The organism is Porphyromonas sp. HMSC065F10 (assembly GCF_001808555.1).
Lineage (GTDB): Bacteria > Bacteroidota > Bacteroidia > Bacteroidales > Porphyromonadaceae > Porphyromonas_A.
In genome coordinates this window covers 1-57671 of the sequence record NZ_KV793774.1, presented here as the reverse complement: position 1 = coordinate 57671, position 57671 = coordinate 1, and the positions used below count along the sequence as shown (strand labels likewise).

At 59.5% G+C, this 57671-nt stretch carries 41 protein-coding genes, 1 tRNA gene and 1 riboswitch (1 of these 43 running past the window's edge); of the genes, 18 read left to right on the top strand and 24 right to left on the bottom strand.

The genetic code is table 11. From position 1 onward, the window contains the following. Window positions 1–668, top strand: the 3' portion of a protein-coding gene (msrB, locus tag HMPREF2890_RS03380) for a peptide-methionine (R)-S-oxide reductase MsrB (RefSeq protein WP_083289772.1). The gene continues 445 nt to the left of window position 1, outside the view; only the last 668 of its 1113 coding nucleotides appear in the window; its start codon lies beyond the left edge, outside the window; the stop codon is at window positions 666–668. Window positions 669–773: 105 nt separating this feature from the next. Here the strand turns inward: msrB and HMPREF2890_RS03375 are convergent, their stop codons facing one another. After that, on the bottom strand, window positions 774–1025 hold the full coding sequence (locus HMPREF2890_RS03375) for a hypothetical protein (protein WP_070465357.1): 252 nt from the start codon (window positions 1023–1025) through the stop codon (window positions 774–776). Window positions 1026–1307: 282 nt separating this feature from the next. Here HMPREF2890_RS03375 and HMPREF2890_RS03370 point away from each other — a divergent pair, with 282 nt between their 5' ends. Both HMPREF2890_RS03370 and HMPREF2890_RS03365 read left to right on the top strand, forming a co-directional pair. Beyond that, a complete protein-coding gene (locus HMPREF2890_RS03370; protein ID WP_070465354.1) occupies window positions 1308–1763 on the top strand; it encodes a hypothetical protein in 456 nt (151 codons plus the stop codon). A gap of 52 nt (window positions 1764–1815) precedes the next feature. Continuing rightward, entirely contained in the window at window positions 1816–2517 is a 702-nt protein-coding gene (locus HMPREF2890_RS03365; RefSeq protein ID WP_246825283.1) for a murein L,D-transpeptidase catalytic domain family protein, read from the top strand. A 189-nt stretch (window positions 2518–2706) separates the two neighbouring features. Here HMPREF2890_RS03365 and HMPREF2890_RS03360 read toward each other — a convergent pair whose 3' ends face one another. Next, window positions 2707–3738, bottom strand: coding sequence for a L,D-transpeptidase (locus tag HMPREF2890_RS03360; RefSeq protein ID WP_070465351.1), 1032 nt, complete (start codon window positions 3736–3738; stop codon window positions 2707–2709). A gap of 78 nt (window positions 3739–3816) precedes the next feature. On the opposite strand from HMPREF2890_RS03360, the gene HMPREF2890_RS03355 reads away from it, so the two are divergent. The 7 genes from HMPREF2890_RS03355 (at window position 3817) to HMPREF2890_RS03325 (ending at window position 16002) form a co-directional block, all read left to right on the top strand. After that, window positions 3817–4353 (top strand): RNA methyltransferase, encoded by a 537-nt coding sequence (locus tag HMPREF2890_RS03355; RefSeq protein WP_070465379.1) that lies wholly within the window; start codon window positions 3817–3819, stop codon window positions 4351–4353. Further along, entirely contained in the window at window positions 4350–5039 is a 690-nt protein-coding gene (gene ispD / locus HMPREF2890_RS03350) for a 2-C-methyl-D-erythritol 4-phosphate cytidylyltransferase (protein ID WP_070465348.1), read from the top strand. Before HMPREF2890_RS03355 ends, ispD begins: the two co-directional genes overlap by 4 nt. A gap of 4 nt (window positions 5040–5043) precedes the next feature. After that, entirely contained in the window at window positions 5044–7158 is a 2115-nt protein-coding gene (gene recG / locus HMPREF2890_RS03345; RefSeq protein WP_070465344.1) for an ATP-dependent DNA helicase RecG, read from the top strand. A 254-nt stretch (window positions 7159–7412) separates the two neighbouring features. Further along, window positions 7413–10967 (top strand): SusC/RagA family TonB-linked outer membrane protein, encoded by a 3555-nt coding sequence (locus HMPREF2890_RS03340; protein WP_070465341.1) that lies wholly within the window; start codon window positions 7413–7415, stop codon window positions 10965–10967. A gap of 30 nt (window positions 10968–10997) precedes the next feature. Then, a complete protein-coding gene (locus HMPREF2890_RS03335; protein ID WP_070465338.1) occupies window positions 10998–12485 on the top strand; it encodes a RagB/SusD family nutrient uptake outer membrane protein in 1488 nt (495 codons plus the stop codon). Window positions 12486–12512: 27 nt separating this feature from the next. Continuing rightward, window positions 12513–13490, top strand: coding sequence for a hypothetical protein (locus tag HMPREF2890_RS03330; protein ID WP_070465335.1), 978 nt, complete (start codon window positions 12513–12515; stop codon window positions 13488–13490). A gap of 25 nt (window positions 13491–13515) precedes the next feature. Beyond that, complete coding sequence (locus tag HMPREF2890_RS03325) at window positions 13516–16002, top strand: zinc-dependent metalloprotease (RefSeq protein ID WP_070465332.1); 2487 nt, start codon at window positions 13516–13518, stop codon at window positions 16000–16002. Between the two features lie 592 nt (window positions 16003–16594). On the opposite strand, the gene HMPREF2890_RS03315 is transcribed toward HMPREF2890_RS03325, so the two are convergent. From HMPREF2890_RS03315 to HMPREF2890_RS03225, 19 genes are all read right to left on the bottom strand, one after another. Beyond that, window positions 16595–16783, bottom strand: coding sequence for a hypothetical protein (locus HMPREF2890_RS03315; RefSeq protein ID WP_070465324.1), 189 nt, complete (start codon window positions 16781–16783; stop codon window positions 16595–16597). A gap of 28 nt (window positions 16784–16811) precedes the next feature. Next, a complete protein-coding gene (yidC, locus tag HMPREF2890_RS03310; protein WP_070465321.1) occupies window positions 16812–18719 on the bottom strand; it encodes a membrane protein insertase YidC in 1908 nt (635 codons plus the stop codon). Window positions 18720–18794: 75 nt separating this feature from the next. Beyond that, entirely contained in the window at window positions 18795–20438 is a 1644-nt protein-coding gene (locus HMPREF2890_RS03305) for a CTP synthase (RefSeq protein ID WP_070465318.1), read from the bottom strand. 145 nt (window positions 20439–20583) lie between these two features. Further along, window positions 20584–21615, bottom strand: a complete 1032-nt coding sequence (locus tag HMPREF2890_RS03300) for a sirohydrochlorin cobaltochelatase (protein WP_070465315.1) — start codon at window positions 21613–21615, stop codon at window positions 20584–20586. Between the two features lie 44 nt (window positions 21616–21659). Then, window positions 21660–23792, bottom strand: coding sequence for a TonB-dependent receptor plug domain-containing protein (locus tag HMPREF2890_RS03295; protein WP_070465312.1), 2133 nt, complete (start codon window positions 23790–23792; stop codon window positions 21660–21662). A 13-nt stretch (window positions 23793–23805) separates the two neighbouring features. Beyond that, a complete protein-coding gene (locus HMPREF2890_RS03290; RefSeq protein ID WP_070465309.1) occupies window positions 23806–25101 on the bottom strand; it encodes a cobyrinic acid a,c-diamide synthase CobB in 1296 nt (431 codons plus the stop codon). Further along, the gene (cbiD, locus tag HMPREF2890_RS03285) at window positions 25098–26942 is read right to left on the bottom strand and encodes a cobalt-precorrin-5B (C(1))-methyltransferase CbiD (protein WP_070465306.1); all 1845 of its coding nucleotides are present in this window, start codon (window positions 26940–26942) and stop codon (window positions 25098–25100) included. The genes HMPREF2890_RS03290 and cbiD overlap by 4 nt, the downstream gene beginning before the upstream one ends. Beyond that, window positions 26935–27948 (bottom strand): ABC transporter ATP-binding protein, encoded by a 1014-nt coding sequence (locus HMPREF2890_RS03280; RefSeq protein ID WP_070465303.1) that lies wholly within the window; start codon window positions 27946–27948, stop codon window positions 26935–26937. The genes cbiD and HMPREF2890_RS03280 overlap by 8 nt, the downstream gene beginning before the upstream one ends. Further along, entirely contained in the window at window positions 27945–28985 is a 1041-nt protein-coding gene (locus tag HMPREF2890_RS03275; RefSeq protein ID WP_070465299.1) for an iron ABC transporter permease, read from the bottom strand. Before HMPREF2890_RS03275 ends, HMPREF2890_RS03280 begins: the two co-directional genes overlap by 4 nt. Before the next feature lie 6 nt (window positions 28986–28991). Beyond that, the gene (locus HMPREF2890_RS03270; protein ID WP_246825276.1) at window positions 28992–30044 is read right to left on the bottom strand and encodes an ABC transporter substrate-binding protein; all 1053 of its coding nucleotides are present in this window, start codon (window positions 30042–30044) and stop codon (window positions 28992–28994) included. Window positions 30045–30316: 272 nt separating this feature from the next. Next, window positions 30317–31009 (bottom strand): precorrin-2 C(20)-methyltransferase, encoded by a 693-nt coding sequence (locus HMPREF2890_RS03265; protein WP_070465295.1) that lies wholly within the window; start codon window positions 31007–31009, stop codon window positions 30317–30319. Beyond that, complete coding sequence (cobM, locus tag HMPREF2890_RS03260; RefSeq protein WP_070465292.1) at window positions 31006–32829, bottom strand: precorrin-4 C(11)-methyltransferase; 1824 nt, start codon at window positions 32827–32829, stop codon at window positions 31006–31008. The genes HMPREF2890_RS03265 and cobM overlap by 4 nt, the downstream gene beginning before the upstream one ends. After that, the gene (gene cbiE / locus HMPREF2890_RS03255; protein ID WP_070465288.1) at window positions 32826–34010 is read right to left on the bottom strand and encodes a precorrin-6y C5,15-methyltransferase (decarboxylating) subunit CbiE; all 1185 of its coding nucleotides are present in this window, start codon (window positions 34008–34010) and stop codon (window positions 32826–32828) included. Before cbiE ends, cobM begins: the two co-directional genes overlap by 4 nt. Then, on the bottom strand, window positions 34007–35413 hold the full coding sequence (gene cobJ / locus HMPREF2890_RS03250) for a precorrin-3B C(17)-methyltransferase (protein WP_070465374.1): 1407 nt from the start codon (window positions 35411–35413) through the stop codon (window positions 34007–34009). The genes cbiE and cobJ overlap by 4 nt, the downstream gene beginning before the upstream one ends. A 283-nt stretch (window positions 35414–35696) precedes the next feature. Continuing rightward, window positions 35697–37139 carry a PepSY domain-containing protein gene (locus tag HMPREF2890_RS03245; RefSeq protein WP_070465283.1) on the bottom strand — a complete coding sequence of 481 codons (1443 nt, stop codon included), beginning with the start codon at window positions 37137–37139 and terminating at the stop codon, window positions 35697–35699. Between the two features lie 9 nt (window positions 37140–37148). After that, window positions 37149–38450, bottom strand: a complete 1302-nt coding sequence (locus HMPREF2890_RS03240; protein ID WP_070465280.1) for a hypothetical protein — start codon at window positions 38448–38450, stop codon at window positions 37149–37151. A gap of 14 nt (window positions 38451–38464) precedes the next feature. Then, a complete protein-coding gene (locus HMPREF2890_RS03235; RefSeq protein WP_070465276.1) occupies window positions 38465–39760 on the bottom strand; it encodes a hypothetical protein in 1296 nt (431 codons plus the stop codon). 10 nt (window positions 39761–39770) lie between these two features. Beyond that, a complete protein-coding gene (locus HMPREF2890_RS03230) occupies window positions 39771–42143 on the bottom strand; it encodes a carboxypeptidase regulatory-like domain-containing protein (RefSeq protein ID WP_070465273.1) in 2373 nt (790 codons plus the stop codon). Continuing rightward, a complete protein-coding gene (locus tag HMPREF2890_RS03225; protein ID WP_070465270.1) occupies window positions 42136–43092 on the bottom strand; it encodes a sirohydrochlorin cobaltochelatase in 957 nt (318 codons plus the stop codon). The genes HMPREF2890_RS03230 and HMPREF2890_RS03225 overlap by 8 nt, the downstream gene beginning before the upstream one ends. A 49-nt stretch (window positions 43093–43141) precedes the next feature. After that, a riboswitch (cobalamin riboswitch) is annotated at window positions 43142–43360 on the bottom strand. Between the two features lie 180 nt (window positions 43361–43540). Here HMPREF2890_RS03225 and HMPREF2890_RS03220 point away from each other — a divergent pair. The 8 genes from HMPREF2890_RS03220 (at window position 43541) to dprA (ending at window position 51993) form a co-directional block, all read left to right on the top strand. Further along, window positions 43541–43613: transfer RNA gene (locus tag HMPREF2890_RS03220), tRNA-Thr, on the top strand. A gap of 143 nt (window positions 43614–43756) precedes the next feature. After that, window positions 43757–44812 (top strand): hypothetical protein, encoded by a 1056-nt coding sequence (locus HMPREF2890_RS03215; RefSeq protein WP_070465267.1) that lies wholly within the window; start codon window positions 43757–43759, stop codon window positions 44810–44812. Continuing rightward, window positions 44809–47040, top strand: coding sequence for a GH92 family glycosyl hydrolase (locus HMPREF2890_RS03210; RefSeq protein ID WP_070465264.1), 2232 nt, complete (start codon window positions 44809–44811; stop codon window positions 47038–47040). The genes HMPREF2890_RS03215 and HMPREF2890_RS03210 overlap by 4 nt, the downstream gene beginning before the upstream one ends. Window positions 47041–47052: 12 nt before the next feature. Continuing rightward, a complete protein-coding gene (locus HMPREF2890_RS03205; protein ID WP_070465261.1) occupies window positions 47053–47760 on the top strand; it encodes an SIR2 family NAD-dependent protein deacylase in 708 nt (235 codons plus the stop codon). A gap of 29 nt (window positions 47761–47789) precedes the next feature. Continuing rightward, window positions 47790–49130 (top strand): dGTP triphosphohydrolase, encoded by a 1341-nt coding sequence (gene dgt, locus HMPREF2890_RS03200; RefSeq protein WP_070465258.1) that lies wholly within the window; start codon window positions 47790–47792, stop codon window positions 49128–49130. Between the two features lie 14 nt (window positions 49131–49144). Next, a complete protein-coding gene (locus HMPREF2890_RS03195; protein ID WP_246825271.1) occupies window positions 49145–50419 on the top strand; it encodes a peptidase U32 family protein in 1275 nt (424 codons plus the stop codon). 3 nt (window positions 50420–50422) lie between these two features. Beyond that, window positions 50423–50872, top strand: a complete 450-nt coding sequence (locus HMPREF2890_RS03190) for an acyl-CoA thioesterase (protein ID WP_070465255.1) — start codon at window positions 50423–50425, stop codon at window positions 50870–50872. Beyond that, window positions 50857–51993, top strand: a complete 1137-nt coding sequence (gene dprA / locus HMPREF2890_RS03185; protein ID WP_083289770.1) for a DNA-processing protein DprA — start codon at window positions 50857–50859, stop codon at window positions 51991–51993. Before HMPREF2890_RS03190 ends, dprA begins: the two co-directional genes overlap by 16 nt. A 308-nt stretch (window positions 51994–52301) precedes the next feature. Here dprA and HMPREF2890_RS03180 read toward each other — a convergent pair whose 3' ends face one another. The 3 genes from HMPREF2890_RS03180 to HMPREF2890_RS03170 all read right to left on the bottom strand — a co-directional run bounded on the left by HMPREF2890_RS03180 (window position 52302) and on the right by HMPREF2890_RS03170 (window position 57566). Then, window positions 52302–53231 (bottom strand): DUF5106 domain-containing protein, encoded by a 930-nt coding sequence (locus HMPREF2890_RS03180; protein ID WP_083289769.1) that lies wholly within the window; start codon window positions 53229–53231, stop codon window positions 52302–52304. Window positions 53232–53353: 122 nt separating this feature from the next. Beyond that, window positions 53354–56263, bottom strand: a complete 2910-nt coding sequence (locus HMPREF2890_RS03175; protein WP_070465250.1) for a collagen-like triple helix repeat-containing protein — start codon at window positions 56261–56263, stop codon at window positions 53354–53356. Between the two features lie 223 nt (window positions 56264–56486). Next, the gene (locus tag HMPREF2890_RS03170) at window positions 56487–57566 is read right to left on the bottom strand and encodes an OmpA family protein (RefSeq protein ID WP_070465248.1); all 1080 of its coding nucleotides are present in this window, start codon (window positions 57564–57566) and stop codon (window positions 56487–56489) included. Window positions 57567–57671 lie beyond the last annotated feature (105 nt).

The following is a 57671-nucleotide window of genomic DNA, read 5'->3' as shown; positions in this document are numbered from 1 at the left end:
GCACCGGCATCTACTACAGCGACCCCGCCGATGAGCCGGTGGTGGCCGCTGCACTGGACCAGCTCCGCACGCAGTACAGCAAGCCGATAGCGGTGGAGGGGATGCCACTCCGGAATTTCTATCGTGCGGAGGAGTATCACCAAGATTACTTGGAGAAAAACCCCTCCGGCTACTGCCACATCTCCCCTGCGCTCTTCCGGAAGGCGCGCGAGGCGAATCAGCCCCGCTTTAGCCGTAAGAGCAAGGAGGAGCTGCGTCAGAGTCTCACCGACCTGCAGTACGAGGTAACTCAGGAGGGCGGCACGGAGCGAGCCTTCAGCCACCCATACGACCGAGAGTTTAGGGAGGGGATCTACGTCGATGTCACTACGGGGGAGCCGCTATTCCTCTCCTCAGACAAGTACGACAGCGGCTGCGGATGGCCCGCCTTCAGCCGACCGATCAGCGACAGCCTCCTCGTGGAACGGACCGACCGCCGCTTCGGTATGCTCCGGACTGAGGTGAGGAGCAAGCTGGGCGAGGCACACCTGGGACACGTCTTTGACGACGGTCCTCGCGAGCGTGGCGGTCTCCGCTACTGCATCAATGGCGCTGCCCTCCGCTTTGTCCCCAAGGAGGAGATGGAGCGCGAGGGCTACGGCGACTACCTGCACCTGCTCAAGAGATAGCCCCCACGCATATACCGATAGAGAGAGCCCCGCACTGACACTCGGTCCGTGCGGGGCTCTCCTTGTATTATGGTCGGCTATCTACCGACAACAGGGGGGTGTTAATTACTTAACAGCCTGCTCTGCCTGCTCAGCGGTCTTAGCTGCAGCGAGGCTGTCAGCCTTGTCAGCTGCCTCATCGACAACCTCCTTAGCCTGGTCAGCCTTCTCGTCGATCTGCTCCTTGAGGGCGTCAGCCTTCTGGTCGATCTGCTCCTTAGCCTGGTCAGCGTTCTGCTGGTTCTCAGTCTTGTTGCAAGAAGCAAGACCCATCATCATACATACAGCAGCAGCGCTGATAGCGATAATCTTCTTCATAACTCTAAATCTATCTTTTAAGTGTGTAAAATATTGCCTATACTCGGGGGCAAAGTTACATCTTATTTTTAATTGAGCAAACTCTCCTCCGAGAAAACCTCGCAATCTCTGTCTGGATCAGCCTTTTGAGCATCGCACGAAAGGGTCCTAAAGGGGGCTAAAGGGTCCCAACCCCCTCCGAGAAGGCATAGCAACCGGCAACAAATGATAACACTTCACCGGGGAGACCGATCAAACCTATGTCCTTACATCCCATCATAGTAGTATAAGAGAATCAGCATTATGAAACAGATTATCACCTACCTCAGAGTCCATATCCTACTTCTGCTCCTTATTATAGGGGCTGCACCGGTCGTCCTGCAGGCGCAGGATCTGAGCGGATCCACGTGGAGGTCCACCTTTGACCACACCGGGGCCAAGGGGTACATCTCCTACCACTTCACCTCGGCACAGGCCGGATACTACGAGTACAGCGTGAAGTCGATCTTTAAGGACTACAAGGGTCGGGGAGACTTCACCTACAGCACCGATGATGGGCGACGTTACATCATCTCCGACGTCGACCACCCCGATGACCCCGACTACAAGACTCAGGTGCAGATCAGCGGACAGCTGCTCACCCTCTCGATGCCCCCACGGGTGGAGCAGATGGTGGAGGGCTCCCCCGGCTTTGTCCGTAAGATCCTGGACGAGTACCTCAGCGATATGCTGTCGCTGCAGCGTCAGGTGATGCCATAAGCGGGAGTTAAGATAGATCCCGAGAGAAGATTGTGGTACCTTTGTCCCCGTGATGAAGAAGGGAGAGAAAACTATATCGGTACTGACTATGACCCTGCTATGCGGAGCGCTGTTGCTCCTCATGGCAGGTTCGCCTCACGATAGCGAGGAGGCTCAGACCTCGGCAGCCGATACCATACTTGTAGCGCACACAGACAGCTGTCGGGTGATCTATGACCGGCTGGGGCTGAGTGCCTGGGTGGAGGAGGAGGCATTTCGCAAGGCCTACGACGGCTACTTCAGGATCAAGAATCGGAAGAAAGAGGTGCTCACGCTGATCGACTTCACGAAGCCGTCCAATGAGGAGCGTCTCCTTGTGCTGGACATGGCGGAGGGGAAGCTCCTCTTCCACTCCCTCGTCGCCCATGGGCGCAATAGCGGCGACCTCTATGCCACCCGATTTTCCAATCGCCCCGAGAGCCATCAGAGCTCGCTGGGGCTCTACCTCACCGAGGGGACCTACACCGGCAAGAATGGCTACTCACTTCGGCTCAATGGTCTGGAGAAGGGGGTCAATGACAACGCCCTCGCCCGTGCGATCGTGATCCACGGCGCCGCCTATGCCGACCCGTCCGTCTGCCGTGGTGGTCGGCGACTGGGGCGCAGCTGGGGTTGTCCTGCCCTACCACCGGCTCTCAACCGCCCGATCATCGACACCATCAAGGGCGGCAGCGTGCTCTACATCTACGGCGAGAGTCGCAATCAGCGCTCCTGACCGCCCTCCTGCTCGCCATAGGGAGCTACCTTCCTCAGTCTCCCCACCATACAATCGTCCTCGACCCTCCCTGGGACTACTATCGGTATTAGCGAATACTAATACCGGTAAAAGAAAACACTAATACCGATATTAGTCGCGCCTAATATCGGTATTAGTGTTTTCGCTCTGGCGGGAGCTTTTTTTATGTCACTCGATCACCACGATGAGCGAATTGCGGAGAGGCGCCCAGTCGTAGACAAACTTGGCGTGGCTGGAGGCATTGCGGACACACATATGGGAGCGGGGCGTGGTGCCAAGGCTGGGGCTCCACTCGCGGATCTTGCCGTGAGGGTCATTGACCGGCACCCCGTGGATATAGGCCCCGCAGCAGAAGCGGCTGGCATAGGGGGCAAAGCCGGCAATCGTCGAGCTGCCGTCGCCGGTGTAGTACATCTTGGGTTTCTTCTCCTGCAGGAGGTAGATCCCGAGCGGCGTAGCGCGTGCATAGGGCGGTCGCTTACGGCCGGTGGTGGCGGGGTTGACACTCCTGACGAGCCACTGCCCACGAGACTCGCGCTCCACGGTGAGGATGTTTTGATTATTTCGGTCGACGAAGATGACGTGGTCAAAGAAGACACTGTCCGGCAGCAGCTCGAGGTACTTCCGCTTCACCATATACTCCCCCTCGTCGTGTCGGGCAAGGAAGATGTGGTAGAAGGAGCCAACGGAGTCAATGACGTGGACGAGTGAGCCGTCCTGAGTATAGCGGACCGGCTGGAGCGTGTCGCTTAGCTCGTAGAGTGCCGCCGACTGATAGCGCTCGACCCCATACTTGTCGGTCACGTGCTTGTACTCGTTGCGGTGGAAGTCCTTGATCGTCGGTGACTCACCATTCTTATTCTGCCGATTGGCGACCACCGCCCAGCGGTTCGCCTCCTCGTAGAGACTCTCGATGTAGGCAAGTCGCTCGCGCACCTGGTCATACTGCACCACACGGAAGGTATCTCGGTAGTCGTAGACGGAGTCGAGGTGGTACTCCTCATAGAGCAGCTCCTCCCGCAGGCTTATGTCTGCCGCCGTGAGGGGCTGCTGCTCCTCCGGCTCCGGAGCAGCGATAGTACTATCTGTAGCCGGCACGCTATCGGCCACCGTCTCAGCACTCACCCCACCCCTCCCGCAGGAGAGGAGAAGTAGCAGGAGGAGCGACAGGGATGGCAGGGTCAGGGATCGTCTATTCATTATGTATGGATGATACGATTGGGAATGGTGAGACAAGATAATCAAAATCCATCGTCTATGGGTACCTTTGTCCTGACTATGGGACAGAAACTAACTATGGAGGAGATGGGAAGGCTCTCGCCGGAGGAGTACTCCGCAGCGCCTAAGTGCCCCATCCTTGTGATACTGGACAACGTGCGGAGTCTGCTCAATGTGGGAGCGGTCTTCCGGACCGCCGATGCGCTGAGACTGCGGGGGATCGTCCTCTGCGGCATCACCGGTAAGCCGGGCCACGCCGACCTGCACAAGAGCGCCCTCGGTGCAGAGGAGACGGTCGACTGGAGCTACTGCTCCGATACCCTTGATGCGGTGCGGCAGGCACGCGAGGAGGGCTACCTGATCCTCTCCGTGGAGCAGGCGCACGACAGCATCCTGCTCCCTGACGTGGCTCAAGTGATCGACACCGAGCGCCCCACCGCCCTCATCCTCGGGCATGAGGTCCACGGCGTGCAGCAGGCGGTAGTCGATGCCTCTGACCACTGCATCGAGATCCCGCAGTACGGCACCAAGCACTCGCTCAATGTCTCCGTCGCGGCCGGCATCGTCCTCTACACCATATCACAGCTCTACCGATGAGACGCACAGCCCTTATCATCGTCGCCGCCGGTCGGGGGGTCCGTATGGGTGCTCCGCTGCCCAAGCAGTACCTCCCTCTGGAGGGGCGACCGATCCTCGCCCATACGGTGCTTGCGGCATCCTCCCTCCTCACTCCGGGCGATCAACTGATCCTCGTAATCCCTCCCGATGACAACGAGAGGGTCCGCGCCTTGCTGGAGGAGTACTGCCCGGGCGTCTCCCTGACGCTGGTGCATGGAGGTGCGACACGTGGGGAGAGCGTGCTCCACGGATTGAGAGAGGTGTCGGAGGAGATCAAGCTGGTGGCGATCCACGACGGGGTACGCCCGATCCTCAGGCGGGAGATGTGGGACCGGCTGCTCGCTGCGATGGAGGGCAGCGAGGCGGTCGTCCCGGTGACTCGCCCCACGGACAGCCTCCGGATGATCACCCCGGACGGGGCTAGCACTGTCCTCGACCGAAGCCTCGTCCGCTGCGTGCAGACACCGCAGCTCTTTACCCGCGAGGCGGTCCTCGCCGCCTACGAGGCGGAGGGCGACACGGCCCAGACGGATGACGCCGGGCTCTACAGCCTCCACACCGGACGCAGTCCGCTCCTCGTCGAGGGCGACCCGGACAATCTCAAGATCACCACCCCCCGCGACCTCGCCCTCGCCTCCCTGATCCTTTCCGCTGACAAAGAATAACCCCATGGCACGACCCGGAGACGGCACCTTGCTCGGCAGCGATCTCACCTACCTGAGTGGGATCGGGGAGCGACGCGCCCACCTGCTGGCAAGCGAGCTGTCCCTTCGGACGCTGGAGGACCTGATCCTCTACTTCCCCTACAAGTACCTCGACAGGACGCAGATTTACCCCATCAGCCAGCTCTCCACCGGACTGGCATACGTCCAGCTGAGAGGGCGCATCGTCAGTCTCGAGCAGGAGGGACAGGGACACCGCAAGCGGCTGAGGGGCTACTTCAGTGATGGCACCGGGATGGTGGAGCTGGTATGGTTTAATAGCATCTCCTACTGGACCCGCACCCTTCGTCAGGACACGGACTACATCCTCTTCGGTCAGCCCAAGGCCTTCAAGGGCGTGATCAGCATCACCCACCCCGACATCGAGGTGGCGAGCAAGGCGGGGGAGAGCGTCGGGAGCTTTTTCCCCCTCTACCACACGTCAGAGCGGATGAAGCGCTCGGGGATGGATAGCAAGGCACTCTCGGGTGCCGTCCGTAGGGCATTTGACCGGGTGCAGGGGCAGATCCCCGAGACCCTCCCCGGCTACTTCCTGAGTCAATATGGGCTGATGCCGAGGGCTCAGGCGCTCTACGCCATGCACTTCCCCACTGACTCGGCACAGCTGGAGGCGGCACAGCGGCGGCTCAAGCTGGAGGAGCTCTTCTACCTCCGCCTCCGGATGCGTCTGATCCACGCCGAGCGGCAGGCAGAGAGTGGCGGCTTCGTCCTCGGACCGCTGGGGGACCACTTCATGACCTTTTATGAGCAGGGGCTCACCTTTGAGCTCACCGGGGCGCAGAAGCGCGTCCTCAGGGAGATCCGCGAGGACGTCACCTCGGGACATCAGATGAACCGCCTCCTACAGGGCGATGTGGGCTCGGGGAAGACGGTCGTGGCGCTCCTCGCGATGCTCCAGGCGGTGGACAGCGGCATGCAGGCCTGTATGATGGCACCGACGGAGATCCTCGCGCAGCAGCACTACAATACCCTCACGAGGATGCTCCGAGGACAGAAAACATCCGTCGCCCTCCTCACCGGATCGATGCGGAAGCGGGAGAAGGAGCAGATCACCGCCCGCGTGGAGGCGGGCGAGGTGGACATCCTCGTCGGCACCCACATCTTGATCGAGGACTACGTCCGCTTCCACGCCCTCGGTATGGCGGTGATCGATGAGCAGCACCGCTTCGGCGTCTACCAGCGGAGCCGGCTCTGGGAGAAAAACCCCGCCCTCCACCCCCACATCCTCATCATGAGCGCCACCCCGATCCCCCGCACGCTCGCCATGACAATGTACGGCGACCTTGACGTCTCGGTCCTCGATGAGCTCCCACCGGGGCGCACGCCCATCAAGACTAGCTTTGCCCTCGAGAAGGACGTGGTGGAGGTGCGGAAGTTCCTCCATATGCAACTCCGAGAGGGACGGCAGGTCTACATCGTCTATCCGCTCATCGAGGAGAGCGAGAAGAGCGACCTGAAGTCGCTTGAGGAGGGGTACGACGAGACAAGGAGTATCTTCCCCTCCTATCAAGTGGGGATGGTGCACGGGAAGATGAAGGCGGCGGACAAGGAGGAGGAGATGCGGAAGTTTGCCGCCGGCGAGACGCAGATCCTCGTAGCTACCACGGTGATCGAGGTGGGGGTGGATGTGCCCAATGCCACAGTGATGGTGATCACAGCGGCGGAGCGCTTCGGTCTCTCGCAGCTGCACCAGCTCCGCGGGCGTGTCGGGCGAGGCGATAAGCAGAGCTACTGCATCCTCCGTGTGGGACCCAAGGCGGGCGCCACCTCGATGAAGCGGATCCAGGTGATGTGCGACAGCACGGACGGCTTCTACATTGCCGAGCAGGATATGGCGCTGCGGGGCTATGGCGAGCTGGAGGGGACGCAGCAGAGCGGCACGGCGATGAACCTCCGTGTGGCGGATCTCAGCCGAGATGTGACCGCCGTCACCTTTGCCGCCCGGCTGGTCGACTGGCTCCTCAAGGACGACCCCACGCTCTCCAAGGAGATCAACACGCCCATCCGCACCACCCTCGCCGAGCTGATGACCGACGCCCCCGACTGGGGCCAGATCAGCTGACCCTCCATGCACCACCGGCAGACTACGACCGCCCTCTTCTCCCATCTCTATCACTTCATATTACGTCGGTGAGGGATGAGCCTTGAATAAAATTTACCAAAACCACCGGAAAGTGTAAAATAAATTAATACCTTTGTCGCATACCAAGCTGGCACCCGGCTTCAACTCCTTTAGCAATCACGGCAACCCCACTCCCGGAGTGGAAGGACTTCATACGAATACAATTTACAAACACTATCGGTAGCATTAGCATTATGGACACAACTATCCGACGCTTTACCGCCATAGTCGCCCTATTCATCGGCTTATGCCTGCAGGTCTATGCCCAGTCTCAGGAGACTGTGACACTCGTTCTGAGTCAGACGACTCTGCAGGAAGCTCTGAATCGGGTGCAAAAGCAGACAGGCGTGACTATTACCTTCTCTCCGCAGAGCCTCTCCAAGGAAGCGAGCCGGAAGGTCTCACTCAAGGTGAGTAACGTATCTCTCAAGGCAGCCATGGATCGCCTCCTTGAGGGGTCCGGGATGACCTACACCATCAGCGGCAAGCAGGTGGTGATCACGAAGTCCGGACCGGTCAAGAGTGGTCCGACCACCATCCACGGTACCGTGGTTGATGAGGCAGGGGAGCCCCTCCCCGGTGTCACGATCCGGCTGAAGGGGAGCAACAGAGGCACGACCGCCAATGTCGATGGCTCCTACAAGCTCGATGTGCCCAATATCAAGACCGCCGTCCTCGTCTTCTCCCTCATCGGCATGAAGACGGAGGAGGTAAAGCCCAAGAGTGCTACCGTCAACATGACCCTCCGCGAGGCAGCCGAGCTGCTGGGTGAGGTGCTGGTGGAGAGTACAGGATACCAGGATACGGAGAAGCGGCTCTCCACCTCCTCCGTTGTCACCATCGACGCCTCTGACGTGCTGACGGCTGATGCCGGCTCCGTCGATCAGATGCTCTCCGGTAAGATCCCGGGACTGACCGTCCTCGGTGATGTCTCCACGCCGGGTGCCGCGGCCAAGATCCGCGTGCGCGGCGTCTCCACACTCTCCGGCAGTCGCGACCCGCTCTGGGTGGTCGATGGTATCATCCTCGACGACCCGGTACCGCTATCGGCTGAGGAGATCAACTCGCTAGATAATGTCAATCTCATCGGTAACGCCATCTCGGGACTTAACCCAATGGACATCGAGAAGATCGATGTGCTGAAGGACGCCGCCGCCACCGCGATCTATGGTGTGCGCGCCGCCAATGGCGTCATCGTTGTCACGACGAAGAAAGGCTCCGGTGGGCGCTTTGCTGTCAATTACAGCGGCTCCGTCACCTACAACCAGCGACCCAACTACGGACAGATGGCGCTGATGAACTCCAAGGAGCGCATCGAGGTCTCCAAGGAGATCGAGGAGCGTGGTCTTCCCTTCCTCTTCCGCGTCTCCCGCGTAGGGTACGAGGGACTGCTGATGGACCTCTACGACAGGAAGCTGACGGAGGACCAGTTCCTCCAAGGTGTGAAGACGCTGGAGGAGAATAACACTGACTGGTTTGACCTCCTCTTCCGCGACACCGCCTCTCAGCGGCACAACCTCAGTCTCAGCGGTGGCAACGACAAGGCGACCTACTACGCCTCCGGAAGCGTTGCCCTCCAGCCCGACCTCGTGAAGGGGAAAGGGGTGAATAACTACAATGGGATGCTGAAGATCAACTTCCGTCCCTCGAAGCAGGTGACCGCTCAGGTGCAATTCCGCGTCAATGGCAGTGATAAGAACTACACCTACATGAGCGTCTCTCCCTACGCCTATGCCCTCCGCACCTCCCGAGCCATCGCCGCCTATGACGACGCCGGGGAGCGACTCTTCTACAACAACTCTATGGGCTACATGGAGGAGCTTCGCTTCAACATGATGCACGAGATGGAGCATACCGGCAATACGGTGAAGGGGAATGGCTACAATGCCATCGCCTTCCTCGAGTACCGCCCCATCCTCGACCTGAAGCTCAATACTACCTTCGGTCTCAATATGAGCAATACGCAGAGTGAGTCGTGGTTTGACGAGCAGTCCTACGAGGCGGCAAAGATGCGCCGGCTCAATTACGGCAGCCCCCTACCGGACACCGAGAAGTTCCGCAAGGAGATGTGCACACTGCCCTATGGCGGTATGATGAGCACCAATAACATGCGCAACCTCAGCTGGCAGTGGCGTGCGCAGCTGATCTACAACCTCCGCCGCGGACCGCACGTCCTTTCAATCAATACCGGTCCCGAGCTCCGCTCCGTACACTACACCGGTATCTCCTCCAAGGAGTACGGCTACCTGCCGGAGCGCGGTCAGACCTTTATGTACATCGACCCGACAGTCTGGCTCGCCTACAAGAATATGGCAGAGTACTCGAGAGACCGGATAACGAATAGTCTCTCCAACTTCGTCTCCCTCTTTGCCAACCTCACCTACACCTACGACCGGCGCTACATCGCCACCTTCAACGTCCGCGCTGAGGGGTCCAATAAGTTTGGTCAAGATCCCAAGGCTCGCTTCCTCCCGATCTGGTCGCTCTCCGCACGCTGGAACGCCCACGAGGAGGACTTCCTGAAGGACGTCAGCTGGCTCAATCTCCTTAGCTTCAAGGGCTCCTACGGTATCCAGGGTAATGTCTCCGACGACCAGACACCGAGCCTGATCATGCGCTTCGGAGAGTACGAGAGCCTGAGCGAGCAATTCCAGAGCCACATCTCCAAGCTCCCCAATCCCAACCTCCGCTGGGAGAAGAATACGTCGTGGAATGCCGGCTTCGAGACCGCCCTCTTCGACAACCGTCTGACCTTCTCCGTCGACTACTACCAGCGTATCGGTACCGACCAGCTGATCAATAAGGTGGTCTCTCACACCCTCGGACGTACCAATATCCAGATCAATGCCGGTACGCTCGTCAATAAGGGACTTGACTTCATGGCCACGGTGACCCCGATCCGCACGAAGGACTGGACCTGGACCCTCAATGTCAATGGCTCCCATAACGAAAACATCGTCACCGACGGCGGTATCAATACCGACTACACCTATCTCCAGCTCCTCAATGGTAGCGTGATCCGGAATGGCGAGTCAGTCAATACCTTCTACTCCTACCGCTTCAAGGGTCTGACAGAGAAGGGTCTGCCTGACTTTTACGGCATCGAGCCGTCCAAGGAGGGTGAGACGAGGGAGGACTTCTATGCCCGCGCCTTTGTCAACTCCGGCTCCCGCATCCCGATCGCACAGGGAGGTATGGGCACCTCACTGAGGTGGAGGGACCTGACGCTTAACCTCTTCTTCAGCTACAGCGTTGGCAATAAGGTCCGCCTCAATGACCTCTACAACGACGGCGGTCAGACCACACCGAAGCCTCAGGAGAACCTCTCCTCCGAGCTGGTGGATCGCTGGCGTCAGCCGGGCGATGAGACGAAGACGAATATCCCCGCCATCTCGTCAAATTCATTGGATGATGTAGCGATCAAGCCAGGCACCCTGTTAAGCGAGGGGAGCCGCTATAAGTACGAGTTTGCCCGCAATCGCTGGCAGATGTACAATAAGAGCGACCTCCGTGTCGTCAGTGGATCCCACGTCCGTCTCCGCTCCGCATCGCTCGTCTACCGCTTCCGCCCGGAGCTGCTGGAGAAGACCGGTTTCCTCCGCTCTGCCAATGTGAGACTGGAGGGCTACAACCTCCTCCTCTTCGCCTCCAAGGACCTCCACGGACAGGATCCGTCTCAGGTCACCCTTGGATCTCGTACGACCCCTCCGTTGCCCTCCTTCGCCGTGACGGTCAACCTGGGATTCTAATCGCTCACTACAGAACGGACACTTCATATTATGAAACGATATACTTCACTCGTAGCGACCACAGCTCTGCTGGCGACCCTCATCCTCTCGGGATGCAAAGGGTTCCTGGACGAGTACTCGCAGGACACCATTGTCCCGACGACCACCAAGGACTACTCCGAGATCCTCTACGGAGATGCGTACTTCAAGGAGGTTGCCCTCCCCTACAGGTACCTTGACCTCCTCACAGACGATGTCACTTGTAAAATCAATGCGGAAGCCTCACAAAGTGAGGATAAGCGAAAGACAGGATACGGATACTACACCTGGCAGGACAATCCTGAGCTCTCGCCCACAAAGGTGCTTAATACTGACCTCACTTGGCTGACGCTCTATGAGCATATCCTCACAGCCAATATCATCCTCGATGCCCTCGATGACATGAAGGGGACTGTGGAGGAGAAAGCACAGCTCGAGGGTGAGGCTCATGCGATACGCCTCTTTGCCTACTTCATGCTGACCAATATCTATGGCGAGCCGTACGACCCTGCCACCGCCTCCACGGCTATGGGTGTCCCGCTCAACTACCACCACTTTGCCGAGGACGTAAGCTTCCCCCGCGCCACCGTAGCGGAGGACTATGCTGAGATGGAGAAGGACATACAGGGTGCTCATGAGGCTTTTGCCAAGGCGAGTGGCGAGCGAAATATATTCCGCTGGAACCACGCTGCCACCGCCGTACTCGCCTCTCGCGTCTACCTCCACATGCAGCAGTGGGACAAGGTGATAGAGTATGCCGACCTAGCCCTCTCACTCAATGGCGCACTCAGGGATCTCAATACGCTCCCTGCGCCGGGCAGTGACGAGGCGAAAAAATTCATCTGCAAGGAAAATAAGGAGATCAATTACTCCTATGGCTTCGGCAACATCGAGGAATTGATTAACAACTACGCCTACTACTTTGGTCCCTCGGACGACCTTATGTCTTCCTTTGGCAAGGGAGACCTAAGATACAATGGCGAAAAAGGGTACTTCATCAATACCACTAAGAAGAACGTGGCTGGATGGTTTGCTCCTCCAAAATGGGTAATCACAACCGACATCGTCAAGACCGATATGAGCGAGGTTACCGGCACCTATGGCTTTGCCATCCGCTCCGCCGAGGCGTACCTCAATCGCGCTGAGGCCTACGCTATGAAGGGCGACCTCTCCCGTGCGATGAAGGATCTGAACGCCCTCCGCCGTGCCCGCATCACACCCGAGCACGCCACGCTGGCAACTCCAGCCACGCAGGACGAGGTGATTCGTCTCATCCGCGAGGAGCGCCGTAGGGAGTTCTGCTTCGAGCAGCTCCGCTGGTTTGACCTCCGTCGTCAGGGGATGCCGGAGCTGCACCACACCTACATCACCGGTACAGATAAGGAGACAGGGACCGAGGAGTACACCCTCCCCGCCAAGTCCCCCAAGTACGTCCTCCCTGTGCCACACACCGTCCGTATCTCCGACGCTGTACTCGGCGGAGGGAAAGCGACGAAGTAATCCTCACTATAGAGACCAATATAGGATATGAAACGCCATACGACATCGACACTCGCCACTCTCGCGGGACTGATACTGCTTACTACCGTCGCCTGCCATCGGGAGGCTCCCGTAGTCTCGGAGTTGGGCAAGCCACAGTACGAGATCAAGGACGGCTCCGACTACGTATCTCACACCATCTACGACATCTACAAGCGGACCGGTCTTGAGATCGTCTACAACTTTGACCCCAAGCATGCCAGGTGGAACCTCGGCAGCACCCAGATTCGCGGTCCGCGGTACACCGCCATTGATCCGGCCAGCACGGAGGCTATGAAGATGGTGGAGGATAACCTTCGCTTCTTCACTGAGGAATTCCTCCCCGGATACTCTGATGACTTCATCAAGCAGTACTTCCCTCTGCGCTGCTTCATGGCAGACACGCTCAATGTGTACAAGGGAAAAAATGATGTTTTTGCCACCTCACTCCGTGACCACATAGCCTTCAATATGTACCGCGAGGGGGAGGTCATCATTATCAAGAAAGGGTCGCAAGTGCTGAAGTACAAGACGCGTGAGGAGATACGCACAGAGATGATCCCCCGACTGCACTCTACGCTCTGGACCTTCATCTTTGCTCACCGCATCAGCGCCCCCACAGCATTCAAGGCACTCTCTCAGGACTACTACGGCCAAGTCATTGGCAAGAGACAGAAGGTTGGTAAGAAGGAAGACCTTGATCATCGTAGGGATGTCCTGATGAGTCACGGCTTCTGGGACTACGATGAGTTTAATAGTGGTTGGGCCACCTACAAGGCCCACAAGGACCCCTCACTCGACATTGCCGACTATATCTACCGCATGACGACAATGTCGGAGGCGGAGATCCAGGAGGCTATGGGCGACTACACGATCATGCACGAGAAGTACGACGCCCTCCGCTCCTTCATCAAGGAAAAGACCGGCATGGACCTCCAGACCATCGGCAACGCTGCCGCCAAGAAGCGCCAGACCCCGAGCAATTAATCACTCAGACATCACCACATAACACATGAGACACTGCTACAGACTCCTCCTCACCCTGCTGCTGCTGCTACCGACCGGCGCCACCCGCCTACAGGCCCAAGACTTCGGCGACCTGATCGGGGCAGTCATGGACAAAGAGGACGAGCCGAAAGACGACAAGGGGAAGGAGGATAAGGACGACAAGGGGAAGAAGTACTCCGACGTCATCAAGAATCCCTCCAAGACCGTGCGAGGATTTATCGACCTGCACCTCCAGAAGGGGAAGGTCTACATGGAGATCCCGGTCGCCCTCCTCGATCGACCGATGCTCTTCACCGGTCGTGTTGATGCCATCAGCGACAATACCGACGTCATCGCCGGTGAGATGCCGGCGGAGCCACTCATGGTCTCTTGGTCAAAGGACGATGAGCGCCTCTACCTCCACCAGCTCAATACCGCCATCACCGCAGACCCCGAGTCCTCAATCTACAAGAGGGTGCAGGACAATCACCTGATGCCGGTGCTGAGTGCCTTCAAGATCGCCACCTGGCGCCCCGACTCCACCGCTGTGGTCATCGACGCCACGTCGCTCTTCCTCACCGACAAGGCCCCGATCACACCCTTCCTCCCCAAGTCCCCCTTTGACTCCTTCTTCGGAGCCAATAAGCTGAGCGGGAGCTTCAAGAAGGACCTCTCCTCCATCACCGACATCAGCGCCTTCCCGCGTAATCTCAACGTGACCGTCCGCGCTGTCTACACCGTGGATAAGGAGCCCTTCACAGCTGTGATCAACGCCTCCCTTGGTCTGCTGCCGGACTACAAGGATATGATGCGTCCCCGCCTGCACGACTACCGCATAGGCTACTTCACCAATGGGACCACCAAGATCACCACCGACGCCCTGTCGATGGAGAAGGTGAAGTACATCAATCGCTGGCGCCTCGAGCCAAAGCCCGAGGATATCGAGCGACACAAGCGAGGCGAACTCGTCGTCCCCGCCAAGCCGATCGTCTACTACATCGATGATGCATTCCCCGAAGAGTGGTACCCCTACCTCAAGCAAGGCATCGAGGACTGGCAGAAGGCATTTGAGGCGATAGGCTTCAAGGACGCCATCGTCGCGAAGCGCTATCCAAAGGATGACCCGAGCTTTAACCCCAACGACATCCGCTACACCTGCCTCATCTACTCCTCCTCTCAGCAGGCCAATGCGATGGGTCCCTCCTGGACCGACCCCCGCACAGGTGAGATCCTCCAGGCCTCGGTATACTTCTACCACAACGTGCTCGAGCTGGTGCACGACTGGCGATTCTGCCAGACAGCGGCTGCCGACCCCTCCGCCCGCGGGCTCCACTACGAGATCTCCGTCCTCGGTCCGATGCTGCGCTACATCGTGGCACACGAGGTGGGGCACACCCTCGGTCTGAGGCACAATATGGGCGCCTCCTCTTCCTACAAGGTGGAGGACCTCCGCTCACCCGACTTCACTACCAAGTACGGCACCACCCCGTCCATCATGGACTACGCACGCTACAATTACGTCGCACAGCCCGGTGATGGCGTGACCAACTTCCTCCCCCCGCTCATCGGCATGTACGATATGTACGCCATCTCCTGGGGCTACAAGCCGATCTACGAGGCTGCCACCCCGGAGGAGGAGCGTCCGATCCTCAATCGCTGGATCACCGATAAGCAGGGTGACCGTCGCTTCGCCTACGGACCGCAGCAGATCCTCTCCAATGCCGACTACACCGCTCAGACCGAGGACCTCGGTGATGATCCGGTGCTGGCAAGCTACTATGGCATCGAGAATCTAAAGCGCACCGTGGATCATCTCTTTGACTGGACTCCTCAGGAGGACGGCAAGACCTACAAGGCTCAGGAGCGCCTGCTCAGCTCGCTGGCAGGGCAATTCCGCCTCTACATCGGCCACGCCACCTCCGTCATCGGAGGCTTTAGGAGAAATCTCCCCGTGCACGGTGACGGGCAGACCAAGTACTCCGTGCCCTCCCGGAAGGAGCAGCAGCGCGCACTTCGCTTTGTCCTCGACCAGTCAATTGACTTCCCCCGCTGGATGTCCACGAAGGAGGTGACGGCGAAGCTGGGCAAGCAGCCCAATAACTTCTCCGACCAGATCTTCTCCACCATGAGCATGCTGACCGGCACCTCCGTCCTGAGCCGTCTCTCCAATACGGCTCTCTACTCCGAGGAGCGAAACCCCTACACCCCCGAGGCCTACCTCGCCGACCTGCACGACTATGTGTGGCAAAACGGCGGAGCACTCACCCCTGTGGAGCGCAATATGCAGTATGCCTACGTCTCTCAGCTGCTCAGCGGGCTCGGGCTCGACGGGAAGAAGAGCAACGACAAGCAGAAGCTCAAGACTCAGGCGATCAACGTCCGTGGACCTCTCTACAAGAGCCTCCTCGGTGCCCGCTCAGTCATCTCATCGCGGATGGGCAACCACCCCGAGGCGGGACACTACGCCGATCTCTACTACATGATCGATCGCGCCCTCAGCGGTAAGAACTGATCCCTTACACCCACCCATCAAGCGGGGCATGTTGACCACCCGGTCGGCATGCCCCGCTTCTTTTTATGTATAAAGGTCATCTACACACCACCTCTCGGGAAGCGAGAGACGCTACTCAGCCACTCAGGGGACTTCTTTGTGCCTTCTATTTGTCGGTTCATACTTACGCTCCAGTGGGATCGAGAGGGACAGCACCCTCTGTTGGGTGCACGCTACATCACCGAGGCATTGAGGGGCGTGGCCCCGAAAGCCTTGGGAAGCGAGGACAACAGGTATCTCGGATTCTCGGTAGGCTGTGTCTCCCTACCCCTCCTCCCTGTCCTTTCAATCGACCTTAGGATCACCCCTAAATCTAATACCGATATTAGTGATCACTAATACCGATATTAGCGATCACTAATATCGGTATTAGAGTTTCGCCAGAGGGATAGGAGGTAGACGGGCTATAGACCGAGGGAGTAGAGAGGGCGCGGAAGTGGGGTAAAAAAAGCCCCCTCTCTCTGCCGAGGTCTCGGCAGAGAGAGAGGGGGGTATGTGGGTAGGGGGACGACGGATCAAGGAGGGTCCTCGGTGCCGCCAGCATAGAGAGACCTTAGCTCTGCGGGTCGTCCGTGGCGTTTCTCTTGACGAGGAGCCAGATCACCAGAGCGATGATCACCAGCACGAGGAGGGAGATCCCGGCGAAGGCGAGGAGGTGGACGGCACCCTTGACGGCGTAGTAGATCCCTACGCAGAGGAGGAAGATGATCGCAAGGGTGATAAGGATTTTCTTGAAGTTCATATACTTAACTCTTATATGGGTTGGCGTGTTAGCGTCCGTTTTTCTGCTGCTGCTCGCGGAGCTTCTTCATCTGCTCCTTCTGAGCTCTCTCAAGCCGCTCCATGAAGCCTGACTGCTTTTTTTTCTTGGGCTTCCTGGCATTCTCCTGCAGCTGGGCGAAGAGCTTTTTCTCATCGATGGCCCACTGGAAAGCCTTGGTCTGCAGGATACTGATGAGGAGGGAGGCGAAGTAGTAGAGCGAGAGTCCGGAGGCGTTGTTATTGAGGAAGAAGAAGAGGAAGACCGACATGAAGATCGGCATCGCCTTCATCATACAGGCAGACTGCTGATCACCGCCTGCCGTACCGGACTGCGTGAGCCGCATGTAGATGATCTGCGTCACGGTCATCAGGAGGCAGAAGAGCGAGATGTGGTCCCCGATCATCGGGATGTCGGCACCCCAGCGGATCACGTCGTCGTAGGTACTGAGGTCCTGCGCCCAGAGGAAGCTCTCACCGCGGAGGTTGAGGCTGGTGGGGAAGTACTGGTACATGGCGATGAGGATCGGCATCTGGAGGAGCATCGGCAGGCAGCCACCCATGACGTTGACACCGGCATTCTGGTAGAGCTGCATCGTCGCCTTATTGCGCTCCATCATCTTGTCCTCGCCGGGATACTTCGCATTGATCTCATCGACGAGCGGCTTGATGACCCGCATCTTGGCCTGACTCTTGAAGGACTTGTAGGTAAATGGGGCGAGTATCAGCTTGATGATCAGCGTCAGGAGGATGATGATGAGCCCGTAATTGGAGATGTACTTCTCAAGGAAGTTGAAGACCGGCAGGACGACCCAGACGGTGATGAAGCGGAACCACTTCCCCATATCGATCACCTCGGTCAGGTGAGTCTTGTCGCCAAGGTCCTTGTCGAGGCTCTTCAGGAGGGTGTGGTCGTTGGGGCCACTGTAGATCTGGAGCGAGATGGGCTGTGTGCCATCGAAGGGGAGGACAAACTTTGCCTCCATCTCCTTGAGTTTCTCAGGATCTCCCTTGATCACCTCCTGGCTTGCCGCCAGCGTGCCGAGGCGATTGCGGGAGTAGACGATCGTGGAGAAGAACATGTCTCGGAAGGCGACCCACTTCACCTCGTTCGTCAGCTCTTTATCCACCGACTTGCCGGTATCGAACTTGTCAACGTCACCATCGGTGAATTCGTACGCCATGCCGGAGTAGCGCTGCTCGGCCTGCTCGCTCTTCTCATTCTTATAGATAGAGAGAGACATCTCCGCATCGAGGAAGGGGGAGTTGGGTGCCATCACGCTCTTGAAGTCTCCCGTGCCGACTATCGTGACATCGATGAGGTACTTGGGGAGAAGGGTGTAGACGAGCGTGAGGCTGGAGCCATTGGTCGCCATGGCAGACATCTTGACCTGCGTGGGGCTCACCTGCTCACCGACGAAGTAGAGGTCCTCGGTGCGGACGACGCGGTTTCCACTCGTGAAGAGGGTGAGATTGAAGTGGCTGTCGTCCGGTCGGATGAGCCGGACCGGAGCTCCCTGGTAGTCCTTATACCCCAATATCTCCGAGGAGATCGGCTTACCGCCCTTCGTGGAGAGGGTGACAGAGAGGGAGTCATTGGCGATCGTGAAGGTCTGCTCCCTGCCGTGTGCAGCTGTGGCGAAGGGACCAAATGCCTCCGCTGCCTGAGCCGTCAGGATGGAGTCGCGCTCGGCGGGGGTGTACTGTGCGAGGGTGGCACTCCTGCGGAGGGAGTCCTCTGTCGCGATCCGGTCTATGGAGTCGGCCATGGCGCGCTCCTCGGTCTGAGCGGCGAGCGCCACGGAGTCAGCGTAGCGCTGCCGGAGCTCCAGCTCCTCCTTGGAGGGGCGACCGAGCAGGGAGAATACCACGAGGACTACGCCCATGAGGACGAGACCGATGATCGTATTTTTATCCATTACTTATCTGTCTGAGGACAGCTCGGCAGAGCGAGCCATCGAGATGATCGTCTGTACTTAGTGTGTAGAGCTGCTTTACTTGGTCTCTCCCTCACGGGCAGCCTTGTGACTAAGGGCCGCCTCAACGAGAGACATGAAGAGCGGGTGGGTGTGCTGGAGGGTGCTGGAGTACTCGGGGTGATACTGCACACCGATGAACCACTGCTTGTCGGGCAGCTCCACCACCTCCACGAGACCGGTCTCGGGGTTGCGACCTGCGATCAGCACGCCCGCCTCCTCAAAGGCCTGGTCGTACTTGCTATTAAACTCATACCGATGGCGGTGACGCTCACGGATGGTCTCTGCGCCGTAGATCTGTGCCACCTTGCTGCCCTTAGTCAGCTCGCAATCGTAGCCACCGAGGCGCATGGTGCCTCCCAGCATGGTCACCTCCTTCTGCTCCTCCATCAGGTCGATGACGGGATCGGGGGTCTGGGTGTCAAATTCGGTACTATTTGCCTGCTCCAGCCCGAGCATATCGCGGGCTATCTCGATGCAGATGCACTGCATGCCGAGGCAGATGCCGAGGGTCGGCAGGTCGTGCTCACGGCAGTAGCGGATCGCGGTCAGCTTGCCGGGGATGCCGCGCGAGCCAAAGCCCGGAGCGATCACCACTGCATCGCAGGGCGCAAGCAGCTCAGCGACATTCTCATCCGTGATCTTCTCGCTCGAGATGCGGACGAGATCGACTAAGCGGCCATTGTAGACACCGCTCTGCTGGATCGCCTCATCGATCGACTTGTAGGCATCCTGGAGAGAGACGTACTTGCCGACAAGACCGATCTTGACCGGCTCTTTCTTCTCCGCCTCCTCAGCCAGCTCAAGGTAGTGGCGCCACTCTTTCAGCTCCGGAGCGGGGCCGACGGGGAGCTTGAGCTGCCGCAGCACCGCCTCATCCATTTTCTGCTCCTCGAGGAGTAGCGGCACACGGTAGATGGAGGGGCAGTCGTAAGACTGGATCACCGCCTCCTTGGGGACGTTGCAGAAGAGTGCCACCTTGCGCAGCAGGTCCTCCTCGAGCTTCATCTCGCTCCTCAGCACCAGCATATCCGGCTGGATGCCCTCCTCCTGGAGCGACTTGACGGAGTGCTGGGTGGGCTTCGTCTTCAGCTCCTTAGCCGCATGGAGATAGGGGACGTAGGTGAGGTGGATCACCATGCAATTGTCATCGCCCAGCTCCCACTTGAGCTGGCGCACCGCCTCGAGGAAGGGGAGCGACTCGATGTCGCCCACCGTGCCGCCGATCTCGGTGATGATGATGTCGTAGTCGTCGTCCTTGGAGAGACGCTTGACACAGCGCTTGATCTCGTCCGTGATGTGGGGAACCACCTGTACCGTCTTGCCGAGGAAGTCTCCCCGGCGCTCCCGCTGGATCACGTTTTGATAGACGCGCCCCGTGGTGACGTTGCTATTGCGGGAGGTCTTGATGTCGAGGAAGCGCTCATAGTGCCCCAGGTCGAGGTCAGCCTCGTAGCCGTCATCGGTAACGAAGCACTCGCCATGCTCGTAGGGATTGAGCGTCCCGGGGTCGATATTGATGTAGGGATCAAACTTCTGGATCGTGCACTTCAGCCCGCGGCTGATCAGCAGTCGACCGAGAGAGGAGGCGATGATGCCCTTACCGAGGGAGGAGACCACCCCGCCGGTGACGAATATATACTTGGTGTCCTTTGTTTTCATGGCGCTACAATGACTGGATGATGGCAGCATAGACCCATCTACACTGTGTCGCAAAGATACCATTTTTACCCCGAAAGGCTTACAAGGAGCGTCCCCTGCCGTGGGATACACGACAGGGGACGCTGAGAGAGTGAGAGGGGGGAGATTAATCCTCCTTCTCAGGATACATAGGTGCCTCCTTCAGGGCCTGCTCCATGTGGCTGATCCAGACGTTGGCAATGGCGGGATAGTCGGCAAGTCCCTTCATGATGCAATTCTCGAGCGGGCAGGTGTAGCCGGCCTTGACCATCTCAGCACGCCAGCTGCCCTCCTCGGCCGGGGTATTGATCCCGCCCTTGAGGTCGTTATTGGCGTGGTCACCGGCGATGGACATCAGCGGGTGGAGGATCACCTCGCCGGAGTTAAAGCCGGCTTTCTTCATCCGTCCGATCATCTCGCCGATGTAGTTGCCCTCCATGTCGACCGTGGCAACGAAGTAGTGCTTGTCGAGCTTCTGGAGCGCCTCCTCGATCATGATGTAACGGCTGTTACCATTGCCGTAGTTCATGTTGGCAGGGTTACCATGACCCATGAAGCATACGAGCTTACCGGCCTTGACCTCCTTACCGAAATTCTTGTGCAGCTCAGCGGCCACCTTGTCACAGTCGACCCCCTCGTAGAGGAGCGGTCCGGCGAGGTAGACAGTCACATCGGCAAAGGGGGTCTTGCCGCCCTCAACGCTGTGGTTGTGGAAGTCCTTGAGGCAATTCTGCACCCGGAGATACTCCTCACCGGGGATGACGTGGAGGGACTGCACGGCGATGTCCTTGTAGCCGGCATTGCCGAGCGCCTCCATGTAGAATTGCGGGGCATAGTAGTTCCACCCCTTCTGGGCGCAGCGGGTCATGCAGATCTCGGAGGTGAAGGAGAAGTAGACGTCCCGATCGGGGAACTTTGCCTTGAAGCTCTTGACCAGCTCCTTGAAGGACTGCTGTGGAGCATCCCAGGTGCTACCGAAGGAGACGAGGAGGAGTGCCTTGTCGGTGCTCTTCGTCGTCTTGACCTCCTGAGTCACGGCGGTCATCTTGCGGTCAAAATTGGACTTTAGGTCCGGCTTGTTGCTCTCCTCGCAGCCGCTGAGGGCTGTAGCGAGCATGCCCATCAGTAGGAGGGGCATCAGTTTCATTAGCTTACGCATAGTAAAGTGATAATTAAAAAGTGAGTAAAAAACTATAGTTGCGATCACTCCTCAGAGTCATCGTCTGTAGACTGTCGGTGAGACCTGCCGGAGGCAGACCTCAGCTCCTTGCCGAAGTTGATCGTGCAAGAGAGGTAGAAGGTGCGCCCCGGAGTGTAGGTCCCATAGTGGAGCCCATGGTAGGTGGTCTCGTAGTAATCGAAGATATTGTCGACCCCGGCATCGATGGCGAGTCGCCAGGAGTTGCTGAGGGTAAGGTCGTGGCGGGTATTGATCCGCCAGAGGGTGTAGGGCTTGCCATTGCCATCGTCCTGGTAGTAGCGCGTGCTCTGCATCCTGCCGTAGAGCCCCACGCCGAGGTGGTAGCGGTCGGGGAGCAGCTCGCGCGACCAGTCGAGGCCGATGGTACCGCGGTGGTGTGCCATCCCGTCGATGATCACCCGCTTCATCGTCTCCTCCTCGAGGTCGTAGAGCAGGGCATCGGTGTCGAGGTAGCTGTAGCCCGCTGAGAGGGCAAGCGAGGGCAGCACCTGCCACTTCCCCTGGAAGTCCACCCCGAGGGTGCGGGCGCTGTCCATATTCTTATACATCCGCACGCGCGCCGGGTCGTAGGTGAGGAGGAGCTCCGACGGAGCCTCAGAGCGCGGCACGGTGACGAGGGTGATCATATTGCGGAGCCAATTGGCATACCCCGTGACGTGGAGCGAGAGGGGTCCCTCCCGATATTCGACGTCTCCCGACAGGTAGCGGCTCGACTGGGCATCCAGCCCCTCGTTGCCGAGGTAGAGTGCCAGCATCCCCATCTGGCGGACGTAGCGGTAGTGGAGCTGCTTATTGGAGGGTGTCTTGAAGCCCTCCGAGTAAGTCCCGCGGAGATTAACCGGCCCCACCTTATACCTGAGGGAGAGCTTTGGCGAGAGTTTTAGCCCAAAGGCAGGATGATAGGTAAGTCGTGCACCTGCGGTGACGTTGAGCCGGTCAATGGGGTCCCACTCGTCCTGCAGATAGAGCCCGAGGAGATAGTCCTGCACCCGCTCGCGGTCAAGCCGGTAAGGGGCGATGAGCCAATTGTACTGCAGGTCCAGTCCGGTGCTGAGGCGATGGTGTACCGGCAGCTCGAGGACTCCCTTCAGGTGACCGATCAGTCTCTGCTGATCGCTCTGCAGAGCGACGTCATCGGGGTAGTAGGGGTAGCTATTCTCTTTCCCCGTATCATCCCACTCCTTGATCCAGGTAAGCCCGGTGTAGACGTAGTAGTAGGCGTGCCGGTCGTAGAGGAGGTCCGCCGTGAGCAGGTGTCCCTCGGGGAGCTGCCAGCGGATGCCGGTGGCAGCGGAGGCGTTGCGGTAGCGGAAGTCGTAGGTCTTGTAGTCCGGGATGCCGGTGGGTCGGTGGATGTCCTTGCGGTAGACGCTTCCCTCGAGGTAGGCGGAGAGGAGCTTGGAGGGGCGCCAGTCGAGCCGCTCACCGAGGGTATAGTCAAGGTAAGGGTTGCTGGTGTTATTGACGGAGTTGGTCACCGGGTGCTCGTACCTATTGGGGTCCTCGTAGGTGGTGTTTTGCCAGCCGGCGGAGTGCTTGAGGTGGAAGTCCGTCCGCGAGGTGACCCTGCCGATCGTCGCCTGTGCGGAGGTCGACTGGATCACCGAGCCGTAGGAGCCGATGCGGGTGGTATTGACGAGCGAGAGGTCGCGCGTGCTCTTGCGGGTGATGATATTGATCACGCCGGCTATGGCATCACTGCCGTAGAGGGCGGACGAGGCACCGCGGATCACCTCGATGCGCTCTATACGCGTCGGGTCGATGACATCGAGATTGACCTGCCCGCCGAGGTCGCCCATCAGCCGCTTGCCGTCTACGAGGATCAGAACGTACCCACCCGAGAGGCCACCCATCTGCATCGAGGTGCCCATATCGCTCCGGCTGAAGTCTATTGATGGGATCAGCCCGGAGAGGATCTGCGAGAGCGGAGCGTGGCCAAAGCTCCGGAGCGCCTTCCGGTCGATCACCTCGGTCTGTACCGGGGCATCCTTGATCAGCCGGAGTGTCCCGGTGCCGGTGACGACAAATTCGTCGAGGCTGTAGTCCCGCACCGAGTCGCCCGGCAGCGTCTGCGCCATGGCGACGGTGCCGAGGAGTAGCCCCGCAGCGAGGAGAGGAAGAAAGTGATGTGACATATAGACTAAGGTGTTACTTGATTTCCATTCCGATCAGGCGAGCCACCAGCTCGTCCGTGAGTGCAAGGTGGGTGTAGCTCGCCAGTAGCCGCCCCCGCCGCCAGAGAGCCGCAGGCACCGCCTCCCCACGAGCATCGTACTGCTGCAGGGAGGAGGGAAGGGGATCGATGATATGGGAGTAGTGAAACTCGTGACCCCTCACCGCCACGCCATCGAGCGTGAAGCTCCGGTAGCCGAGCGTCAGCCGCTTCCCCTCCATCGTTGCCACCTGGTCAAGCACCCCGGCGAGATCGTACGCCCGACCGCTCTCGTCGATGATCTGCCGACAGAGGAGCATCATCCCGCCACACTCGGCGAGGAGCGGGCGGCCGCTGTCAGCGTACTCCCGGAGACTGCGGAGCATCGACCGATTGTGCGCCAGTTGCTCCAAGTATAGCTCCGGGTACCCACCCGGAAGGTAGAGGAAGTCGCACTCCGGCAGACGATCATCCCGCAGCGGACTAAAGAATGTGACCTCGCCAAAGCGGGCGAGCACCCTCAGGCTCTCCTCGTAGACGAAGCTGCACGCCTCGTCCAGGGCGACAGCGATACGGAGGTCAGCCCTCCGCTCCGCCGACTCCCGTGGAGCGGTGATCCCCTCGCACGCCGTCCGCTCCAGCAGGCAGTCGAGGTCAATGCTCGCCTCAACCAGATCCGCTGCCGCCTCGGCATACTGCTCAGCGACATCCCGCTCCTCAGTCTGCAGGCCGAGGTAGCGCTCGGGGATCACAAGGGCGTCGCACTTGGGAAGTACTCCGAGGACCGGCAGCCCCGCCGCCTCCACCGCCTCGGTGAGGAAGTGTCGGTGCCGGGGGGAGCTCACCTTATTGAGGATCACACCGGCTATCGACACCCGTGGATCGAAGTGGCGGTAGCCGTAGAGCAGGGGTGCCAGACTGTATGCCATCGCCCCCGGCGTCACCACCAGAACCACCGGCAGGCGAAGCAGGCGCGCCACCTCGGCGGACGAACCGCGATCCCTGTCATAGCCGTCGAAGAGTCCCATCACGCCCTCTGCCACCGTCACCTCAGCCCCGGCGGCATATCGGCGGTAGATCTCCTCCACACCATCCTCGCCATAGAGGAAGGTGTCGAGATTGATCGACGGGCGACCGGTCGCTGTGGCGTGGAGCTTCGGGTCGAGGTAGTCCGGACCGCACTTGAAGGACTGCACCCGCAGCCCCCGCCGAACGAGCGCCCGCAGGAGTCCCATGGTGACGATGCTCTTTCCGCTGCCTGAGCGGGGTGCGCCGATGAGGAAGCTATTCATACGTGGTTTCTCTTATTCTTATCCTCTGCATTTCGCTCTATCAGTCCGCCCTCCTTGTCGATCAGGATCAGGTCGAGCCGGATCCCCGGGACGAGAGGCTTGCAGACGGCGTAGCAGCGGTCGAGGAGGATGTGGTAGAAGGGGTGCGCGTGGTCGGGGAGGATCTCCCAGATCTCGCCCGCCATGGTGATGCCGTCGATGCGGTCGAGCGTTGCCTCGTCGAGACCGCTCTCCCGACCGAGGCTGCGGATGAAGGGCTTGCTCATCACCGACTTCTTGCTGTGGGTGTCGAGCTGCCCCTCCGCCAGCTTGACCGCCTTACCTATCATGATGCCGAGGGTGATGTGGGCAAAGTCCATCGATCGCGCCATCTCGAGACAGCGACCGATGAAGTTGCCGTACTGGACGAAGGCATTGGGCGGGAGGTCGGGGAAGTGCGCTCGGAGCCACCTCTCGCTCTTGCCACCGGAGTTGATCACCAGGTGCTCCCCGAAGACCGACCGCGAGACACCCATCTCTCGGCGGATTGAGTCGACCCACGCCTCGGTGGAGAAGGGGCGAAGCACTCCGGTGGTGCCGAGGATCGAGATGCCATCGACGACGCCGAGGCGGGGGTTGAAGGTGTGCGGTGCCAGCGTCTCACCCTCCGGGACGGTGATGGTGATGTCGATGCCGACCCGACTGAGGTCGACAAGTCGTCCCACAGCTTCGGTCATCATCTGCCGAGGACCGGGGTTGATGGCCGGGTCGCCGATCGGCAGTCCGATGCCGGGGAGGGTGATCCGCCCCACCCCTTTGCCCCCATAGAAGGTGACGCCGGTGTGGCTGTCAGTAAGGCGGACAGTGGAGAGGATGGTGGTGCCGCTCGTCACGTCGGGATCGTCCCCTGAGTACTTGATCGCCGTGGCGGTGGCGCACTCCTCGCTCTCTATGCAGGTCTCGCTGATCGGGAAGCGGATCTCCTCACCGGTGAGGAGCCGTACCGGCACCTCGGCGTAGGTCTCATCATTGAGGAGCGCCAGCAGAGCCGCCGTAGTAGCAGCGGTGGCGGTGGTGCCGGTGGTGAAGCCGATGCGGAGGGGGAAGAAGTCCGGATCCAGCCGCTCGAGCGCCCTGCGGAGTCCCACGGGACCAAGGACGGTCTCCGTTGGTCGGTAGCCGAGGGTCGGTCGGCGGATGACGAGTATCGGGATGCCGAGGGCTGTGGCGGCTTTCACTTTTTCCTCAAAGCCACTGCTCTCGCCACTCTCCTTGAGGAGCAGCAGGTCGGGTCGCAGTCGCTCCATAAGCGCCCGGTCGTCCTGCTCCCGGTCGTAGTAGATGAGGCGGTTGCGGGGGAAGTCGCTCTCGCTGATGATCCGCTCCGTCTCGGGTATCGGCATCACCCTCAGCCAGACCTCGTGCCTCAGCGGGTAGTCTCCCATGGCAGCGATGCTCTTGACCCCGGTGAGGGCAAGGAGTCTGCGGGGAGCGAGCCGCTCCAGCTCCTTCATCGCCTCGGGGAAGGAGCTGACGGAGAGCGCCCCCTCGGGGAGTGGAGGGAAGGCTCGCTCATACCGAACCGTCGGCAGGGCGACTTCGCTTGCCGCCTTGGCGACATTCCGGTGGACGATGGTGGCAAAGGGGTGAGCCGCATCGACGAGGACACTCACCTCCTCCCGCCGGCAGAGTGACGTCATCGCATCGGCATCCAAGGGTCCCTCCAGCCGGGTGCCATGATGTAGGGCGATCTCCTGAGAGGTGCCAAGCGTGGAGTAGAGGAAGGGCTTGCCCGCCTCCTCGCACACCTCCACCGCAGCCCTGCCTTCGGTAGTACCGCCGATGATAAGGATCTTACCCATGGTGCTCGTCGTTAGTTAGTAGGTCGAGGAGTTCCTCGATCGTGGTGGGGTGATGGCTCCTTCCGTCAGCGGTCCTGAGGAGCAACCCCTCATCGGAGAGCTCGATCGCATCGGCACTCTCCGCCTCAGGGGTAGCGAGGATGGCATTGCGCCTCAGCGCCTTCACGACCATATGGTAGAGCGGGAGGAGCCGGTGTGTGGGAGCGCTGATACGGATGGTGCGGGTGTGGGGGTTCTCTATGCGGAAAAGCCCTCTGAGTCGGTCAAAGACGATATCTCGCCGCTCAAAGAAGTCACTCAGTGTCCCATCAAGGGAGAGGTCCTCCGGGGTGCCGATGTGTAGTCGTTTCTCATCATCGAGGAGCCAGATCTTGTCGGCGATCTGGAGCGCCATCTCGAGGTCGTGGATGGAGAGGAAGATGGTCTTGTGCGTCTCTCGGGAGAGCCGGTGGAGGAGCTGCATCATGTCCACCTTGGAGGGGAAGTCAAGGAAGGAGGTGGGCTCATCGAGGAGGATGATCGGGGTCTCCTGGGCGAGCGCCTTGGCGATCATCACCTTCTGTCGCTCTCCGTCGCTGAGCGTCCCGACGTCGCGGGGAGCGAAGCGCTCCATACCCACGAGACGGAGGGCGTCGAGGGCTTTCCGCTCATTGGCGGCATCCACCTTTCCCCAAAAGCCGGTGTATAGGCTGCGCCCGAGGGAGACAAGGTCGAGCACGGTCATGTGTCCCACCTCTATCCGCTCCGTCAGCACGACGCTGATGAGTCGCGCCAGCTCTCGGCTCTTGTAGCTGTCTATCTCGCCCCCGCGGACAAGGATGGAGCCGCCGAGCTTGGGTTGGAAGGCGGCAATCGTGCGGAGGAGGGTCGACTTGCCCACGCCATTGGATCCGATGAGGCAGGTGAGCTCACCGGAGTAGACGGTGGCGGAGAGCCCCTCGGCGACCACCCTGTGCGGGTAGCCGATGGCGAGGTCGCGCAGCTCTATGGTGATCTCCTTACTCATAGTCTCTCGCCCCGACGGCGACTGAAGAGGACCCAGATGACGATCGGGGCACCGATGAGGGCGGTGACCGAATTGATCGGCAGCGCCCCCTCGAAGCCCGGCATCCGCGCGATGACGCTGCAGATCAGGGCGAGCAACGCTCCGACGAGCGTCACCGCCGGCATCAGGATCCGATGGTTGGAGGTGGCGAAAATGGTGCGGCAGAGGTGCGGCACCGCCAGACCGATGAAGACGATCGGGCCGCAGTAGGCGGTGACGATGGCGGTGAGGAGACAGGAGCAGAAGATCACCCGGTGGCGGGCGCGCTTGTAATTGAGCCCAAGGCTGCGGGCATAGTTCTCTCCGAGGAGCAGGAGGTTAAGCGTCTTGATGAGGGGAAAGGAGAGGGGGATCAGCACCAGCATCAGGAGGACGAAGGTGGTGACGCGGTCGCCGCTCACCTTGGAGAAGCTTCCCAGTCCCCAGACGACATAGCTGCGGACATCCTCATCGTTGCTAAAGAACTTCAGCACACCGATGATCGCATTGGCAATGTAGCCGATCATCACACCCATGATGAGGAGGACGACATTCCCCTTCACCTTCTCCGACATGATCATGATGATCCCCATCACCGCCAGTGCCCCGAGGAGTGCCGCCACGGAGACCGCCATCTCCCCGACGAAGCCCATGCGGATCAGCGCCCTCTGGCTGATGCTCCCCGAGAGGAGCACGAGGGTCGCCACGCCGAGGCTGGCACCGGAGCTGATGCCGAGCTCCGAGGGGCCGGCGAGGGGATTTCGGAAGACCGTCTGCATGAGCAGTCCGCTGATGGAGAGCCCCGCGCCGGCGACGAGGGCGGTGATGGTCTGCGGGTAGCGGCTCTTCCAGACGATGTTACGCCAGATCTCACTCCCTCCGGTGTCGCGCCCGAGGAGGATATCCACCACGTCGCGGAAGGGTATCGCAATCGTCCCGAGAGAGAGATTGAGGACGAAGGCGACGACGATCAGGATCGCAATGATGCCGAAGGCTATGGCGTTACGGGAGCGGGACATGGTATATCACTTCTCCCTCGTCAGGAGGTCGTAGTAGACGGGCGTATGGTCGGGGAGCAGCTCGGGGTGGAAGGCGTGGATCAGGTCGGCAAGGACCACCTCCGGCTCCACCGGTGAACCCTCGTAGAAGGGGCGCTCCGAGAGATTGCAGTAGAGCACTTTCCGCTCCTTGTACGCCCGGAAGTCTCTGTACCGAGCGTCTGTGCGCGCGAGCACATCGTAGGAGTAGTCGCCCTTGTAGTTATTGGTGATCCGCCAGAAGTCCGCATCCGCCGCCTGGCTGTAGACGGTCTCAAAGTCGAGGTAAAAACCCCCGGACTCCTTATTGTCCCTCAGGAAATAGTCCCCACCGGCATCGCGGAAGAGGTGCGCGAGGTAGCTCTCCCCGCCAACGACATACCAGTTGCCCCCGTGCAGCTCACCGCTGAGGATCTTCGGACGGGGCAGGTCGGGCGTGATGAGACTCTGGAGCTGGTGATAGCGCTGCTCTATCTGGTCAAAGGTCTGCTCCGCCTGATCCTCCTTCCCGAGGAGGAGGGCGGTGAGCTTGATCCACTCCGCCTGACCGAGCGGGGAGGTCTCCTTGTACCCGAGGAAGGTGAGGAGCGGGATGTCGAGCTCCTTGAGGGCATCATACCCTCCGCGCTTGAAGGGGGAGACGAGGATCAGGTCCGGCTCCAGTGCCATGATCAGCTCGGAGTCAAAGTTTCCCTCTATCCCGATCCGCCGCGCCTTGCCCTCCGCCAGGCGGTCGAGCATCTTCTGATTGAAGAGGAAGTGGGTACTCGGCATACCGACGACCCGGTCGACGGCATCGAGCTTGATGAAATTGGAGAGCTGCAGCGTCGTCATCACGATCACCCGGCTCACCGGCACCTCTATCGGCGTGTAGCCCTCGGGGATCTCCCCACCGGCATCGGTCCCTCGGGGGACTAAGGCGTAGCGATAGACTTCGCTCTCCGGCTTCGTCGGGTCGGAGATGTCGACCAGTGTCACGCCCTCACTGCGGGTGATCCTCAGCCCCTCGGCATAGCGGATGAGCGAGTCGCCGGCGATCATCGTCTCCTCCCTGCCCTGCGTCTCCTTTCCCCCACAGGAGGAGAGGAGAAGGAGGAGAAGGGCGAGAGCACCATATAGATAAAGACCTTTGCAAAATGGTCTTTCGCCGAAAAAGCACCGCTTTTTCGGCAGGGACTTTGCAGAATACTCCAGATGCAAGGGACTGAGAGTGAGGGCGAAGGGAGTGTGCTTACGCACATGACCAAGCCCGAATCTCGAATGTGACGCCGCAGATGGGGTATTATGCAAAGGTCTCAGATAGGTCTGCATTTTCATCTCGTGCTTGGCTTTATGATAAGGAGGGAGAAGTAGGGGAAAGGGGTCTCGGGGAGGGATCTCAGGCTGTCGGTGACCAGCTCCCGCTCCTCGTCGCCGATGTACTCACCATAGAGGATAGAGACCGGAGGATCGGTCCGGAGGAAGTCCCGCACCGCCTCCTCCGAGCGGGAAAGCTTCATCACGACCACCACCCGGTCCCTGTCGATCGCCTCCCGGAGCTGCTCCGCACTCTCAACCCGACTGAGCACGAGGAGCGACTGTTCCCCCAGGACCAGCGGTCTGCTGAGGCACGCCGGCAGCGTCATATAGTAGGGGATGCCGGGGAGGATGAAGTGGGGCATATCCCTCTCCCTGAGGAGCCGGCAGACATAGCCCGCACTGGAGTAGGTCCCCGCGTCGCCGATGGTGACGAGAGCGGTGGAGATGTCGGCGAGACAGTCCGCCTCGAGCTGACCGGCGAGTGCCTCGTAGGCTGAGGCGGCTGCTCTCCGGTCACTCTGCATAGGGACGGAGAGTATGGTCACCTTCTTCTCCAGCACCGCTCCTGAGGGAAGCGCCCGGATGATCTCTACTGCCGCCTCACCTATGGCGTAGATGCGCTCCACATCCTGCAGAGCCCGGTATGCACGGAGGGTGATATCCTCCGGCTCCCCGCTGCCGAGGGAGACGATCGTGATCGGTGTCATGGGCGAAAGAGATGCTTGAAGTCCTTGTGGTACAGGCGAGACAGCCCCTCGCGATTGCCTATCGCCTCACCGACGACGATCATGGTGGTGAGCTTGAGTCCCTGCTCGCGGACGATCCGTGCGAGATCCCTGAGCTCCCCGCGGTAGATCCGCTGCTCGGGGTGGGTCAGCTTATAGCAGACCGCCACAGGGGTGGTCGGTGGGTAGTGGGTGAGCAGCTCCCGCTCCACCTCCTCAGCGATCGAGGCACTGAGGTAGATGCACATCGTGCTCTGCGAGGCGGCGAGCCGGGAGAGCTGCTCCCGCTCCGGCACCGGTGTGCGTCCGCTGCCTCGGGTCAGGATAATGGTCTGCACCCGCTCCGGGATGGTGAATTCGCTCTGCAGCTCTGCCGCAGCCGCCTGGAAGGAGGAGATCCCCGGTGTGATGTGGTACTCCATGCCCTCCTCGTCGAGGATTGCCATCTGCTCCTCGATGGCGCCATAGATGCAGGGGTCACCGGTGTGGAGTCGCACGACGAGCGCCCCCCGGTCGTAGAAGCTCTTCATCAGGGCTATCTGCTCCCCGAGTGCCATCCCTGCGGAGCTGCGGACGACCGCTCCCTCCTTGGCGCACTCCGTCAGAGCCACCGGGACGAGGCTCCCAGCGTAGAGGATCAGGTCTGCCGTCTCAAGGAAGTGCCTCCCCCGCACAGAGATCAAGTCCGGGTCCCCCGGTCCTGCGCCAACAAATTCGATGTGCCCTCTCATCACTCCCTTGCGCTCTATGGCGAGGGCAAAGGTAAAGTCACTCCCCTCTCTGAGCTTCCCCTTCTGCTTCTCGATCACCAGCTCACCCCCTCCCGAGGAGGTGAGGGCAGCCGCCTCGGAGACGCTGGCAGAGCCGGTCGCCTCATCGACCCGCTCCGAGGGATGCGGCACGCTCACCCCATCGAGCGTCTCGCTGTCGTAGTAGCGGACCGGCACCCCCAGTCGCTCTGCCAGCGCCTCGAGGATCGGTTCGCCACGCTTCAGCTCTATGCTGGAGAGGTCCGCTATGGAGAGAGGGGAGAAGCCCCCTACCCTCACCTCCGAGAGAATGTGGTCGGTCACCCCGGTCGGGTCGGCCATGCGCCGGCACCCGACACCGAGATGAAGGAGGGGCGGGCGGTAGCAGAGCTGCGGCAGATCTATCTCTGCGTGGTACCGGCACCCCACGTTGATCAGGAGGTCAAAGTCCCGGGGTCGGATCTCCTCTGCCTTATGGAAAAGAGTGACCCACTCCGGCCTCGTCCGCTCAAGGAGCGCTGTCCCCGCCGAGCGTGTCTCTATGAGAAGTGCCACCCGGTGACGCTCCACGAAGAGGGCGATGGCATGATTCATCGTTGTGCCGAGCAGCTCTGTCCGCCAGCCCTGCTCCTCGCCCAGCGTATCAAGAGCCCACAGTCCCCGCCGGTCGCTCTGCGTCGTGACGACAGCCTCACCACCGAGGATATGGGCGATGCGACGGGCGAGATCGTTGGCTCCGCCGACATGCCCCGAGGCGACGGGGATCACGTAGTGACCCGTCGTGTCGATGCAGAGGATGGCGGGATCGATGTGCTTATCCTGCAGGAGATCGCCCACGGTCCGGACACAGATCCCGAGGGCGGAGCAGAAAATCAGCGCAGAGTACTCTCCGATCAGCTCCCGGCACCCCTCCCGCAGGGACGCCATAGTGTGGAAACCCTCCGCCTCCACCGTGCTGTAGAGAGTGACACCCGGGAGCTCGTCCCTGAGCAGCAGGGCAATCTCTCTCCCCTCGCGGGAGATGGTGAGTATGGCTACATTCTTCTCTTTCATTTCGTTGCTTGCATCACATGGATGGGATTGAAGTGGTCGACCGCCATTAGCGTCTCCTCCGACAGCCCGGTGCCGACATCGGCAAGGCTGCTGAGGAAGAGCTGTCGGCTCTCGTCACTGACAGAATTGAAGACGATCCGCCCGCCCGCAGACAGCAGCGGATAGATCCGCCGGATCATCTCCGGGAGTCGTCCGCCGTGACCTCCGATAAAGACCGCATCCGGGGTCGGGAGGGCCGAGAGGTCAGCCTCCAGGAAGTCTCCCGGGACGAAGTCGATCCCTGGGGCATGGAGCCTCCGGGCATTGGTCTCCAGGAGCGCCCCGCCCTCCGGGCGAATCTCAAAGGCGACCACAGAGAGGTGGGGAAACTGCAGCTTAGCCTCTATCGAGACAGAGCCGGTGCAGGAGCCCACATCCCAAAGCGTCTGCGCCTGATGCAGCCCGAGGAGCGACAGGCTCTGCAGCCGTATCGGTGACTTGGTGATCATCCGGGGGCGTCCCTCCAGCGGGACAAAGGCCTCGTCTGGGATCCCAAAGGGACGCTCCGGAGTCCTCGTGCGGAGGAGGATCAGGTTATTGGGGTAGCCGAAGTCCCTCTCCATCATCTCCTCTATCGACAGCCGCGTCACCCTCTGCTCCGCCCGATTGCCGAGATGCTCGCCGACGTATGCGACGTAATTGTCATAGCCATAGGCGATCATCCGCTCCGCTATCGTGCGAGGCGTGTGGTGCCTCAGGTCGGTCAGGATGCCGATCATCCGCTCCCCGCAGATCAGAGCCTCGTCAAGCGCCCTCCAGGGGCGACCGGTCAGCGAGACCACATGCATATCCTGATAGGGAAGCAGCGCTGCATGAGCCAGCATCTGGAGGGAGTGGAAGTGGGGGAAGAGAGTGATCTCCGCCTCGGGGTGCAACTCCATGATCCGCTGACCGATGCCATTGAATATCGGGTCACAGGAGGCCACCACCACCATATCCTCATACCTGCCATAGCTGCGGATCTGATCATCTATCGGAGGGATGATGTCGATCCAGTCGTGCTCCGCCGGGAGGAAGGGGCGCATAATCTCATGGTGGCGTCGCCCGCCGGAGAAGTGCCGGTGCGAGCGGATCACCTCCCGCACCTCCTCCGAGAGCGTCTGCTCCCGACTGTCGCTGATACCGATGAGGAAGATCTTCATACGTCTCTGCCGGGGCGTATCGCCGCCGCATCGTCATAGCTCAGGATCGCATTGCAGAGCGTGGCAGCGAGGTTGCTCCCGCCCTTGCGCCCCTCGATGATCAGCTTGGGGATCTCCCGGAAGGGCTTGATCATATGCTTAGACTCACAGACGTGGACAAAGCCCACCGGTGCGGCGATGATGCCTGCCGGCTCAGCCTTCCCCTGATGGATCAGGTCGGCGAGCTCCATCAGCGCCGTGGGGGCGTTGCCAAAGGCGAAGAGCGCCCGGGGATGATCCTTCACCGCCAGACGGATCCCCGCCTGCGTGCGGGTGAGCTTACCGCCCGCCGTCATCTCCGCGATGCGAGGGTCGTGGAGGTAGCACTTGGCCTCCAGCCCATACCGCTCAAGGGCCTTTTTCCTTATCCCGGAGACCACCATCGTAACATCGGTCACGATGGTGTCGACTGCGCCGGAGCTTATCCGCTCATAGATCCGCCGCACAGCCTCAGGATCGGTGTGGAGCAGCTCCTCCATCTCAAAGTCTGCCGTCGTGTGGACGGCATGGAGTAGCGCCCAGAGGTGTCCGGTATCGTATCGGTCGGCATGCTTGAGGAGCGGGAGGATGGTGTGGAAGCTCTCGCTCATGATCTTGGCACCGACAGAGCCCTCCTGCTCCTCCTCGCGGTAGTACCCTCTCGGCGTGACGATATGGTCACCGGAGATGTAGCTCTGACTATTGCCGATCAGGATCATCGTCAGCATATCCACCTCCGCCTCGTCCAGGTGATCCAGTGTCGTGACCTGCACCCTCTGCTCCGGTCGGCCGGCCTGATAGACGATGCCGACAGGGGTGTCCCCCTTGCGGTGTAGGAGAAAGAGCTCCACGAGGCGAGTCAGTTGCCAGTACCTCTGCCGGCTGCGGGGATTGAAGACGGCGGTGACGAAGTCGCCCTCCGCTGCCGCCACGATCCTCCGCTCGATCACCGCCCAGGGGGTCATCAGGTCAGAGAGGGAGACGGAGCAGAAGTCGTGACCGATCGGGGCACCGAGGAGTGCCGCTGCCATCTGGAAGGAGGAGATCCCCGGGAGGGTCTCCAGCTCCACCTCACTCCCCCGCTCATCCCGCATCTCATAGAGCAGCGGGGCCATCCCGTAGATGCCTGCGTCACCGGAGCTGATCATGCAGACGGTGGCACCCGCCTCCGCCCGCTCAAAGGCGAGCTCTCCCCGCTCACGCTCCTGACGCATGCCGGTATCGATGCACTCCGCCCCCTCGTGGAGCAGCGGCTCAACGAAGCGGAAGTAGTACTTGTACCCCACCACTACATCGGCCTGACGAAGCACCTGCTCCACGGCAGGTGTCACCTGCTCCGGACTGCCGGGACCGATCCCGACGACATATATCTTTCCTCTCTTCATACGATCTTCTATCTCATTCATTCAGGTATCTACTGCGATCGGCAGACCTCGTGATCCGGGTCTATCTGTCACCCGCCCCGGGAGGGCCGGCTCTCAGCAGGGTGTGGACCCCTAATTCTTTTACCGATATTAGATTTGTCTAATACCGATATTAGGTTTCTCTAATACCGGTATTAGACAAATCTAATATCGGTATTAGTCTGAGGGCGTCTCCACCTGCTCTCCGTGCAGCAGTTCCGGTATCGGTAGCATAACTAAGCATAGGTCACAGATTACGAGGACCTTACTTTCGTCGAGTCAGCCGCCTCAGGTAGCGCCACCCCATCACCACTCCGGTCACGGAGACCACCAGTCCGCCCAGCACGAGCGTCAGCATCGCCACAAGGCGGATCGTCCCATGCTCGGAGAAGAACTTTGACCTCAGGTTGTGGCAGAAGGGGTAGAGCCACTTCTGCAGCCGATCGTTGCGACTGAAGTAGCGCGAGTAGCCACCGGTGGGGCTGACATAGAGCCGGCTCCCATCTGCGTCCTCGACACTCACCCGATAGATCGGCAGCTCGTAGTCTCCCCGATTGTAGGCGTAGTAATTGTCATACTCATCGATCAGCTCGATCCTCATCGGACTGCCAAAGACCGGCTCCAGCTTGCTCCGCAGATCACTCTCCGTGAGCCACAGCGGTGCCAGGCTCGGGTCACTCCCGTCGAGGGTCTCACTCCTCTCTCCGTAGGTCACCTCATAGTAGGGCTTGGTGCCGTACTGACGCCAGGCAATCCCCGTGACCCCGGTCCGTGCAGCGAGCTTACGATAGTCGGTGGCGAAGAGGGAGAGGTCAACCGGATCCTCCGCCCGCGACCGCTTGGCGAGACTCTTGTCGTGCCTCGGTGTCGGGAAGTCCGAGAGGTCAATGAGCGAAGAGGCTCCACTGAGGGCGAAGAGCATCAGGGAGAGACCGAAGAGGCAACCGGCGATGTGGTGCCAGCGGAAGGTCCCACGGTATGGACTGCCGAGACGGTGCCGGCGCCTGTAGTGGCGGATCAGCATATGGATCCCCACCACCAGTCCGCTGAGGCACATCACCCCGCCCAGTCCACCGAGGAGGCTGACCACCCAGACCCAGAGCGATCTATTGCTCCGCAGCCCGGGGTAGTAAAACATATGGGGGACGGTCCCCAGCGAGGAGACGATCCGCTCTCGCTTGGTGCAGCACTGGAGCGCCCTCCCACTCTTTCCCGAGAGGTAGAGCCAGGTCCCCTCCGGGTCATCGAAGACGAAGCGGTAGATCGGCAGTTCCTTCTTATTCCGCTCATAGGCGGTCCAGGTGTCGATGCTCCGGAGCGTGTCGATGTGCGCTATCGGGTAGCTGCTGAAGCGACCCGCATAGCTTCGGCACCACTCCTCGGGCATCGCCTTGGGATCCACCGGGGCGAGCGTACTGTCGGCTCTCAGCGTCAGCCTCGTCCCCGAGTCGGTCTCGATGGTAAAGGTGGGGACGCCATAGGTGGTGCCGAGAGCGAGCGCCGTACAGCGCTCCCCCTCCGGCAGGCGACTCCTCACGCTGTCTAAGGGTGGCAGCAGCTCCGGGATGGTGTCGGCGACCCTGTCAGCCGCATCCCCCAGCCGGGGATAGCTGCTGAAGATCATCACCGACCCGGAGATGAGCCAGAGGACAAAGAGCGGCGCGAGGATCGTCCCGAGGATCCGATGCAGTTGCTTCCAGTGCTTCATTGCGGGGGATTACTTCACCGACATGACCCGGCTGATCTCGTAGCCGGAGGCGAGGTCGGCTCCCTTCGTCACCTTACCACTCTTGATGTCGTAGACGTAGAAGCGGGCACTGGGGTCATCATTCACATTGGCACCGATATAGGCCTTGCCGTCTCTCACGTCAGCTCCCTGAGCAAAGGATCCTCTGCAGAGCGGGATGTCCGTCAGACGCTTCACCGTGTGGGTGCGGAAGTTGAGCACCTGATAGAAGAAGACATAGGGGTTGGTCTTTGAGTTCCAGGTAGGATTGTCGGGCGTGGCCTGCTTCGGATCCTGGACGTAGAGGAGGAGCTCATTGTCATTGAGCAGAGCCATGTCCACGATCTTACCGCGCTCCTGACCATAGCCCTCGTAGCTCTTGTCAATGGCGGTCTCGCCACTCTTGACACGGAAGAGCTTACTTGCCTGACGGGTCGAGGATGAGGAGCCGGGCTTGACGCCATCCTCCATCAGGATGTCGCAGGCGATGTAGTAGAAGTTGCCCTCCGCATCGGTGAAGGTGTGGCGGGTCTGCGTGTCGCCATAGGAGGTGGAGCCGATAAAGCCGGCGCGGCTATCGCTCTCGACCTTCTTGACCTTCATCGTAGATGCGTCGATGAATGCCACATAGTACTCGTTGCGACGCTCCCGGAGGAGCTTGGACTTCTTGCTCAGGGGCATATAGACATAGACGTAGATGAGGGTGTTATCCGACTTGCGGTAGCCGAGGAGGCCACTGGAGTTGAATTGCTCATTCTCCTGCGGAGCCTCCAGCTCAAGCTGTCCCTCCTTCTCCACCCGCATCTCGTCGGTATTGATGAGCACCCAATTGACCGCCCGCTTATCATCGCCGGCCGACCCCATCAGCACGATGTGGCTGTCGTTGATCCAGGCGTGAGCGAAGCGACGGTCGAGTACCTGAGGCGTAGGGATCTCCTTGATCATCTCGGCGGCGGTGCCGGTGATCCTAAACTTCCCGAAGTTGCCTGCTCGCGAGACACTATAGTAGTAGCCGTTACGGTAGACCACATTGGACGTGAGGGATGTGCCGCTGATGTCGGCACCCTTGCCCTCCACGCTGAGGGTCCCCTTGGAGAGGTCGTCCGCCTTCAGGATGACGTAGGCATCCTGGCCCTTCATGGAGCCACTGAGATCATTGAGGGGGATCCAGAGGTCGATCGATCCGGTCTCCTCGGCGGGGTTGGGAGTATCCTTCCCTGACTCCTCGCAGGAGGAGAGGGAGAGAGTCGCAAGAGCGACGATGAGGGTGATGAGTATATTCTTGAGTTTCATAACGATATTGTGAGTTACTTAATGGATTTACGATAGACCGGGACTATACGCTCGATCTCAAAGCCGGCCTCCAGCTCAGCGCCCTTGGACACCTTGCCACTCTTGAGGTCGTAGATGTAGATGCAGCTATTGCCGCTCGCCACATTGGCACCGAGGAAGACCTTGCCTCCCGAGGGTGCGGCGAAGTGGCTGAAGTTGCCGACAGAGAGGGGTACGCCCTCGATGCGGCGTACCTTGTGGGTGCGGAGGTTCAGGATCTGCCAGAAGAAGACGTACCTATTCTTTGCCGAGTCCCAGATGGGATTGCCGGGCGTAGCCTGCTTGGGATCCTGGACGTAGAGCATCACCTCATCGTCGCTGACCGGAGTAAGATCGATGATCTTGCCCCGAGGCTGATCGTAGGCGTCGTAGGACTTGTCTGTCTCCATAGCACCGCTATTGACGCGGAGGATAAGGCTCCGCTGTGCTGTGGTACTTGGTCTCGTCGTCTCCTTGAGGATCTTGGCGGCCACGAAGTAGAAGTTTCCCGCCTTGTCGGTAAAGGTGTTGCAGGTCCTATTGTCCCCAAAGGACATAGATCCGAGCCAGTCCGCCCGCTTATCGGTGTCGACCGACTTCACCTGCATCGTCGCCGCGTCGATGAAGGCGACGTAGATCTCTCCGCGGAGCATCTTTGCTCGGTCACTGCGCTTCTTGGAGATGTAGATGTGGGGGAAGATGAGTGTATTATCCGACCGGCGATAGCCGAGGAGACCACTGGCACAGAAAATCTCATCCACAGCCGGAGCCTTCAGGGCCAGTGTGCCGGAGTCGAGGAGCTTCATCTCCTGCGTATCGATCCTCGCCCAGGAGACCTCCTTTTGCTTACCGGTGGAGCCGACCAGCACGACCGTCTTCCGATCGAACCAGGCGTGGGAGAACTGCCGATCCTTGATCATCGGCAGTGGAAACTCCTTGATCGTCCGGACCGTGGCACCGACCTCAAACTTCCCGAAGTTGCCCTCCCTCGATACACCGTAGTAATAGCCGTCCCTATAGATGATGTGTGGGGTGAGTGACGTACCACCCGTATCGGCGCCTTTCCCGGTGATGGAGATCGTCCCCTTCGTGAGATCCTTGGCACGGACGATGATATTTTGGTCATACTCCTTCTGAGTCTTGCCGGTGGCTCCCTTGACCGGGATCCAGAGGTCGAAGCCCTCCGCCTCTACAGGCGTAGGCGTAGGATCAGGGGTGTCCTCCCCGCAGGAGGAGAGGAGACCGAGGGTCAGGAGTGAGGAGATAAGGAGTGTTGCGAAGTTTTTCTTCATGATGTCGTGATTAATTGAGGAATAGACGGAGCTTGCAGTAGACGGAGCGCCCCGGCTTCTGCAGCATATAGTTGTCGTAGAGCGGACGATCCAGGAGGTTGTCGCCCTGCAGCGAGATGGAGTATCTATTGTGGCGGAAGGACCACGTGACCCCTCCGGAGAGATTGTACTGGCTGGGGATGATCGCCTTAGACTCACGGGAGCCAAAGGCTGCCCAGGTGAGGTAAAACCACTTGATGTACCCGAGGGAGAGATTGAGCCGGATCTTGCTCATATTGATCCCAAAGGGCTCCCTCATGGTCAGTCCGGTGATCAGATTGCCGTAGAGCCAGGGGCGATTGGGGATCCGGTAGCCGTAGGTGGCATTGGTCTTGCCGTAGCGATCCTGCCTTGTCCGGTCCCGCTCATCGGTGTAGGTGCCATTGAGCGTGATGTCCAGGAGGGAGTCGTAGGTGTACCTCAGCTCCCCCTCCAGCCCGACGATCCGGGAGGTGCCGATATTCTCATACTGGCTCTCCACATCGCTATGGACCACCCGGTGGATGAAGTCGTGCACATCGCGGTAGAAGAGCGTCGCCTCGTAATTGAGGAAATGGCTCTGCGCCGGGGCGGTCTGGCCATAGAGCACAAGGTTGAGGTTGTATGCTCTCTCGGGGCGGAGCTTGAAATTGGGATAAATGGTGATCCCATTACCCATCAGCTCGCGGGCAGACGGGAGCTGCGTGGCGTACTCAAAGGAGCCCTTTACCGACAGCGCCTCCAGCGGGGCATACCGCAGCCCGAGACCATAGCCGATGTTATTCTTCGTAAAGTGAGAGGGCACGTCGGTCGAGCCGGTGAGCCACTCGAGGTCAGACTGACCTATGGAGACGGTGTAGAGGTAGTCCTTGACGAAAGTGAGCGCATGGAGCCTGCCGTTGAGGAGGTAGCCGCCGTAGGAGAGGCCGAGAATGTGCCGTGCCATCCGGTCCTTCGTTTCGTCAAAAGAGGTGTCGTAGTCGTCGTAGCGATGGTTCTCGACAAGAGAGAGCTGGTAATTGAAGTTGAGCTTCCCCCATTTCCTCAGGTCATAGGAGAGATTGACTCGCGCCGAGAGACCGGGACGGAGCGTGTGACGGAGTGCCTTCCCCCGGCGGGTCACCTCACTGTAATTGGTCTCTACGGAGGTGCCGTCCCACGAATACTTCCTGTAGGTGGTGTCAGCGAGCAGCATGTGATCTCTCGCGACAGCGGCATCGATCTGAGCCGAGAGTCCCGGGGTCAGCAGATCCTTCTTGGCATACCTGCCTGTGAGGCTCAGGTCGGACCGTCGCCTGGTCGCCTCGCCTATCACGAGGGTCTGCATAAACCCGGTCTGGATCTCCTTGTCACTCCCGGTGTACTGCACCCCGAGGAGTGCCTCATCGGCCCACCGCACCTGAGTCACCCCGAGCTGCACCCCGGCGGTGAGGGTGCGGTACCCATCGTGGAAGCGGGGGAGGTCCCTCCGGACGAAGTCGTACGCCTCCTCATCCCAGACCGACACCCCCTTCATCGTATAGTTATTCCGACTGGAGAGACAGCTCAGCGTGGGGCGAAGCGTAAGCCCGCTCGCTGCATGGCGATATTGTCCGTGCAGATCTGCACCGATGGTGCCGAAGGAGCCAAATCTCAGGGAGGCATCCAAGAAGCTCGCCCGGCTCTTCCTGGTGATGATATTCACCGCCCCCCCGAGCGCATCCATCCCCAGCTCCGGGGGGACCACGCCCTTGTAGATCTCTATTCGGTCAACGATATTGGCCGGCAGCGTCTCGAGGCTAAGACCACTCCCGCGGGAGGAGAGCGGGACCCCGTCGATGAAGTAGCGGATCGCCTGACCACCGAGACCATTGATCGACAGCTCCACGCCTGAGCCCAGCCCTCCCTGACCACGGACATTGACCCCGGAGGACTGCCCCACCAAGTCGCTGAGGCTGCTGAGGGAGGAGATCACGGAGCTGACGTCGAGACTCATGGCGGAGAGCGCCTGATGCTGTAAGGCGCGCTCGTGCGAGGGAGCGAGCACCACCACCTCGCCGAGCAGCTTTGGATCCTCCTTGAGGACAAAGTCTACCGTCTCTCTCATCGGGAGGGACACCGACCTCGTCTCCTCCCTGTAGCCCATCAGTCCGGCAGTCACCCGATAGTCGCCGGGGGCAAGAGAAAAGCTGTACCTTCCCTCCTTATTGGTCACCATCGCCACGACGACCTTGCTCTCCTGCAGAGGTCGTACCCTGATGGTGACACCCGGCATCGGCCTCCCCTCCGTGTCTGTCACACGTCCCCGAAGCACCTCCGTCGCCTCAGCAGCGAGGGAGCAGAGGAGCAGCAGGAGACCGATCGCCCATCGCATTGGCCTACTCATCCTCAGCACTCAGCTTGACACCGGTTTTCTCATAGATCTTTTTCTTCTCCCCGATCAGGAGGCGGCGATAGTGAGCAAAGAAGCGTGCCCGCTCCACCACCAGCTCCTGCACCTCTGGCAGCTCTCCCAGCCCTCGGGCATCCACGGTCACCTCATAGCCCTCGTCACGCAGGGCGGTGGCCCACTCGTCGGAGATGTCGTGCTTGGCATGCTCGCCCGCCACCATCATCAGTGGCATAAGGCAGACCCTCCGGAGTCCGGTGGCACGGAGACGCCTGAGCGCCTGATCGTAGTAGGGGTAGCCCTCAATGCAACCGACAATGATCTGCGAGAGTCCTCGATCCATCAGGAAGTGGTCCAGCATCGCATACTGCGCTGTGGAGCTGTCGTAGGTGCCGTGCCCCACCAAGAGGTAAGCGGTATCCCTATCCTTCGCCAATGGTACCAACACCCGATCGATCAGCTCTCGGTAGTCCTTCTCGTAGAAGAGGAGTGGCGTCGTCAGGCGGATCTCCCGGAAGTCGCCCCGCCGCTGCTCCACCTCCTGCTCTAAGGCTTTCATCTCCAGCCCATAGATCACCTGAGACGGGACGATCAGCAGATGGGTCACCCCCTCCGCCCGGAGCTTATCCATCGCCTCCATAGGCGAGAGCTTATCGATCCCTCGGTCACGAAGCCGCTTGCAGACGATCCGCGAGGAGTAGGCCTCGCATAGCTCTATGCCGGGGAAAGCGGCTCCGACTGCGTGATTGAGTGCGTCAAGCGTCCGCACACGGGTGTCATCGTGTGTGGTGCCAAAGTGAACCATCAGTATCGCCCCTCTCTCTCCCTCTCTGAGGGAGTCAAAGAGCGGACTCTCCACAAATATCTTCTCCTCACCCCTAACAACTACATTAGAGAATAGCATACAGAGTACACCAAAGAGGATAAGACGGTATGTCTTACTCATAACGTGTATGAAAAACATCCGACCCACTTGCCCCCGAGCGGGATCCGAAAAATTATCTTACAGCCATGGCAGGTCTCCTGACTCACCTCCGGTCTTGCTTGCGTACCTTCCCATCGACTCGGTCGACAGTGGTAATAAAGAATGGCAAGCAGCCTAATGGAGGAATACAGTAGCGGGCACTGTGCCGGACTCGCACCGGACTTCCCTCTTGTGATGGGATGCGCGCCTCAGGCTGAGAGCGCATCGCACCATAGCTCACGACAAAGGTACACTAAAAACCCCCCCTCGCCAACTAATGTTAAGACCTCACCGCCGTCACCCATGCACTGGCTAATTCGCATCGTGAGGTGGAAGTGACACATTGCCGGAGAGAGATAATTTCGTACCTTTGCGGAGCCTTACCCCAGGTGAGAGGTGGGGCGGGTGGCACTCTAAGAGGCTGTCCCTTGCCGAAATAGCTCAGTTGGTAGAGCGACGCATTCGTAATGCGTAGGTCACGAGTTCGAGTCTCGTTTTCGGCTCTCCCTCCCCCGAGAGCGTCTGCGGATGATTTTTATCCGTGGGCGCTCTCACTTTTTTGGAGGTGGCGGGTAGTAAGGGTATATTTGCGAGAAGGACCGCATCGGCAGTCCTACACAGACTATCACACTACAGCCCCCACGCTATGGCAAATATCCTCCAAATGCTCTCCCCGGAGATGAAAGAGATCCTCCGATCGCAAAACATCTGGCCCGATCAGGTACTCTACCTGACCCGCCCGGATCTGCGGCTTGATATGTTTGCCCTCGGGCAGCGCCACTTCGAGATCTTCCTGCAGACCGAGGAGTACTTTCGTCAATTGGTCTCCAAGGCGGACCGCAAGGAGCGGAGTGCGGGCTACAATGTGCTTCCCCGCAAGTTCCGCGCAGTCCTCTATGAGTCCGATGACACCGCCGAGCCGCGTCGGCTGCTCCTATCTCTGCCACAGTCCGACATCCCGGGGCTGCGGGATCTCTACCCCATGCTGATATGGACCACGGATGAGGAAAAGAGCCTGCTGGAGAGCCTGGGGGATGACATCGCCCTCCAGGCCTACCGTGACGGCTATATGGATGGCATGCCTATCGTGGCTCTGATGACCGGTGAGGTGCTCGCAGATGAGGACCCCCGTGGGGAGGAGAAGGAGAGACGCCGGTCCGAAGCGATCCCGGAGGAGCTCTTCGCCATCATTGATGACCGGACGGACGTGGGAGAGACGGCGCAGATGGAGATGAGGGAGAAGGGGATCCTCCCGGAGGATCTGCTGATGATACTGGTCGGTGACGAGACGATGGACAGTCTCTCGGAGCGGCGGACGCACGGCATCCTCCTGCGCTACGATGACGAGAATATGGATCGGCTCTACCGGCAAGCCGACTCAGACAGCCTCCTTGATGCGGACACCCGCACACCCAAGCCCTTCAAGGCCTGCCTACTGAGGGACAATCGTGGGGCGGAGAAGCTCTACAGGCTGGAGGCTCCGCCCAAGTTAGATCCGGATGAACCGGAGCGACCACTCTTCTTCCCCCACCCGTCTATGCACGAGGGGATGGAGGAGGCGATCCCTTTCCTCTCCATCATGGCCACTGAGGACGCTGAGTACCTCTGCAGCCTTGGGCTGACGGAGGAGGATGCCTACATCTTTATCCCCCTACGCCTCTCAGAGACAAGTGACGACACCCAAGATTTATTTCAATCATGAGCTATAAGATAATCCTCACCCTCCCGGCGGTGATGACCCTCCTCCTGACACTCAGCTGCCACAAGACCGTAGAAGAGGGCGCACCCGACTATCCGACCAAGCTAACCGATCTCGTGGATCCCTGGATCGGGACAGGAGGTCACGGGCACGTCTTCCTCGGTGCGAGTGTCCCGCTCGGGATGGTCCAGCTCGGTCCCACCTCCGTCACGGAGGGCTGGGACTGGTGCAGCGGCTACCACATCTCCGACAGCACGATCATAGGTTTCTCCCACACCCATATGAGCGGGACCGGCATCGGAGACCTCCTCGACCTGACGGTAATGCCGGTGACGGGCGAGGTGACTCCGGGGCGAGGGACGGCGGACGATCCGGCGAGCGGTCAGTGGAGCTACTCCGACCGGAGCCGTGAGGTGGTCCGCCCGGGCTACTACGCCACCCGGCTCACCCGATACGGCATAGACGTAGAGCTGACGGCGACAAGTCGGGTGGGACTGCACCGGTACGCCTTCCCCGAGGGAGCAGAGCAGCCGGCGATCATCTGGGACCTTGCCAATGGGGGAAACTGGGACCGGCTGACCAAGGGCGAGGTAAAGCAAGTGAGCGACACGAGAGTGGAGGGCTACCGCTACTCCACCGGCTGGGCAAAGGATCAGCGGGTCTACTTCGCTGCTGAGCTCTCCACCCCGATCCGCACCATCGACTACGGCACGAACCCCACGCCGGGAAAGGAGAGCGACGTGCCTTACAACTATGCCTACATCCACCTGGCTCAGCCGACGGAGCCGGTCCTCCTAAAGGTCGCCCTCTCCCCCACCTCCACCGAGGATGCGTGGGCCAATATGGCAGCCGAGTGCCCCGGGTGGGACTTCGACAGCGTCCGCAAGGCCGCTGACGAGGCGTGGGAGGAGGAGCTGGGTCGGATGCGTATCGCAGCGAGCGACTCCGCCACCCTCGTCACCCTCTACACCGCCCTGTACCACACCCTCATCACCCCCTCCGACTATAGCAATGTGGATGGGTCGTACCTTGGCGCCGACTTTACCAAGCACGCCGACCCGGGCTACACGACCCGATCGACCTTCTCCCTCTGGGATACCTACAGAGCCTATCACCCGCTCTTCACGCTGACTCAGACCGACCGCATGAGGGACATCGTCGGCACGATGACAGCGATCTCGAGCGAGGGAGGCAAGGTGCCGGTCTGGCACTTCTATGCCAATGAGACCAATACGATGGTGGGCGACCCCGGCATCTGTGTGCTTGCTGATGCGATCGTGAAGGATCTCTGCGAGGAGCCCGACTCGGTCTACCAGGAACTGAAGAAGACCGCCCTCCTCAACGAGCGGGGGAAGGATCTCCGCCGTGAGTACGGCTACATCCCCTACGACAAGATGGGCGAGAGCGTCGCCTACGACATGGAGTATGCGATCGCCGATGCCGCCCTTGCTGAGGCAGCAAAGCACCTTGGGCACGAGGAGGACTACACCTATTTCCTCAAGATGAGCAAGTCCTACCACCACCTCTTCGACCCGGTGACCGGCTTTATGAGGGGCAAGGGCAGCGATGGCGAGTGGCACACCCCCTTTGACCCCACCGCCTCCAAGCACCGCGACGACGACTACTGCGAGGGCAATGCGTGGCAGTACACCTTCCTCGTCCCGCAGGATGTGGAGGGGCTGGCGGGCTGCTTCGGCGGAGAGGAGCGGCTGATCGCCAAGTTGGATAGCCTCTTCTCCATCTCCTCCGACCTCACCGGTGCCGATGCATCCCCCGACATATCCGGCCTGATCGGTCAGTATGCCCACGGCAATGAGCCGAGCCACCACACCATTTACCTCTACAGTGTCCTCGGCAGGCAGTCCAAGGCGGCACCACTCCTCCGCCAAGTGATGACGGAGCTGTACCATGCGGCACCGGACGGGCTGTCGGGTAATGAGGATGCGGGGCAGATGAGTGCCTGGCTCCTCCTCACCGCCATCGGGCTCTATCAGGTGGAGCCGGCGGGCGGGCGCTACTACTTCGGCAGCCCTATCATCGATGCAGCAGAGCTGAGCGTGCGAGACGGGCACTTCACCATCCGCGTGCACGACAATAGTGCGGAGAATATCTACATCCAGAGGATCCGGCTCAATGGCGGTGACTACACCAAGCGTTACCTCGACTATGAGGACATCGCTCGCGGGGGGATCCTCGACATCTATATGGGGAGCGAGCCCCGAGACTTCTGAGAGACAAGGACTATGAGTCAAGGAAATAAAAAGAGATTGGTGGTGCTCACCGGCGCCGGCATGAGTGCCGAGAGCGGGCTCAGCACCTTTCGCGACGCTGACGGGCTGTGGGAGAATGAGCCTGTCGCCGAGGTGGCTACCCATGAGGCGATCCTGCGGGACCCCGCACGCTGCATCCGCTTCGCCAATAAGCTCCGCCTCGGCTGCGCTGCCGCTCAGCCCAATGCCGGACACAAGCTCCTCGCTGAGCTGGAGCAGGACTACGACGTCACCATCGTGACGCAGAATATCGACGACCTCCATGAGCGGGCAGGGAGCAGCCACGTGATCCATCTCCATGGCGAGCTGATGAAGTGCTGCACCATGGACGACCCGGAGACACCGCTTCCCCTCCCGGACGGCAAGCTGGAGATGGCCATCGATGCCACCGACCGCAGTGGGCGCCGGCTGCGTCCCTTCATCGTCTACTTCGGTGAGGGGGTCCCCCGCATGAGCGATGCGATCCGCGCCACTATGGCAGCAGACATTTTCCTCATCATCGGCACCAGCCTCGTCGTCTATCCCGCCGCCGGTCTCTCCACCTGCGCCCCGAGCGGGATCCCGAAGTTCCTCATTGACCCCAAGCCGGTGCCGGTGCCGGGCGACTTTGAGCAGATCCACGAGGGCGCCTCAGCCGGCGTGCGCCACTTTGTTGACCTCCTGAGGGAGCGAAATCTCTGAGCACCATGACAGAGGATAAGAGAAAGCGGATGGACTGGGCGCAACTCATGGCGAGTGAGCGCTTTGGTCAGGAGGAGTCGGCGGCCGAGCAGCCCGGGCGAACCGACTACCAGAGGGACTACGACCGACTGATCTTCAGTGCCCCCTTCCGCCGGCTGCAGAATAAGACGCAGGTCTTCCCCCTCCCGGGGCAGATCTTTGTCCACAACCGCCTCACCCACACGCTCGAGGTCTCCTGCGTCGGCCGCTCGCTCGGCAATGCCATCGGCCGTGCTGTCAAGGCTGAGGAGCCGGAGCTGCCCTTCGACTTCTCCGACGTCGGCACCGTCGTCTCCGCTGCCTGCCTGGCGCACGACATGGGCAATCCTCCCTTTGGTCACGCCGGGGAGCGGGCCATCCACGCCTACTTCACCGAGGGTGCCGGCACCCGCTGGCGGGAGAGCCTCGAGGCGGAGGGCGGCCGCTGGACCGACTTTGTCCACTACGATGGCAATGCCAATGGTCTCCGCCTACTGACCCACACCTTCTGCGGCAGACGCCCCGGCGGCTATGGCCTCACCTACGCCACGATAGGCTCCTTCATCAAGTACCCCTACACCTCCGCCAAGGAGTGTGAGACGGGGAAGTTTGGCTGTTTTGCGAGCGAGGAGGAGACGCTACACCGAGTAGCGCAGAAGCTCGGGTTGCCTGCGCTCAGCGAGGAGGGCGAGGAGAGCGAGCACCCCGAGTACGCTCGTCACCCACTTGTCTACTTAGTCGAGGCGGCGGACGACATCTGCTACCAGATCATGGATCTCGAGGATGCATACAAGCTTAAGATCCTCTCACAGGAGGAGTGCAGCGAGCTGCTCTACCCCTTCCTCACCGACACAGAGCGGGAGGAGGCCGGTAGGGTGATCGGTCGGCTCTCGGACGACAACGAGCAGATCGCCTACCTCCGTGGCAAGGTAGTCAATCGTCTCACCCTCTCCGCCATCGACACCTTCCTCGCCCACCGGGAGGAGATCCTGAGCGGCACCTTCCACGGCAGCCTGATCGGTGCCATGGAGGAGCGACAGCGGGAGGCGTACAGGGAGGCGCGGGAGGTCGCCTTTGACCGCATCTACTACGCCGGCGAGGTGCTCGACATTGAGCTGGCGGGATTTCGGATCTTCTCCTCACTCTTAGACAACCTGATCGAGGCACAGCGCCATCCGGAGCGAGCCTACTCCAAGCTCTGGTTTAATCGCATCCCCTCGCAGTACGACATGTCGTCACCGACGCTCTACGGCAAGATCCAGTCCGCCCTCGACTACATCAGCGGCATGACCGATGTCTACGCCCTCGACCTCTACCGCAAGTTTACCGGCATGAGCCTGCCCGCCATCTAAGCAAAAGGATATTAATGGAAAGAAAAGACTTCGAGATCATGGCACCGGCCGGCAGCCGGGAGTCGCTTATGGCAGCGATCCAGGGTGGTGCCGATGCCGCCTACTTCGGCATCGAGGGGCTCAATATGCGGGCCCACTCCTCCAAGAGCTTCACGCTCGAGGACCTGCCCGAGGTGGCAGCCCTGCTCCGTGACCACGGGATGAAGAGCTACCTCACCATCAATACCATCATCTACCCCGAGGATATGGTGCGGATGCACGAGATCATCGACGCCGCCAAGGCCGCCGGCATCTCCGCCATCATAGCCACCGACATAGCCACTATGGCCTACGCCTACGAGCAGGGGGTGGAGGTCCACCTCAGCACTCAGCTCAATATCTCCAATGTCGAGGCACTCCGCTTCTATGCCCGCTACGCCGATGTCGTGGTGCTTGCCCGCGAGCTCTCGCTGGACCAGGTGGAGCTGATCCACCGTGCGATAGAGGAGGAGCATATCTGTGGACCCAAGGGGGAGCCGATCCGCATCGAGATGTTTGCCCACGGAGCGCTCTGCATGGCGGTGAGCGGCAAGTGCTACCTCAGCCTCGGGGAGATGAATAAGTCTGCCAATCGGGGCGAGTGCAATCAGATCTGCCGTCGGCGCTACCTCGTCACTGACGATGCCACCGGTGATCAGCTCACCGTCGACGGCAAGTACATCATGTCGCCCAAGGACCTCAAGACGATCCACTTCCTCAATAAGATGATCGACGCCGGCGTGCGGGTCTTCAAGATCGAGGGTCGCGCCCGCGGTCCGGAGTACGTCCGCACGGTCTCCGAGTGCTACGACGAGGCGATCCGGGCCTACTTAGACAGCAGCTACGGAGCGGATAAGATAGCCGGCTGGGACGAGCGACTGGCTACGGTATTCAACCGAGGCTTCTGGGACGGCTACTACCTCGGTCAGCGGCTCGGTGAGTGGACCGACCACTATGGCTCTGCCACGACGGAGGTGAAGGTGGGCATCGGCCGCGTCTCCCACTACTATACGAAGATCGGCGTGGCGGAGCTGGTGCTGGAGACCGGCTATGTCGAGGAGGGCGAGCGGCTCTTGGTGACCGGTCCGACGACCGGGGCGGTATTCTTTCAGGCAAAGCAGATGCTGCTCGGGGACAAGTCCGAGCGAAGGAGCCGCATCGACGAGATCGGCATCCCCTTTAGCATAAAAGTACCCGAGGAGCTGCGCCCGGGGGATCGCCTCTTCGTGATGAGGAAGCGGAAGAAGGAGAGGGGGAGCAAGTACTTCTGAGCCATGGCACCCAAGAGCTATCTCTACATCAGTCCCACCCTGATCGTCCGCGACTATGAGTGCGACATCCAGGGTGTGGTGAACCATGCCAATTACCTCCACTACATGGAGCACGCGCGGCACCAATTTCTCCGCATCATCGGTGACAGCTTCTCGAGCAAGCACGGCGAGGGATTTGACATGTTTGTCACCCATGCGGAGCTGGACTATCACCGCTCACTCCGGTCCGACGACACCTTCGTCATCGGCGTCACGATAGACCGGAAGGGACCCCTCCTCGTGGTCGACGAGGACGTGATCCGCGAGAGCGATGGCGTGGTGGTCTGCTCCGGTCGGGTCCACGTCGCCGGTGTGCAGGATGGTCGACTGACGAGGGGGGAGTACTTCGACATCCTCATGGACTACTGCGACAAGCACCTCAAGCCCCTCCCCTTCCCGTGTCCCTCTCACTGACCCCTGCCGAGCTTGCCCTCCTGCGACTGACGATGCTCCCGGGTGTCGGCTCCACCATCAGCCACGCCCTCCTCGAGGACTTTGACAATCATCCGGAGCGGATCTTTGAGGCAACGGCAGACGAGCTGGCGCAAAACCCCAACATCCGCCCCTCCTTAGCACGACTCATCCGCTCCGAGGACTCCCTCCGAAGGGCTGAGGAGGAGCTCCGGACGCTGAGCGAGAGGGCAGCAGCAGGCGAGACGATCACCCCACTCTTCTATGGAGAAGAAGGCTACCCCGACTACCTGCTCAACTGTGCCGACTCGCCCCTTGTCCTCTACGTCAAGGGGACCCTCCCCGTCGACAGCCCGATGATCGCCATCGTCGGCACCCGTCGCTGCACCACCTACGCAGCCGATGTGATCGAGCGGATGGTAGGGCGCTGGGCGGAGCTAAGGCCCGACCTGGTCATCGTCAGCGGACTCGCCTATGGGGTCGACGCCCTTGCCCACCGAGCAGCAGTCAAGCACGGCCTACGCTCCGTCGGTGTGGTGGCGCACGGGCACTACACGCTCTACCCCTCCCGCCACAGAGACCTCGCCACAGAGATGATCCATAGCGGAGGAGGGGTGGTGACGGAGTACGGCTACCATACCCGAGCCTTCCCGCAGCACTTCGTCCTCCGTAATCGCATCGTCGCCGGGATGACTCGCGCCACGGTGGTCGTGGAGAGTGCCCGACGAGGCGGAGCGCTCATCACAGCCGGTCTCGCCCTTGACTACGGGAGATCGGTCTTTGCCGTGCCGGGGCGGATCTTTGACTCCACCTCCGAGGGGTGCAATAGGCTACTCACCGACCAGCGCGCCACCTGTCTCACCGACCCGGAGACACTCCTTGAGGAGCTAAGCCTCCTCCTTGACGCCAGCACCAAGCGGCAGCTCCCCTTTGCCGAGGAGGGAGAGGGGGACGAGGATCCCATCCTTGCGACACTGCAGGAGGCAGGGACGCTCACGCTCAACGACCTCTCCATGAGGCTGGGTGAGTCACCCGGCATACTCTCCGGACGACTCTTCGAGCTGGAGATGTCCGGCAAAGTCCGCTCCCTCCCTGGCGCCCGCTACGAGCGCACCTCCCTCTGATCCCCACCCCCACCCGATGATCGATTTCTCTAATACCGATATTAGAGAATTCTTTTACCGATATTAGGCTCACCTAATATCGGTATTAGTCACGGCCGGATAAATCCGGCTGGTATAGTTCTTATCCAGCAGCTCTCCTCCTCACCGGAAAGCAGAGGGCAAGACCTATGAGAATCATCAACCAGAAGTAGGGCTACACCCGCAAGAATGGCCGCTCCATAGGCTTAAGTCAACCCTCAAGGGGTCGCAGAAACAGATAGCTCGTATGAGCTCTCCCAGCTCCGAGATCGCCTATAGCACCCGAGAAGTCAGAGTGAGAGATTAGCGAGGCACCACTGCTCGAGTGAGGCAACAGAAGCCTCGCGTATCAGGACAGTGCCGTCCTTGTCCAAAAGGTAGATCGTAGGGACACCCTTAATGTTATAGAGGTCCGTGTCGTGTAGATCTGTGTAATTGTAGCCATGGATCCAGCCCTTAGGAAGCTCGTCCTTAACGGACCTCGTCCACTTCTCAAGGGGTCCCATCTTGTCCACCGTCAGCACCGATAGCTTACAAGCTGAGATAGCGGCAGACAAGGTCTCAGAGGACTGTATGTCAGCCATAACCCTATGGCAGGTATGGCAGGGGACGTTGTAGAAGAAGAGGATCAGTGGGCGCACTCCGAGAAGCGACTTCATCGATGACACTCCATCAAGAGTATTGTAGGTGAAGTCGGCAGCAGGCGTACCGGGGCGGTTCTTCAAGACCAACGAGAGCTGATACTCCGGGATCATTTTATCGTCCTCCGAAGAGTAATCAGAGGCGATAATCGCACGAGCAAAGGGCAGATAGCTCTCATAGTCGCCACGCTCATAGAGGCCGTCAGCCAGGTGGGTAAAGACATAATAGGCGACGGAGTCTGCCTCTGCTCGCCTCATGAGATCCATAACAGCAGGATAAGCAGTCGCAGAGTCGACCTCCGGTAGCTGAGAGACATAACGATCAAAGACCCGGCTCATAAAGTCAGCATCGTGGGTATACGTCTCGTCCGTAAAGACAAGCCCATCCCAATAGTGAAGGAGTCGGTACTCTGCCCGCTCCTCAGGCGAAGAGAGGTCGGACGGGGTGGGAACGGTATCTAACCAAGCTACGCCCGCTTGGTCGAGATAGACGGCAGTATGCTTCTCCCTTGCGCAAGAGAGGAGTCCATAGGACAGCATCAGCGAAAGCGCAACAACGGCAAATATAGATCGACACATAACGTAACTGATATATAGGGCAAATGTAAACAAAAAAGGAGGCACCTTCACCGAAGTGAAAGTGCCTCCTAAGGAATATGTGACGTTAGAGCATATGCTCTATGTCATTTCATGAAGCTAAATCAAAGGGAACGAAGCTCTGAGGTCTTCTTGACGGGTACGATAACCTTGCCATTGTTGATCTTACCCCACTTGTAGGTAACGGTTACAGGTACCTCGATGCTAAAGCCCTCATCAATATTAGAGCCGTTGTTACGATAGGTGAGACGTCCGTAGGGGAAAGTCTTCGTAACCTTCTGACCATTGACAACGACCTCTACAGACTCATTGTCAGCAGTCTGCTTGAAGATGATGTTCTCCGGGATCGTTGTCTCAGCATTACCACCGACCTTCAGACCAATAGGCTTGATATTCTTAGTATCAATCTTGATGGACTGGATATCGTAGTACTTGAAGTAGTTCTCGTGCTTCGGCATGAAGTAATACTCCTTGGTATCCTTGACATAATTACGCCAGTCTTTGAGACTAACGATATCATTAATGTCAAGCCAGGTGAACTCCTCACCAAAGTCCTTACCATCTACAAAGAACTTCTTTGTCTCTGCATCCATGCTAACCGGACGGAGGAAGTGAACGAGGAAGCTGTCACCGTCCTTAAGACCCTTGACAGTCATACGCACACCGCACTCATTCTCGGCAGCAATACGGATGCGAGCCATCATGTTCTCCTCAGCAGCATTGAGTAGCTGCTTACCGATCTTGCTGTTCTGATTGTAAGAAACAACGTAATCGTAGGTATTGGTAACCTTCTCAGTGTCACCGAAGGTGATCTTCTTATCTGTCACGATGGTTGCAACCACCTCAGAGGGCATGTTCTCCTTAACAGCAAGGAGCTTGGTACCATCTGCACTGGGCTCAAGAGTATATCCGAATGCCTCCTTAAGGGTGGGCTGCTTCTTGTCGAAGACAAAGCTTACCTTAGCGCCATCATTGACCTGACCGAAGTCTACCACAATCTTACCTGCATCCTTCTTGGACTTGAAGACGTTGGAGAACGGAGTATCGAAGGTGCAGAGCGTAGGATCAACAGATCCGAGATCCGGAGTCAGAGTATTGAAGCGAACGTAGGAGAAGTTGTCGAACCAGTAGTTATCACGAGTGATCTTACCGAGGTCGAACTCAGGACGCTTGATAGTGGTCTTGAAGGTAACAGCGATATCGTTGCCATTCCACTTGTAGTGACCAGTCTTAGAGATCTCTACGCTGTCCTTGTCCCCAAGAGCATCGATGAGCTCATCACGAGTTACAGTCCATACAAGGATGTAAGACTCAGCGTCCTTGGGATCCTGCTCCTGAGAAATGGTACCGACACCAGTAGTCTCCTGACTCCAATCGAACTTACTGTGGAAGATCTCCTTAGGCAGGTTGGCCTTGTGGTAGATATTCTCGTTCATCCACTTCGCATTGGTCGTGTACTTGAAGCCATCGCAAGAGAGATCAGAAGCCTCAACGACAACGTTGATAGGATCAACGGGCGTCGGCTCAATCTTCTTCTCTACAATGTTGATGACGATGAACGCATCACGAACAACACAGTCATTGCTCATCAGCTTTACATGGACGATCGGGGTACGACCAACGGCGGCACGGTTGGATGACTGACCATATACGCGTGCAGAGATCTTGGATCCGTCAAGAGTGATGAACTCCTGCTGCTCGGTGTCATTGTCACCGCGCTTGAAAGTGATATCCTTGTTCGCCCTGGTGCCGTCCTTCAGGTCAAAGGCATAAGAGAGAGCATACACATTAAAGCCCTCAAACCCCTTGTCCTTGAGAAGAGTGGTCACCTGATCCTTCAGGTCGATAGTCTCATCGTACTGGAGATCTACTACAGAGTAGCGATACTCATCCTCTGCACCGGTGTACTTAGAGTCAAGAGTCCTAGCAAGCGTCTTAGCACGCTCCACAGTTCTGGGGAAGAGCTTGGAGTTGGACTTCTTGGCGAGGTGGAGATCCGTATAAGAGATCACACTCTTGTCAAGCTTTGCCCAGTCAGACTCATTCTCAGCACCATTGACCATAGGCACAACTACAGCGATCTGATCAATCTTATTAGCCTCGTCGTTGATGTACTTGGTCTGTGCGGAGATGTCCACAGTCAGAACTCCATCCTTCAGGCTTACGAACTTTGCAGAGGGGTTAGCCTTAGCAGAACGAAGCACCGTAGGATTGTTGTAGCGGACGTAGATACCATCCGTCTTGATCTGGTCAACAGTGACGTTGCTGGGGCTTACGCGAAGCATAACGCGCGTAGCAGCAGTTACATCGTTCTCGCACGGAGTGGAGAGACCACCAACGGCAACGATCGGCAGAGCGCCGCCCTCATCGGCAACAACCGAAGGGATAAACTTCAGCTGGAAGCCGCTAGCCTGACCAAGCTTAACGATGCCGTCCTTGGCACCCTTAACATTCATCAGGGTAACGACGCCATTCTCATAAACAGCAGAGATAGTTCCCTCGGGCAGCCACTTGTCAGTGGTGATAGTACGAGTGGCAGGCTTGGTATTAGGATCAACCTTCACCCAGAAACCCTTCTCATTACCCGTGGTACCGGGTACGTAGTAAACTCCATCAGCACCCTTAGCGCCGGGATCACCCTTAGCGCCGGGCTCACCCTTAGCGCCGGGGTCACCCTTAGGACCCTGCTTACCTGCAGCAGGATAGTCGGTCTTGTGGTCATCGATGTACCAGAAGCCGTCCTCGCCGATCTTGACGATGGTTCCAGGATTGCCATCCTTACCATTGGTAACCTCGATGGGGTCACCCTTGCTCGGATAGAGCTTGATACCATTGGCTGTTTTCTCGATCTTGGTCACATAGGTGCCACCCTCGAACTTTTTTGTCAGATTGTCCAAACGCTGGTTGATAGCGTCGATGTCACCCTGGAAGTCCTTGGAGCAGGAGGAGAAGACCCCCAGCCCGAGGACAGCAGCAACTGACAGCAAGCCAATCTTAAACTTGTTTGTTCTCATAATTACTGTTTTGTGAATAAATATATTGTCTATTATCGTTTGCGTTTACAGAGAAGTCCTGACGACCACTCGTCATCTATTCTTGGGACAAAGGTGACAAGAAAAATCAAAACTACAAAAAGAATTGACAACAAAAAGGGGTACACTATCTGTACTAGCCCTCATCCTACTCACACTTAGCCCCGGAGACTCAAAGCTCCAGCAGGATACTTCCTCAGTGATATCACTTAGTCTTCATGATGACGACGCGATTCCACGCATTGACATCATAAGGCTGTACGTCGGATCCCTTGTAGTCGATGGTGATCAACTCTGAGGGGACGCCATACTCGCTGATGAGCTTGTCGGCCACGTTGCGGGCACGATTCTCAGAGAGCTGCATGTTGTAGTCAGCACGACCGGTCTGTACATCGGCATAGCCCGTCACGGTGATCGGGGTGTTATTGGCCTTGACGTACTCAGCGGTATTGTAGAGGTTGATCTCCTGGTTCTTGTCGATCTTAGAGCTGTCGATACGGAAGTACACGACATTCTCGTAGTTCTGAGCAACAACGGGCTTTACCTCAGGGCACTCGGGGCAACGTACGGGGCGCTTGCTGAGCTCGGCATTCTGGCTGCGGAGGTCATTGATCTGACTCTGAAGTCCATTGACGAGATCCCAGTCCATCGGCTGCACGCCATTCCAGAGCGTCTCGCCGAGGTTGCAGGTGAGTCCACCGCGGACAGCACCGATAGCATCGGTCGCATCCAGTCCGGGGACGAAGAGCACCATTGGCTCGATCGTGAGCGCTACCCGCGGGTGGAAGTTGATATTGATATCCAGTCCGAGGTTGGCCGAGATGGAGTGATCGAGCTCACGGAAGAAGTTGTTGTCCTCGTTATTGACGCCCTTCGAATTGAAGATATTGAGGAAGTTGGCGTCACAGGCTCCCTGAGAGTAGCCGCGAGCGTAGGGAGCGGCAGTCTCGTAGCTCTCATACCCAGAGATATTGGTACCGAGGTAGCCAACACCGACGAAGGGGACCACATGGAAGACCCGACTCTCATCGTAAGAGGAGAAGTAATTGACGAGGTCAAACATGAAGTCGAAGTGGGGGTTGAGCGCCCGGAGCTGCAACGGACCCTTCACGCCATCGGTCCTATTGAGACCAAAGACCGGGATGGTGTGGTAGTCAAGAGCAAGACGGGTAGAGAAGTAGGGGTTGTGGTGCTGTCCTACAGCAAGTCCCACGCCCCAGCTGGCACGATCGCCGAAGTCAGCCTTGCGACGAAGCTCCGCCTGGGCGTCGTGGTTCCACCACATGTTAAAGGGCATCGATAGGCTACCGAAAGCCTGGATAAACCAGTGCTTGCAGGAGGGTTCGAAAGCGACTTTCGGCTAATTCGCATTTTGATGTGCTGGGAGGGG

Coding starts and splice junctions, on each gene's coding strand:
- HMPREF2890_RS03375 (WP_070465357.1), bottom strand. CDS start 1,025: ATGAAGAAGATTATCGCTATCAGCGCTGCTGCTGTATGTATGATGATG.
- HMPREF2890_RS03370 (WP_070465354.1), top strand. CDS start 1,308: ATGAAACAGATTATCACCTACCTCAGAGTCCATATCCTACTTCTGCTC.
- HMPREF2890_RS03365 (WP_246825283.1), top strand. CDS start 1,816: ATGAAGAAGGGAGAGAAAACTATATCGGTACTGACTATGACCCTGCTA.
- HMPREF2890_RS03360 (WP_070465351.1), bottom strand. CDS start 3,738: ATGAATAGACGATCCCTGACCCTGCCATCCCTGTCGCTCCTCCTGCTA.
- HMPREF2890_RS03355 (WP_070465379.1), top strand. CDS start 3,817: ATGGGACAGAAACTAACTATGGAGGAGATGGGAAGGCTCTCGCCGGAG.
- ispD (WP_070465348.1), top strand. CDS start 4,350: ATGAGACGCACAGCCCTTATCATCGTCGCCGCCGGTCGGGGGGTCCGT.
- recG (WP_070465344.1), top strand. CDS start 5,044: ATGGCACGACCCGGAGACGGCACCTTGCTCGGCAGCGATCTCACCTAC.
- HMPREF2890_RS03340 (WP_070465341.1), top strand. CDS start 7,413: ATGGACACAACTATCCGACGCTTTACCGCCATAGTCGCCCTATTCATC.
- HMPREF2890_RS03335 (WP_070465338.1), top strand. CDS start 10,998: ATGAAACGATATACTTCACTCGTAGCGACCACAGCTCTGCTGGCGACC.
- HMPREF2890_RS03330 (WP_070465335.1), top strand. CDS start 12,513: ATGAAACGCCATACGACATCGACACTCGCCACTCTCGCGGGACTGATA.
- HMPREF2890_RS03325 (WP_070465332.1), top strand. CDS start 13,516: ATGAGACACTGCTACAGACTCCTCCTCACCCTGCTGCTGCTGCTACCG.
- HMPREF2890_RS03315 (WP_070465324.1), bottom strand. CDS start 16,783: ATGAACTTCAAGAAAATCCTTATCACCCTTGCGATCATCTTCCTCCTC.
- yidC (WP_070465321.1), bottom strand. CDS start 18,719: ATGGATAAAAATACGATCATCGGTCTCGTCCTCATGGGCGTAGTCCTC.
- HMPREF2890_RS03305 (WP_070465318.1), bottom strand. CDS start 20,438: ATGAAAACAAAGGACACCAAGTATATATTCGTCACCGGCGGGGTGGTC.
- HMPREF2890_RS03300 (WP_070465315.1), bottom strand. CDS start 21,615: ATGCGTAAGCTAATGAAACTGATGCCCCTCCTACTGATGGGCATGCTC.
- HMPREF2890_RS03295 (WP_070465312.1), bottom strand. CDS start 23,792: ATGTCACATCACTTTCTTCCTCTCCTCGCTGCGGGGCTACTCCTCGGC.
- HMPREF2890_RS03290 (WP_070465309.1), bottom strand. CDS start 25,101: ATGAATAGCTTCCTCATCGGCGCACCCCGCTCAGGCAGCGGAAAGAGC.
- cbiD (WP_070465306.1), bottom strand. CDS start 26,942: ATGGGTAAGATCCTTATCATCGGCGGTACTACCGAAGGCAGGGCTGCG.
- HMPREF2890_RS03280 (WP_070465303.1), bottom strand. CDS start 27,948: ATGAGTAAGGAGATCACCATAGAGCTGCGCGACCTCGCCATCGGCTAC.
- HMPREF2890_RS03275 (WP_070465299.1), bottom strand. CDS start 28,985: ATGTCCCGCTCCCGTAACGCCATAGCCTTCGGCATCATTGCGATCCTG.
- HMPREF2890_RS03270 (WP_246825276.1), bottom strand. CDS start 30,044: ATGATCGCCGGCGACTCGCTCATCCGCTATGCCGAGGGGCTGAGGATC.
- HMPREF2890_RS03265 (WP_070465295.1), bottom strand. CDS start 31,009: ATGACACCGATCACGATCGTCTCCCTCGGCAGCGGGGAGCCGGAGGAT.
- cobM (WP_070465292.1), bottom strand. CDS start 32,829: ATGAAAGAGAAGAATGTAGCCATACTCACCATCTCCCGCGAGGGGAGA.
- cbiE (WP_070465288.1), bottom strand. CDS start 34,010: ATGAAGATCTTCCTCATCGGTATCAGCGACAGTCGGGAGCAGACGCTC.
- cobJ (WP_070465374.1), bottom strand. CDS start 35,413: ATGAAGAGAGGAAAGATATATGTCGTCGGGATCGGTCCCGGCAGTCCG.
- HMPREF2890_RS03245 (WP_070465283.1), bottom strand. CDS start 37,139: ATGAAGCACTGGAAGCAACTGCATCGGATCCTCGGGACGATCCTCGCG.
- HMPREF2890_RS03240 (WP_070465280.1), bottom strand. CDS start 38,450: ATGAAACTCAAGAATATACTCATCACCCTCATCGTCGCTCTTGCGACT.
- HMPREF2890_RS03235 (WP_070465276.1), bottom strand. CDS start 39,760: ATGAAGAAAAACTTCGCAACACTCCTTATCTCCTCACTCCTGACCCTC.
- HMPREF2890_RS03230 (WP_070465273.1), bottom strand. CDS start 42,143: ATGAGTAGGCCAATGCGATGGGCGATCGGTCTCCTGCTGCTCCTCTGC.
- HMPREF2890_RS03225 (WP_070465270.1), bottom strand. CDS start 43,092: ATGAGTAAGACATACCGTCTTATCCTCTTTGGTGTACTCTGTATGCTA.
- HMPREF2890_RS03215 (WP_070465267.1), top strand. CDS start 43,757: ATGGCAAATATCCTCCAAATGCTCTCCCCGGAGATGAAAGAGATCCTC.
- HMPREF2890_RS03210 (WP_070465264.1), top strand. CDS start 44,809: ATGAGCTATAAGATAATCCTCACCCTCCCGGCGGTGATGACCCTCCTC.
- HMPREF2890_RS03205 (WP_070465261.1), top strand. CDS start 47,053: ATGAGTCAAGGAAATAAAAAGAGATTGGTGGTGCTCACCGGCGCCGGC.
- dgt (WP_070465258.1), top strand. CDS start 47,790: ATGGACTGGGCGCAACTCATGGCGAGTGAGCGCTTTGGTCAGGAGGAG.
- HMPREF2890_RS03195 (WP_246825271.1), top strand. CDS start 49,145: ATGGAAAGAAAAGACTTCGAGATCATGGCACCGGCCGGCAGCCGGGAG.
- HMPREF2890_RS03190 (WP_070465255.1), top strand. CDS start 50,423: ATGGCACCCAAGAGCTATCTCTACATCAGTCCCACCCTGATCGTCCGC.
- HMPREF2890_RS03180 (WP_083289769.1), bottom strand. CDS start 53,231: ATGTGTCGATCTATATTTGCCGTTGTTGCGCTTTCGCTGATGCTGTCC.
- HMPREF2890_RS03175 (WP_070465250.1), bottom strand. CDS start 56,263: ATGAGAACAAACAAGTTTAAGATTGGCTTGCTGTCAGTTGCTGCTGTC.
- HMPREF2890_RS03170 (WP_070465248.1), bottom strand. CDS start 57,566: ATGTGGTGGAACCACGACGCCCAGGCGGAGCTTCGTCGCAAGGCTGAC.